The organism is Paenibacillus thiaminolyticus (assembly GCF_007066085.1).
GTDB lineage: Bacteria > Bacillota > Bacilli > Paenibacillales > Paenibacillaceae > Paenibacillus_B > Paenibacillus_B thiaminolyticus.
Map to the genome: position 1 here is coordinate 3060001 of NZ_CP041405.1, position 55240 is coordinate 3115240.

General features: G+C 53.4%; 68 protein-coding genes, 1 pseudogene and 1 other annotated feature (1 of these 70 cut by a window edge). Of the genes and pseudogenes, 2 read left to right on the top strand and 67 right to left on the bottom strand.

Translation table 11 applies throughout. From position 1 onward, the window contains the following. A protein-coding gene (pdaB, locus tag FLT43_RS13720; RefSeq protein ID WP_087444254.1) for a polysaccharide deacetylase family sporulation protein PdaB crosses the window boundary here: on the top strand, positions 1-190 show its end. It extends 614 nt beyond the left edge of the window; 190 of the gene's 804 nt are visible here — the last part of the coding sequence; its start codon lies off the left edge, out of view; its stop codon occupies positions 188-190. A gap of 47 nt (positions 191-237) precedes the next feature. Here pdaB and FLT43_RS13725 read toward each other — a convergent pair whose 3' ends face one another. After that, a complete protein-coding gene (locus FLT43_RS13725; protein ID WP_087444253.1) occupies positions 238-840 on the bottom strand; it encodes a KinB-signaling pathway activation protein in 603 nt (200 codons plus the stop codon). A gap of 135 nt (positions 841-975) precedes the next feature. Here FLT43_RS13725 and gerD point away from each other — a divergent pair, with 135 nt between their 5' ends. Next, a complete protein-coding gene (gene gerD, locus FLT43_RS13730) occupies positions 976-1659 on the top strand; it encodes a spore germination lipoprotein GerD (RefSeq protein ID WP_087444252.1) in 684 nt (227 codons plus the stop codon). Between the two features lie 68 nt (positions 1660-1727). Here the strand turns inward: gerD and FLT43_RS13735 are convergent, their stop codons facing one another. The 66 genes and pseudogenes from FLT43_RS13735 to FLT43_RS14060 all read right to left on the bottom strand — a co-directional run bounded on the left by FLT43_RS13735 (position 1728) and on the right by FLT43_RS14060 (position 55147). Next, on the bottom strand, positions 1728-2834 hold the full coding sequence (locus FLT43_RS13735) for an Mrp/NBP35 family ATP-binding protein (protein ID WP_087444251.1): 1107 nt from the start codon (positions 2832-2834) through the stop codon (positions 1728-1730). Positions 2835-2910: 76 nt separating this feature from the next. Beyond that, the gene (cwlD, locus tag FLT43_RS13740) at positions 2911-3681 is read right to left on the bottom strand and encodes an N-acetylmuramoyl-L-alanine amidase CwlD (protein WP_087444250.1); all 771 of its coding nucleotides are present in this window, start codon (positions 3679-3681) and stop codon (positions 2911-2913) included. Positions 3682-3789: 108 nt separating this feature from the next. Further along, a complete protein-coding gene (gene sat / locus FLT43_RS13745) occupies positions 3790-4965 on the bottom strand; it encodes a sulfate adenylyltransferase (protein ID WP_087444249.1) in 1176 nt (391 codons plus the stop codon). Positions 4966-4983: 18 nt separating this feature from the next. After that, positions 4984-5679: a phosphoadenylyl-sulfate reductase gene (locus FLT43_RS13750; protein ID WP_087444248.1), complete on the bottom strand. Its 696-nt coding sequence runs from the start codon at positions 5677-5679 to the stop codon at positions 4984-4986. Positions 5680-5919: 240 nt separating this feature from the next. Next, positions 5920-7161 (bottom strand): annotated as a pseudogene (locus FLT43_RS13755) (DUF2264 domain-containing protein). A 166-nt stretch (positions 7162-7327) separates the two neighbouring features. After that, complete coding sequence (locus FLT43_RS13760; RefSeq protein ID WP_087444247.1) at positions 7328-7906, bottom strand: cupin domain-containing protein; 579 nt, start codon at positions 7904-7906, stop codon at positions 7328-7330. 149 nt (positions 7907-8055) lie between these two features. Further along, complete coding sequence (rpsI, locus tag FLT43_RS13765) at positions 8056-8448, bottom strand: 30S ribosomal protein S9 (protein ID WP_087444246.1); 393 nt, start codon at positions 8446-8448, stop codon at positions 8056-8058. A gap of 21 nt (positions 8449-8469) precedes the next feature. Next, positions 8470-8907, bottom strand: a complete 438-nt coding sequence (gene rplM, locus FLT43_RS13770) for a 50S ribosomal protein L13 (RefSeq protein ID WP_006676520.1) — start codon at positions 8905-8907, stop codon at positions 8470-8472. A 236-nt stretch (positions 8908-9143) separates the two neighbouring features. Further along, entirely contained in the window at positions 9144-9965 is an 822-nt protein-coding gene (gene truA, locus FLT43_RS13775; RefSeq protein ID WP_087444245.1) for a tRNA pseudouridine(38-40) synthase TruA, read from the bottom strand. A gap of 154 nt (positions 9966-10119) precedes the next feature. Then, positions 10120-10485 carry a 50S ribosomal protein L17 gene (gene rplQ / locus FLT43_RS13780; RefSeq protein ID WP_006676518.1) on the bottom strand — a complete coding sequence of 122 codons (366 nt, stop codon included), beginning with the start codon at positions 10483-10485 and terminating at the stop codon, positions 10120-10122. A 33-nt stretch (positions 10486-10518) separates the two neighbouring features. Beyond that, positions 10519-11463, bottom strand: coding sequence for a DNA-directed RNA polymerase subunit alpha (locus FLT43_RS13785; RefSeq protein WP_087444244.1), 945 nt, complete (start codon positions 11461-11463; stop codon positions 10519-10521). A gap of 137 nt (positions 11464-11600) precedes the next feature. Further along, positions 11601-11996: a 30S ribosomal protein S11 gene (rpsK, locus tag FLT43_RS13790; protein ID WP_087444243.1), complete on the bottom strand. Its 396-nt coding sequence runs from the start codon at positions 11994-11996 to the stop codon at positions 11601-11603. A gap of 19 nt (positions 11997-12015) precedes the next feature. Next, complete coding sequence (gene rpsM, locus FLT43_RS13795) at positions 12016-12384, bottom strand: 30S ribosomal protein S13 (protein WP_087444242.1); 369 nt, start codon at positions 12382-12384, stop codon at positions 12016-12018. 20 nt (positions 12385-12404) lie between these two features. After that, positions 12405-12518, bottom strand: coding sequence for a 50S ribosomal protein L36 (gene rpmJ, locus FLT43_RS13800; RefSeq protein WP_003333770.1), 114 nt, complete (start codon positions 12516-12518; stop codon positions 12405-12407). 97 nt (positions 12519-12615) lie between these two features. After that, positions 12616-12831 carry a translation initiation factor IF-1 gene (infA, locus tag FLT43_RS13805; protein ID WP_006676514.1) on the bottom strand — a complete coding sequence of 72 codons (216 nt, stop codon included), beginning with the start codon at positions 12829-12831 and terminating at the stop codon, positions 12616-12618. A 2-nt stretch (positions 12832-12833) separates the two neighbouring features. Further along, positions 12834-13145, bottom strand: a complete 312-nt coding sequence (locus tag FLT43_RS13810) for a KOW domain-containing RNA-binding protein (protein WP_006676513.1) — start codon at positions 13143-13145, stop codon at positions 12834-12836. Between the two features lie 10 nt (positions 13146-13155). Next, positions 13156-13908: a type I methionyl aminopeptidase gene (gene map, locus FLT43_RS13815; RefSeq protein ID WP_087444241.1), complete on the bottom strand. Its 753-nt coding sequence runs from the start codon at positions 13906-13908 to the stop codon at positions 13156-13158. Positions 13909-13913: 5 nt separating this feature from the next. Further along, entirely contained in the window at positions 13914-14558 is a 645-nt protein-coding gene (locus FLT43_RS13820; protein WP_087444240.1) for an adenylate kinase, read from the bottom strand. 141 nt (positions 14559-14699) lie between these two features. Beyond that, positions 14700-15995, bottom strand: coding sequence for a preprotein translocase subunit SecY (gene secY / locus FLT43_RS13825; RefSeq protein WP_087444239.1), 1296 nt, complete (start codon positions 15993-15995; stop codon positions 14700-14702). Then, complete coding sequence (rplO, locus tag FLT43_RS13830; RefSeq protein ID WP_087444238.1) at positions 15995-16438, bottom strand: 50S ribosomal protein L15; 444 nt, start codon at positions 16436-16438, stop codon at positions 15995-15997. The genes secY and rplO overlap by 1 nt, the downstream gene beginning before the upstream one ends. A gap of 88 nt (positions 16439-16526) precedes the next feature. Continuing rightward, positions 16527-16712 (bottom strand): 50S ribosomal protein L30, encoded by a 186-nt coding sequence (rpmD, locus tag FLT43_RS13835; RefSeq protein ID WP_006676507.1) that lies wholly within the window; start codon positions 16710-16712, stop codon positions 16527-16529. 13 nt (positions 16713-16725) lie between these two features. Then, positions 16726-17223, bottom strand: coding sequence for a 30S ribosomal protein S5 (rpsE, locus tag FLT43_RS13840; protein WP_006284361.1), 498 nt, complete (start codon positions 17221-17223; stop codon positions 16726-16728). Positions 17224-17249: 26 nt separating this feature from the next. Continuing rightward, positions 17250-17618, bottom strand: a complete 369-nt coding sequence (gene rplR, locus FLT43_RS13845; protein ID WP_006676506.1) for a 50S ribosomal protein L18 — start codon at positions 17616-17618, stop codon at positions 17250-17252. 64 nt (positions 17619-17682) lie between these two features. Then, the gene (rplF, locus tag FLT43_RS13850; RefSeq protein WP_087444237.1) at positions 17683-18225 is read right to left on the bottom strand and encodes a 50S ribosomal protein L6; all 543 of its coding nucleotides are present in this window, start codon (positions 18223-18225) and stop codon (positions 17683-17685) included. A gap of 33 nt (positions 18226-18258) precedes the next feature. Next, positions 18259-18657 carry a 30S ribosomal protein S8 gene (rpsH, locus tag FLT43_RS13855; RefSeq protein ID WP_006676504.1) on the bottom strand — a complete coding sequence of 133 codons (399 nt, stop codon included), beginning with the start codon at positions 18655-18657 and terminating at the stop codon, positions 18259-18261. 32 nt (positions 18658-18689) lie between these two features. Next, positions 18690-18875, bottom strand: a complete 186-nt coding sequence (locus FLT43_RS13860; RefSeq protein ID WP_006676503.1) for a type Z 30S ribosomal protein S14 — start codon at positions 18873-18875, stop codon at positions 18690-18692. An 86-nt stretch (positions 18876-18961) separates the two neighbouring features. Further along, a complete protein-coding gene (gene rplE / locus FLT43_RS13865; RefSeq protein ID WP_087444236.1) occupies positions 18962-19504 on the bottom strand; it encodes a 50S ribosomal protein L5 in 543 nt (180 codons plus the stop codon). Positions 19505-19530: 26 nt separating this feature from the next. Further along, positions 19531-19881, bottom strand: a complete 351-nt coding sequence (gene rplX / locus FLT43_RS13870; RefSeq protein WP_087444235.1) for a 50S ribosomal protein L24 — start codon at positions 19879-19881, stop codon at positions 19531-19533. A gap of 39 nt (positions 19882-19920) precedes the next feature. After that, positions 19921-20289, bottom strand: a complete 369-nt coding sequence (gene rplN, locus FLT43_RS13875) for a 50S ribosomal protein L14 (RefSeq protein ID WP_006284354.1) — start codon at positions 20287-20289, stop codon at positions 19921-19923. A 35-nt stretch (positions 20290-20324) separates the two neighbouring features. Beyond that, on the bottom strand, positions 20325-20591 hold the full coding sequence (gene rpsQ, locus FLT43_RS13880; protein WP_006676499.1) for a 30S ribosomal protein S17: 267 nt from the start codon (positions 20589-20591) through the stop codon (positions 20325-20327). A 61-nt stretch (positions 20592-20652) separates the two neighbouring features. After that, positions 20653-20853, bottom strand: a complete 201-nt coding sequence (rpmC, locus tag FLT43_RS13885; protein WP_006676498.1) for a 50S ribosomal protein L29 — start codon at positions 20851-20853, stop codon at positions 20653-20655. After that, the gene (rplP, locus tag FLT43_RS13890) at positions 20853-21278 is read right to left on the bottom strand and encodes a 50S ribosomal protein L16 (protein ID WP_006676497.1); all 426 of its coding nucleotides are present in this window, start codon (positions 21276-21278) and stop codon (positions 20853-20855) included. Before rplP ends, rpmC begins: the two co-directional genes overlap by 1 nt. Before the next feature lie 2 nt (positions 21279-21280). Further along, positions 21281-21946 carry a 30S ribosomal protein S3 gene (gene rpsC / locus FLT43_RS13895; RefSeq protein WP_006676496.1) on the bottom strand — a complete coding sequence of 222 codons (666 nt, stop codon included), beginning with the start codon at positions 21944-21946 and terminating at the stop codon, positions 21281-21283. A 13-nt stretch (positions 21947-21959) separates the two neighbouring features. Then, the gene (gene rplV, locus FLT43_RS13900) at positions 21960-22292 is read right to left on the bottom strand and encodes a 50S ribosomal protein L22 (protein ID WP_087444234.1); all 333 of its coding nucleotides are present in this window, start codon (positions 22290-22292) and stop codon (positions 21960-21962) included. Positions 22293-22327: 35 nt separating this feature from the next. After that, positions 22328-22606 (bottom strand): 30S ribosomal protein S19, encoded by a 279-nt coding sequence (gene rpsS / locus FLT43_RS13905; protein ID WP_006284347.1) that lies wholly within the window; start codon positions 22604-22606, stop codon positions 22328-22330. A 71-nt stretch (positions 22607-22677) separates the two neighbouring features. After that, positions 22678-23508: a 50S ribosomal protein L2 gene (rplB, locus tag FLT43_RS13910; RefSeq protein WP_006676494.1), complete on the bottom strand. Its 831-nt coding sequence runs from the start codon at positions 23506-23508 to the stop codon at positions 22678-22680. A 32-nt stretch (positions 23509-23540) separates the two neighbouring features. Further along, positions 23541-23831 (bottom strand): 50S ribosomal protein L23, encoded by a 291-nt coding sequence (rplW, locus tag FLT43_RS13915; protein ID WP_006676493.1) that lies wholly within the window; start codon positions 23829-23831, stop codon positions 23541-23543. Continuing rightward, positions 23831-24454, bottom strand: coding sequence for a 50S ribosomal protein L4 (gene rplD, locus FLT43_RS13920; RefSeq protein ID WP_006676492.1), 624 nt, complete (start codon positions 24452-24454; stop codon positions 23831-23833). The genes rplW and rplD overlap by 1 nt, the downstream gene beginning before the upstream one ends. 25 nt (positions 24455-24479) lie before the next feature. Then, on the bottom strand, positions 24480-25103 hold the full coding sequence (rplC, locus tag FLT43_RS13925) for a 50S ribosomal protein L3 (protein WP_087444233.1): 624 nt from the start codon (positions 25101-25103) through the stop codon (positions 24480-24482). Positions 25104-25151: 48 nt separating this feature from the next. Then, entirely contained in the window at positions 25152-25460 is a 309-nt protein-coding gene (rpsJ, locus tag FLT43_RS13930; RefSeq protein ID WP_006676490.1) for a 30S ribosomal protein S10, read from the bottom strand. A 313-nt stretch (positions 25461-25773) separates the two neighbouring features. Continuing rightward, positions 25774-27123, bottom strand: a complete 1350-nt coding sequence (locus FLT43_RS13935; protein ID WP_244951378.1) for a globin-coupled sensor protein — start codon at positions 27121-27123, stop codon at positions 25774-25776. Positions 27124-27364: 241 nt separating this feature from the next. Then, positions 27365-28558 (bottom strand): elongation factor Tu, encoded by a 1194-nt coding sequence (tuf, locus tag FLT43_RS13940; RefSeq protein ID WP_087444231.1) that lies wholly within the window; start codon positions 28556-28558, stop codon positions 27365-27367. A gap of 95 nt (positions 28559-28653) precedes the next feature. Beyond that, positions 28654-30729, bottom strand: a complete 2076-nt coding sequence (gene fusA / locus FLT43_RS13945) for an elongation factor G (protein WP_087444230.1) — start codon at positions 30727-30729, stop codon at positions 28654-28656. A 62-nt stretch (positions 30730-30791) separates the two neighbouring features. After that, positions 30792-31262 carry a 30S ribosomal protein S7 gene (gene rpsG / locus FLT43_RS13950; protein WP_087444229.1) on the bottom strand — a complete coding sequence of 157 codons (471 nt, stop codon included), beginning with the start codon at positions 31260-31262 and terminating at the stop codon, positions 30792-30794. Positions 31263-31384: 122 nt separating this feature from the next. Further along, entirely contained in the window at positions 31385-31807 is a 423-nt protein-coding gene (rpsL, locus tag FLT43_RS13955) for a 30S ribosomal protein S12 (RefSeq protein ID WP_006676485.1), read from the bottom strand. Between the two features lie 136 nt (positions 31808-31943). Next, complete coding sequence (locus FLT43_RS13960; protein WP_087444228.1) at positions 31944-32201, bottom strand: ribosomal L7Ae/L30e/S12e/Gadd45 family protein; 258 nt, start codon at positions 32199-32201, stop codon at positions 31944-31946. A gap of 180 nt (positions 32202-32381) precedes the next feature. Then, positions 32382-36005: a DNA-directed RNA polymerase subunit beta' gene (rpoC, locus tag FLT43_RS13965; RefSeq protein WP_087444227.1), complete on the bottom strand. Its 3624-nt coding sequence runs from the start codon at positions 36003-36005 to the stop codon at positions 32382-32384. A 168-nt stretch (positions 36006-36173) separates the two neighbouring features. Next, positions 36174-39716: a DNA-directed RNA polymerase subunit beta gene (rpoB, locus tag FLT43_RS13970; protein ID WP_087444226.1), complete on the bottom strand. Its 3543-nt coding sequence runs from the start codon at positions 39714-39716 to the stop codon at positions 36174-36176. A 379-nt stretch (positions 39717-40095) separates the two neighbouring features. After that, on the bottom strand, positions 40096-40701 hold the full coding sequence (locus FLT43_RS13975) for a class I SAM-dependent methyltransferase (protein ID WP_087444225.1): 606 nt from the start codon (positions 40699-40701) through the stop codon (positions 40096-40098). 196 nt (positions 40702-40897) lie between these two features. Continuing rightward, positions 40898-41263 (bottom strand): 50S ribosomal protein L7/L12, encoded by a 366-nt coding sequence (gene rplL, locus FLT43_RS13980; RefSeq protein ID WP_087444224.1) that lies wholly within the window; start codon positions 41261-41263, stop codon positions 40898-40900. A 69-nt stretch (positions 41264-41332) separates the two neighbouring features. Next, positions 41333-41836 carry a 50S ribosomal protein L10 gene (rplJ, locus tag FLT43_RS13985; protein WP_087444223.1) on the bottom strand — a complete coding sequence of 168 codons (504 nt, stop codon included), beginning with the start codon at positions 41834-41836 and terminating at the stop codon, positions 41333-41335. A 60-nt stretch (positions 41837-41896) separates the two neighbouring features. Continuing rightward, positions 41897-42060: a sequence feature (ribosomal protein L10 leader region), on the bottom strand. A gap of 99 nt (positions 42061-42159) precedes the next feature. Further along, positions 42160-42852, bottom strand: coding sequence for a 50S ribosomal protein L1 (gene rplA / locus FLT43_RS13990; protein ID WP_087444222.1), 693 nt, complete (start codon positions 42850-42852; stop codon positions 42160-42162). A 62-nt stretch (positions 42853-42914) separates the two neighbouring features. Beyond that, on the bottom strand, positions 42915-43340 hold the full coding sequence (gene rplK, locus FLT43_RS13995) for a 50S ribosomal protein L11 (RefSeq protein WP_006676477.1): 426 nt from the start codon (positions 43338-43340) through the stop codon (positions 42915-42917). Between the two features lie 76 nt (positions 43341-43416). After that, positions 43417-43950, bottom strand: a complete 534-nt coding sequence (gene nusG / locus FLT43_RS14000) for a transcription termination/antitermination protein NusG (RefSeq protein ID WP_087444221.1) — start codon at positions 43948-43950, stop codon at positions 43417-43419. A 23-nt stretch (positions 43951-43973) separates the two neighbouring features. Then, positions 43974-44183: a preprotein translocase subunit SecE gene (secE, locus tag FLT43_RS14005; RefSeq protein ID WP_087444220.1), complete on the bottom strand. Its 210-nt coding sequence runs from the start codon at positions 44181-44183 to the stop codon at positions 43974-43976. Between the two features lie 20 nt (positions 44184-44203). Beyond that, positions 44204-44353, bottom strand: coding sequence for a 50S ribosomal protein L33 (rpmG, locus tag FLT43_RS14010; RefSeq protein WP_006676475.1), 150 nt, complete (start codon positions 44351-44353; stop codon positions 44204-44206). A gap of 672 nt (positions 44354-45025) precedes the next feature. Beyond that, positions 45026-45685 (bottom strand): RNA polymerase sporulation sigma factor SigH, encoded by a 660-nt coding sequence (gene sigH, locus FLT43_RS14015; RefSeq protein ID WP_087444219.1) that lies wholly within the window; start codon positions 45683-45685, stop codon positions 45026-45028. A 136-nt stretch (positions 45686-45821) separates the two neighbouring features. Further along, positions 45822-46361: an NYN domain-containing protein gene (locus tag FLT43_RS14020; protein WP_087444218.1), complete on the bottom strand. Its 540-nt coding sequence runs from the start codon at positions 46359-46361 to the stop codon at positions 45822-45824. A gap of 2 nt (positions 46362-46363) precedes the next feature. Further along, positions 46364-47101: a 23S rRNA (guanosine(2251)-2'-O)-methyltransferase RlmB gene (gene rlmB, locus FLT43_RS14025; RefSeq protein WP_087444217.1), complete on the bottom strand. Its 738-nt coding sequence runs from the start codon at positions 47099-47101 to the stop codon at positions 46364-46366. Between the two features lie 108 nt (positions 47102-47209). Beyond that, positions 47210-47752, bottom strand: a complete 543-nt coding sequence (locus FLT43_RS14030; protein WP_174818177.1) for a Mini-ribonuclease 3 — start codon at positions 47750-47752, stop codon at positions 47210-47212. A gap of 47 nt (positions 47753-47799) precedes the next feature. Further along, the gene (cysS, locus tag FLT43_RS14035; RefSeq protein WP_087444216.1) at positions 47800-49218 is read right to left on the bottom strand and encodes a cysteine--tRNA ligase; all 1419 of its coding nucleotides are present in this window, start codon (positions 49216-49218) and stop codon (positions 47800-47802) included. A 36-nt stretch (positions 49219-49254) separates the two neighbouring features. Then, positions 49255-49944, bottom strand: coding sequence for a serine O-acetyltransferase (gene cysE / locus FLT43_RS14040; protein WP_087444215.1), 690 nt, complete (start codon positions 49942-49944; stop codon positions 49255-49257). Positions 49945-51234: 1290 nt separating this feature from the next. Further along, positions 51235-52689 (bottom strand): glutamate--tRNA ligase, encoded by a 1455-nt coding sequence (gene gltX / locus FLT43_RS14045; protein WP_087444214.1) that lies wholly within the window; start codon positions 52687-52689, stop codon positions 51235-51237. 57 nt (positions 52690-52746) lie between these two features. Continuing rightward, positions 52747-53229: a 2-C-methyl-D-erythritol 2,4-cyclodiphosphate synthase gene (ispF, locus tag FLT43_RS14050; RefSeq protein ID WP_087444213.1), complete on the bottom strand. Its 483-nt coding sequence runs from the start codon at positions 53227-53229 to the stop codon at positions 52747-52749. A 70-nt stretch (positions 53230-53299) separates the two neighbouring features. Further along, positions 53300-54013 (bottom strand): 2-C-methyl-D-erythritol 4-phosphate cytidylyltransferase, encoded by a 714-nt coding sequence (gene ispD / locus FLT43_RS14055; protein WP_087444212.1) that lies wholly within the window; start codon positions 54011-54013, stop codon positions 53300-53302. Positions 54014-54055: 42 nt separating this feature from the next. Then, entirely contained in the window at positions 54056-55147 is a 1092-nt protein-coding gene (locus FLT43_RS14060; protein WP_087444211.1) for a PIN/TRAM domain-containing protein, read from the bottom strand. Positions 55148-55240: the final 93 nt, after the last annotated feature.

Below are 55240 nucleotides of genomic sequence, written 5' to 3' on the forward strand. Positions count from 1 at the left end.
CTTGCTCCATGCCAGCGATTCATGCAAGCAGACCCATCTCGCTCTCCCCGCCATCATCGACAGTCTGCGGGCCAAAGGATATGAATTCGTCACCGTGTCGGAGCTGATTCAGCAGACCGATATGAAGAGCAAGCCGATCGAGGACAAGACAACGATGAGCGAGCACCTGCATAAGGCTGTTGGAATGTAGCATATGCACCTTTGCCTTGCCGCATGAAAAAAGCTGGCGGAATTCCGTCAGCTTTTTGGTGTTCCTAGTATCCGGTTCAGCATGAGCACCTGATAGGCGTTGCATGCCGCGAGCGGCAGATAGACGTACCAGGTCGCAATCCCGCTAATATTCAAGGCGGACAGCGTCTCGACCGTCGTAATGGCGATCATGAAGAATAAAGTAGGTATGAATGCGGTCCTGTTGGTTGCCTTGACTTTAAAATAACCGACGATCAGGGCAACTGCGAGCACGGCCAGTCCAAGCAACATATCGTTCATCGCGTCTCCGCCCCGCTGCGATGCATTATCCGCAAGCAGCATGCGCAGGAACATCAGATCGAGCAGAGCAATGACGGTGAGCACCGCTTGGATGTACGGCCAACTTTTTTTGAACAATCCGATGGCAATGAAATTCAACGTAAGATACGCAAAAAAACCCATTTGCGAGTATACGCTTACAGTAAAGCCGCTCAAAATCAGCTGCACTACATTCAATACCCTGTCCATCGGGCCAGTGAAATTTTGGAATTCTCCCTGAATGATTTGCAGGGACAGACCCATCACTAATGTGATTCCGCCTCCGATAAGGAGCGTGGTCCAAAACAAATAAAACCATTTTTTCAACGTCAAGGCACTGCACCTCCGCAATGTTCATTATTTTACCAAGGTTCTCAGCAAAAAACTATAACTGACAAACATAATTCACAATTCGTCCTGCCATACTACGCGTAAAGGCATGAATGGGACAGAAAGGAGTGCCGTGCCATGAAGACATCATTCATCCGTCTCGCGATGGTTGGCGCCATTATGATGCTGCTTGTCGCCGGTTGCGGAAGTGAACACCCCGCTGCCCAGAGCAGCATGGATTATAAAGAACTAAAAAGCATGGTTATCGATATTCTCAAGAGCGAAGAAGGACAAAAAGCGGTGCATTCCGCGACATCCGGCGGAGCTGGCGGCGGCATGCAGATGAAGGCGTTAACGATCCAGCAGCAGGAACAGATCCGCATGGCAGTCAAGGATACGCTCGTATCGCCCGAATATGAGAAGGTCATCGAAGAGGTTATGAAGGACCCGAAGTTCGCCGGAGAATTCGCCAAAGCCATCAATAAGGAAAATAAAGAGCTCCATCAGCAGCTAATCAAAGATCCGACATATCAGAAAGCGTTCGGCGATATGTTGAAGTCGCCCGATATGTCCAAATCCTATCTCGAACTGATGAAGACCCCGGAATACCGCAAAAATCTGATGACGTTGGTTAAAGATGCCATGGGCAGCCCGTTATTCAAGCTCGAAGTTATGGATTTATTGAGCAAAGTCGTGAAGGAAGAGCTTCAGCCGGAAGAAAAGGGAAAGAAAAAGAAGGAAGGCGAGAAGGGCAAGGAAGGCCACGAAGGCGGAGGCGGAAAAGAAGAGGGCGGCGGAGGAGGCGGCGGCTCCGGTTCATAGGCCTCCCCTCCCCTGTAAATGCAAAGGACTCCACACGGGAGTCCTTTTGTATGGAGCGATGATGCCGTTCAGGACAAGCGCCGAACGACTTCTTCGGCCAGTTCTGTGTACAGCTTGCCGATAGCCGAATCCGCCTTGTATACCGAAGGCGAGAAGTCCGGCTCTGCCGGGTGATTGTCCGGCGAACCGAGCGGAATCTGGGCCAGCAGATCGGCGTGAAGCGCTTCCGCGAGCTTGCCCCCGCCTCCGCGGCCGAATACGTACTGCTTGTCTCCGCATTGCCCGCACTCGACATAAGCCATATTTTCCACGACGCCGAGGATATCATGCTTCGTATGGAGCGCCATCGAACCGGCCCGGGCTGCGACGAAGGCAGCCGTCGAATGAGGCGTCGTGACGATAATCTCCTTGCTGTGAGGAATCATCTGGTGAATGTCCAGCGCAATATCTCCAGTTCCCGGAGGGAGATCAAGCAGCACGATATCGAGCCCGCCCCACTCCACTTCCTGGAAGAAGTTGCGAAGCATTTTGCCCAACATCGGGCCGCGCCATACAACCGGACTATTGTCTTCCACGAAAAAGCCCATCGACATCACTTTGACGCCGAACCGTTCAATCGGGATCACCATGTTGTCCCGCACGATCGGGCGGTCTTCAATCCCCATCATATCAGGGACACTGAAGCCATAGATGTCGGCATCGATGAGTCCGACCCGCTTGCCCAGCCGGGCCAGAGCAGCCGCCAGATTAACCGTGACGGTCGATTTGCCGACGCCGCCCTTGCCGCTGGCCACGGCGATGAATTCTACGCCTGAAGCCGGATTGAGCAGCGGATGCAGCTCCATCCCCGCTCCATGACCTGCAGGCTCTGCGCCTCGTCCGGCGGTTTCTTCGGCTGGCTGCAGGCCGATGGCTTGCAGCTCCGCCGCCGTCGCCAGGCGGATGCGTACATGGACATCGTCCAGGCCAAGCGGTGACAGACGTGTCTTAATCTCGCGGGTAAGCCGCTCTCGCGCTTCTGCATCTGCAGCCTGGGGAGCGATCAGGGCGGTTAGCTTCACCTCTCCCGGCTTGATCATCAGATCGCGAATCCATTGAATATGAGTCAATTCCTGGCCTGTCACGGGCTCCGTTAATCCATGCAGCGCTTGCAAAATATCTTCTTTCGTGATCATGATGGCACCTCGTCTCTATCAAGGTCAGCAGGCGGACATGCTGCTTCGTTACGTAGTCTATTATATCATAGGAACTCTATTTACCAATGTTTTCCCCTGACATAAAGCGGAGTATTCCTTTGTAGACCGAGGCAGCCACCTTCCGCTGATACTGTTCGTCGGCCAGCTTGCGGGATTCTTCCAGATTCGAGAGGAATCCCACTTCAACGAGCGCAGACGGAATCTCGATGTGATCCATCAGATATAAGCGCCGATCTACCGGCTTGGCCACCCGATCCGTATTTTCGAGATTGTGCCGGATCTCGGACTGGATCCATTTGGCCAGACGCTCGCTCTCCGGGTGCCGCTTCGTATAGAACGATTGGGCGCCGCTCCACTTGCCCGACGGGATGCTATTCATATGCAGACTAATCAGAATGTCCGCTTTCTTTTCCTGAACGAAGCTGACGCGCCGCTTCAAGTCTTCCGCCTTGCGCTTCGAGTACCCTTTGGTATCCGGGGCCGCCAGATCGTAGTCCCCTTCCCGGGTCATGAAGACAACTGCTCCCGCCTGCTGCAAATAATCGCGCAAATATAAAGCGATAGAGAGATTAATATCTTTCTCAATCACCCCTTGCTTGCTGACCGCGCCGCCATCCGGACCTCCATGGCCCGCATCAATGATGACGACCTTGCCGGATAACGGAATCGTCCAATAAGTCCATGTCTTCGTGGCCGGCATCTCGGCGGTCATGATGGCGATGACCGCCAGCACAAGGCAGATGCTGACGAGCCATTTACGCACGCTTCGCAGCGGTATCCATAGAATTGATGTTTTTTTGCTTCGTTTTTCAGTCCATTTGTTCATACAAAAAGTCCACCTCCGTTCCCATACAGACACTAATCATCTATATGGGACAAGGTGGACAAATATACATCGATTTATACGTACCATAGCTAGGTGGAGGAATCGGGTCTACGCCTTCAGATTGGCCGGTTCCGACATGCCCTCGATCAGGATCCGGGCCACTTCCGGACGCGAAAATTCAGGCGGCGGGCAAATGCCGTTCCGCAGCATCTCGCGCACCTTCGTCCCGGACAAGGCGACATGCCGCTCCTTCGGATGCGGGCATGTCTTGCTGGATGCCATATTGCCGCAAGCCGTGCAATAGAAGCTGTGCTCGAAGAAGAGCGGGATAATGCCGAGCTCTTCCGGCTCGAATTCACGGAAAATATGCTGCGCTTCATAAGTTCCGTAATAATCGCCTACGCCGGCATGATCGCGGCCGACGATGAAGTGGGTGCAGCCGTAATTTTTGCGGACAATAGCGTGAAAAATAGCCTCTCTCGGGCCCGCGTACCGCATCGCGGCCGGGAAGACGCCGAGAAAGACCCGATCTCTCGGATAGTAATGCTCCAGCAGGCTGACATAACTGCGCATGCGCACATCCGCAGGCACATCGTCGGACTTCGTCTCGCCTACGAGCGGATTGAGGAACAGCGCATCGACAATCTCCATTGCGCTCTTCTGGATGTACTCGTGAGCCCGATGAACCGGATTGCGGGTCTGGAAGCCGACGACGGTTCGCCAGCCGCGGTCCCGGAAGATCTGTCTCGTCTTGGCCGGATCGAAGTAATACTCGCCGAAGCGTTCCGGCTTCGGCCTGCGCAGCAAGCGAATGCTTCCGCCGACACAGAACGCCGGGCGCTCCAGCAGCTTCTGGACGCCGGGATGAGCGGCATCGGTCGTGCGGAACACCTGCTCCGCCTCTTGATATGGATCGATCTCGAAGATACTCTGCACCGCGATCGTTCCGTACAATACGTCATCCTCTTCACCAATGAGGGCGGCTTCTTCGCCGATCCGCAAGGTGTGTGCGGTCTCCGCCTGGACCTGGAGCGTAATTGGAAGGCTCCACACCGTACCGTCCGCGAGTCTCATCCGTTCCACGACATGGCGGTAATCTTCTTCGTTCATGAAGCCTTGTAAGGGAGAAAATGCCCCTATGGCAATGAGATCAGCATCGGACAGCGTCCGCCGGTTGATTCGTATGGCGGGAAGCCCGGCAGCCTCCTGCTCGATTCGCCCGGCCTCCGCTTCCGGGACGAGTCTGGAGATGAGTTGTCCGCCATGCGGCAGGATTGTAGTCATTATTCGTTCTCCCTTCGCTTATTGCTGATGAAGCCCGCATTCCACTTTTCCGGTTCCGGACCAGCGACCGGCGCGCGGATCTTCTCCAGGCAGCACCTGACGCGTGCAGTAGCTGCAGCCGATGCTGGGGTAATTCAGATCATGCAGTGGATTGTAGACGACGTCATGCGAATGAATGTAGGTCCACACGTCTTCGGAGGTCCACGCGGCAAGCGGATTGAACTTCATCAGGCCGAACTTCGTATCATACTCGACCTTCTTGGCATTGGCCCGGGTCGGCGCCTGATCGCGGCGAATCCCGGTAATCCAGGCATCATATTGCCCGAGAATGCCGGTCAACGGCTCGACCTTCCGGATACTGCAGCATAGATTCGGCTCCCGTTCCCACAGTGCATCCCCATGCAGTTCAGCCTGCTCTTGCGGCGAGAGCGCCGGAGCGACGCGGACGAACTCCAGATTATAACGCTCGCTCAGCCGGTCGCGTGTCTCATAAGTCTCCCGGAAGTGAAATTCGGTATCCAAATAGAATATATCGGTTGCCGGGCTGATGCGCTGCAGCATATCCACCAGAACAACGTCTTCCGCGCCGAAGCTGCATGCGAAGGTCAATTTCGGAAATGTCTCGGCCGCCCAGGCAATCAGTTCTTCCGGAGCTGCATGCTCAAATTGCTCTGCCTTTTCCTGCGCCAGCGCTTCCTTTTCCAACAGATTCATGTGTCGCTCCTCCACTTATGAATTATTCCGAGTTTTTCAATATGTTTTGTTAATTTAATTATAAGTACTTTCCTATCTTTGTCAATTTATTTTTCCGCAGCGATGTGCAACGTCTCGATGTTACAGCATATACCGGGACAATGCCCCAGGTGAATGTTCACGGACAACAAAAATCGGGCTTGCCGTTCAAGCCCGATCCCCTTTGCTCATTCCATTCTGTAAGACGAATCCTTCTGCTTGCTAATCCGCGATTGCCTCATCGATGGGGAACGGTTCTCCGGACCATGCCTTGCGCGAGGTCCAAGCTTCCTCCCCTTGCCAGAAAGAATGGGCGGGAGAGAGACCGAGCGGCAGCAAGACCGTCGAACATAAATAAAGACTGCCCGTCGAGATGTAGGCTTCTCCGATACCAGGCTGATGGCCGCAGAAGCCGATCGTCAGCCACCCATCCGCAGTGAAGGTTCCTTACGCCTCCAGCATGCGCCTCATGACGGCCGTCAAGCCGCAGCGCACCTGTGCCGGCGACAATGAGGGCGGCAGCTGATCCAGCCAGGCCAGCTGTGCCAACAACTGAAACACGCCGCAGCGGTAAGCGAGCGATCGTCCAAGAGGCGGGAAGGTCCCTTCAGGGGAGATCATCCGTTCCAATTGCCCCGCATGCCGCTTAGCGCGCTTCCATACCGCCGCCTTCATTCGTTCCCAGTCCGGGTAGCGATGGCCGACCGCCGTCAAGAGGTCCACCAGCATCGGCTGGATAACGAAGCTGTTGTAGTAGTCGGCATGATAGGCCGGACCGTCTCCATAAGCGCCATCGCCTGCATACCATGACTCGTGCTGCGTCAAGGCGTAATCGATCCGCATCGCGTCCCAATCGGCTTCACCCGCTTGGTGCAGGAACGCCTCGATAGCTGCAGAGAACAGCAGCCAATTGTTATAGTGCGGCCGGATGCGACGCGTCTCCCGCAATGCGTGAATGAGTTGCTGGCGGACTCTGTCGCGCAGCGGAAGCCACAGTGCCTCCGGCGCCCTTAGCAGCGCCTGCGCCAGAAAAGCCGCATCCACAAGCGGTTGATATCCTTCGCTGAAGTTCAGCCGGTCCGGTGAATCCGGCGCGGTGGCCGCATCGGTCGCCTCCATATACCAACCCTTCATCCGCTCCCGCAGTGCCGCTTCTTCCGGGGGGCCACCCGTCAGCGCCAGCCAAGGCGCGATGCCGGCCATCAAGCGGCCGAACGCTTCCAGCCCGGCGAACGGGCCGCGACCGTCACCGCTGCTCTCCAGCGGCATATCCCGTTGCAAGCGCCGCTCTGCAAGCGCCTTCAAGACTGGAGTCGCCAGTCGCTCAAGCGAATGCAGCCAATAGGCCCGATCCCGAACGCCCGGTTCAAAGTTAAGGGAGCTCTCACCGTTTGGCTCCTCGTTCCGCTGACAATTCTCGCTTGCCGAGAGCAAGCGCTGCTCCGTCCTCTCTTGTGATGCCATCGGCATTCCTCCTGTCCGCACCATTGCCAGACTTGAATTGAGAACTACTGTGTATTCTCATTATAACGGATGCACCGGTCGGCATATATAACAAAACCCCTGTTTCCCTGCGCGGAAAAAGGGGGAGTCGGGAATATAGGCTTCCGGCGGCAGGCACAAGGAGGGCTCAATAATAGAGTCTTGCGTCGTGATGCATGCCCGTCGGGTCAACCGATCGCTGCATACACCCGGGAGGAGGGCCGAGAATCAGCGATTCCGTAATGGGAGCTACCGCTTTCGCATAGTCCTCTGCGTTCACGCAATAGGCACGCTGCATCACTTCCTTCGGTACGGCCCGCAGAAAATCCGATCCAAACACAATATCCGGAGTCGGATGATCGAAAATCGTAAGGATATGAGCTTGGCTGGATTCGGCAATAATCCAATGAAACCAGCCTTTCGGGAAGATCGAGACTTGGCCTGGCCTCAGATGATAGACCATCAGCTTACGCGCAAACGGGTTAAACACCGCCGTAATGACCTCACCGCTAATGACAAAGACCGTTTCCGTTACATTCGTATGCCAATGCGGCTGTATAATAATGCCCCGAGTCATATGGACATTGAAAAGTCCATTCTTGATCGCAGGGAGCTGTTCCCCGAACAGCTGCGTAATGTAATTGTACGGATCGCGCTTATAATTGAGGACCTGATTGGAATCGGCGGCCAACGTCACATCCGCTGCTTGCAGCACGGTATCGCTCATCATGGCTTCCTCCTTCTTAGGTAAACGTCTATACACTGTATGCCCGGAAGGAAGGTTGGTGACGAACGGTTCAAGCGGCCTCCTGGAACAAATGAAAAGCCCTTGACCAACAAGGGCCAAGGGCGATAATCGTTGATATAACAGGCTTCTTAACGCTTCGAGAACTGAGGCGCGCGGCGAGCCGCTTTGAGGCCGTATTTTTTACGCTCTTTCATGCGCGGATCACGAGTCAGGAATCCTGCTTTCTTCAAAGAAGAACGCAGTTCCGGATCTGCTTTCAGGAGCGCACGGGAGATCCCGTGACGGATAGCTCCTGCTTGTCCGGAGGTTCCGCCTCCGTGAGCCAATACGATTACATCATATTTGCCAAGAGTCTCAGTAAGGTTCAGCGGCTGTTTTACAATCAGCTTCAACGTTTCCAAACCGAAGTATTCGTTAATGTCACGTTTATTAATCACGATGCGGCCTTCGCCCGGTACGAGACGAACACGTGCTACCGAGTGCTTGCGACGACCTGTCCCATAGTATTGTACTTGTGCCATGAAACTGTCCTCCCCTTTCTATTATCCGCGAAGTTCGTAAACTTCAGGTTGTTGTGCTTGATGCGGGTGTTCTGCGCCGGCATATGCTTTGATGCGAAGCTTCATTTTGTTGCCCATGCGCGTTTTTGGCAGCATGCCTTGAACCGCAAGTTCAATCATACGCTCAGGCTTCTTGTTCAGCATTTCCTGTGCGCTTGTCACTTTCAGACCGCCTGGATAGAGGGAGTGACGATAGTATTTCTTGTCTTGCAGCTTGTTGCCGGACAAGACGATTTTCTCTGCGTTGATAACAACGACGAAGTCGCCGCCGTCAACATGTGGTGTAAATGTCGGCTTGTGCTTGCCGCGGATAAGAGCCGCTGCTTCAGAAGCAAGGCGACCGAGTGTCTTGCCAGTTGCGTCGATAACGAACCATTTGCGCTCAACTTCAGCTGGCTTCGCCATATAAGTGGTACGCATGAAACATCCTCCTCTGATGACCTTCGATACAGTGTGAACGGCACACTGCGTCGCATATCACAATCTTTATTCATTACCATCGCTACGATAGTTCGTGTGTATATTCGTTCAGTACGTTCGTTTTCTTGATCTGTCACAAAATCTGTCAAAAACTGCCCATAGGCAGCGTGATTTCTTTGCGGGGCCGTGGGAAAGCCTAAAGAAACACAGATGTTATTTTACCGTATTCGGTGCTATTATGCAAGGTCTTTTTTCCCTTCAGCAAGAACCGGGACGGCCTTATCCATCCGGTCTTCTCCGTCATATTCAACACTCCACAGCGTCAGGCCGTGAGGCACTGCCGTCGGTCCTGCGGACTCCCGGTTTTTCGCTGCAAGAATGGGTACAATATCATCAGGAGAGAACTTACCCTCGCCCACCCAGATCAAGGTGCCCGCAATGATGCGTACCATGTTGTACAAGAAGCCGTTCCCCGTCACGGACACATAAATCCGGCCCCGGCCGGGCTCATGGTTCGTATTCGGTTCATGCTCCAAGCGCGCCTCGTAAATCGTGCGCACATTGGTTAGTTTCGGTGATTTGGGCGATGCGACTGACGTAAAGTCATGCTCTCCAACGAAGTGCTGAAGCGCCTGCCGCATCGCCTCAATATCAAGCGGTGCGGGATGATGGAATTCCACATTGCGCCGGAAAACATCACGCGTCCGCTCCGCCAGGATTGAATAACGATACGTCTTGCGCTTCGCTGAGAATCGGGCATGGAACGATTCGGGAGCTTCCCATGCATCCCGGATGACAATGTCATCGGGCAGACGCGAGTTCATCGCGGCGCACCAACGTTCGATGGGTATCGATGACTCGGTCGCGAAGTTAACCACTTGCCCGAGCGCATGCACACCGGCATCCGTACGCCCGGAAGCCGTAACGGCCGCATGCTCCTTCGTCAACATGTGAATCGCTTCTTCGATGCGTCCTTGTATCGTATCCCGACCCGGCTGCGTCTGGTAACCGCTGTATGCCGTGCCGTCATAGCTTAACAGCATTCCAATGTTACGCATATAGCACCTCCGTGGTGAACCGCATGCATGGCAGCGGGGTGCCTGGGCCGCTGACGACAGCGTCCCGAGGCGATTAAAAAGAAAAGCTCCTCATGGGAGCCTTCTTTCACGCCGCTGCTGCGTCGTTATCGTATCGCTAAACAGGACCGCGAACTTACGCGCGGTCAACCAGTTCCAAGTACACCATAGGCGCAGAATCGCCGCGGCGCGGTCCCAATTTCATGATGCGGGTGTAGCCGCCTGGACGTTCTGTGTAGCGTGGAGCAATATCCGAGAACAACTTCTGGATTGCATCCTGTTCTCCGTTCAGAGTCTCGCGGCGAACGAATGCAGCCACCTGACGGCGAGCATGCAGATCCCCACGTTTCGCCAGCGTAATGAGTTTCTCAGCGATGGAGCGAACTTCTTTCGCTTTCGCTTCCGTCGTCTGAATACGCTCATACAAGAACAAATCAGTTACCAAGTCGCGGAACAATGCTTTACGGGCACTGGAATCACGACCCAACTTTTGGTATGCCATTGCTATTTCCCCTCCTTCTAAGCCAAGTTCCTGTTAGTCTTCCATGCGAAGGCCCAAGCCGAGTTCTTCGAGCTTCTCTTGAACTTCCTCCAAAGATTTGCGGCCCAGGTTCCGGACCTTCATCATATCTTCTTCGGTCTTCGTAATCAGCTCTTGAACCGTATTGATGCCTGCACGCTTCAAGCAGTTGTAGGAACGAACGGAGAGATCGAGCTCTTCGATTGTCATCTCAAGCACTTTCTCTTTTTTGTCTTCCTCTTTTTCAACCATAATTTCCGCGTCTTTCGCTTCATCCGTCAATCCGACGAACAGCATCAAGTGCTCCGTCAAAATCTTCGCACCGAGGCTCACCGCTTCTTCCGGTCGAATGCTTCCATCCGTCCACACTTCAAGGGTTAACTTGTCGTAGTTCGTCACCTGGCCGACACGCGTATTCTCCACGTTGTAGTTCACGCGGGAGATCGGCGTGTAAATCGAGTCAACCGGGATCACACCAATCGGTTGGTCTTCCCGTTTGTTCCCGTCAGCCTGCACATAGCCACGACCACGATTTGCGAAGATTCGCATATGGAGTCTGGAACCTTGCGCTAAAGTTGCAATGCGGAGATCCGGGTTCAAAATTTCCACATCGCTGTCCGCTCGAATATCGCCAGCCGTTACAACCCCTTCGCCATCCGCATCGATTTCGAGAACTTTCTCTTCATCGGAGTGGATTTTGAGCGACAGGGCCTTCAAGTTCAAGATGATTTCCGTTACGTCTTCATAGACGCCTGGAATCGTCGAGAACTCGTGCAGGACACCGTCGATTTGGACGGACGTCACCGCAGCACCAGGCAAGGAGGAGAGCAGAATACGGCGCAGGGAGTTACCTAGCGTCGTTCCGTATCCTCGCTCCAGCGGTTCTACGACAAATTTGCCGTATGTGCCTTCCTCATTGACGTCCACGGTCTCAATTTTCGGCTTTTCGATCTCAATCACTGTATAACCCTCCTTCAAACGTCGCTGGCGTTTATCAACGTCAAACACCTACGGTCGGTCGATTCATGCAGTATGCCTAAACAACCATTATTCCCAACAGGCGCTAGCTTAATACTACACGCATCGGTGTGCCATCATTATACGCGACGACGTTTTGGCGGGCGGCAGCCGTTGTGCGGGATTGGCGTAACGTCTTTGATCATGCTGACTTCCAAGCCTGCAGCTTGCAGGGAGCGGATAGCAGCTTCACGACCTGCGCCAGGGCCCTTAACCATTACCTCAACCGACTTCATGCCGTGTTCCATTGCCGTTTTGGCAGCGGACTCTGCAGCCATTTGCGCAGCGAACGGAGTCGATTTACGGGATCCTTTGTAGCCCAAATTCCCGGAGCTTGCCCAAGAGATTGCGTTGCCGTGCGGGTCAGTAATCGTCACGATCGTGTTGTTGAACGTCGAACGAATGTGAGCCACACCAGTCTCAATATTTTTACGGTCACGACGTTTTGTGCGTACGACTTTTTTCGCTTTAGCCATTGCTAGTTATCCCCCCTTATTACTTCTTCTTGTTCGCTACAGTACGACGAGGGCCTTTACGCGTACGAGCATTTGTCTTCGTACGTTGCCCACGAACAGGCAATCCGCGGCGATGGCGGATTCCGCGATAGGATCCGATTTCGACCAAACGTTTGATGTTCAAAGAGATCTCGCGGCGGAGGTCACCTTCTACTTTCACATTTTTGTCAATCGCCTCACGGATTTTGTTCACTTCGTCTTCCGTCAAATCGCGAACGCGAGTATCCGGGTTCACACCAGCTTGCGCAATGACTTTCTGAGAAGTCGATTTTCCGATACCGAAAATGTATGTTAAGGCGATCTCAACGCGTTTATCACGTGGCAAGTCCACACCAGCTATACGAGCCATTAACGCTACACCCCCTTCTTTTATCCTTGTTTTTGTTTATGCTTCGGATTTTCACAGATTACCATAACGTTGCCTTTGCGTCGAATGACTTTGCATTTCTCGCAAATCGGCTTAACAGAAGGTCTTACCTTCATGCTGAATACCTCCTAGTTATCAAGTTGCACCCGTATCTCCAGCCCGCGTCTGACGGCCTGCAAGTGCATGCAAGTGCTCCTCGGCCATAGCCGGGCGCTACTTCCGATATGTGATGCGACCTTTGCTCAAATCGTATGGCGAAAGTTGCACGACCACTTTGTCCCCTGTCAGAATACGGATGAAGTGCATCCGCAGCTTGCCGGAAACATGGGCTAAAATTTGATGACCGTTCTCCAACTCAACTCGAAACGTTGCATTCGGCAACGGCTCAATGACCGTTCCCTCCACCTCAATTACATCTTCCTTGGCCAACGTCATTCTCCTTTCTGTTCAACATCTGCAGCGGCTGACTCTTCCGCAAATTTCGTCAGGACGTACCGGAGCTTACTGTTCGTAACCCGGCCGCTCTCCTGTAAACTTCGGACAACTTCATGGCTAATCTCGGGTAGCACCTCGAGATGAAGCAAGTTTTTTCGCTTAGGCTGGTCAAACTTTCGTTTGTCCCCATCCGCTATATTGACGTAGCGCGATTCTTCAATGCCGATGATGACTGCGAGCTTGCCCGCATCACGACCTCGAAGCACCTTGACGAATTGGCCGAGACGAGGGGTTGATTGTTCACTCATCGTCCATCACCTACTCAACCAGCTTCGTCAAAATTTCGCAACCTTCCGGCGTTACGGCTACCGTATGCTCGAAGTGAGCGCACAGCGTTCCGTCCGCCGTCACTACCGTCCAGTTGTCTGCGAGCGTCTTGACATACCGCTCACCGACAATGACCATCGGCTCTATCGCAAGCGTCATGCCCGGTTTGAGACGCGGGCCGCGGTCCGGAATCCCGTAATTCGGGATTTGCGGCTCTTCGTGAAGATCCGTTCCAATCCCGTGCCCAACGTATTCTCGCACGACGGAAAAACCTGCATCCTCGATTACGCGCTGGATCGCATGGGATATCGTAAAAAGACGCGTATCCGGCTTGACTAGGGCGAGCCCTGCATAGAGCGATTGCTCCGTAACCTCGAGCAGCCGCCGGGCTGTCTCCGAGATCGTGCCGACGCCATAGGTCCAGGCCGAGTCTCCATGATATCCACGGTATTCCGCACCGATATCGATGCTGATGATGTCGCCTTCGTTTAACTTGCGTGTGCCGGGAATGCCGTGCACCAGTTCTTCGTTGACTGATACGCAGATGCTGCCGGGGAATCCGTTATACCCTTTGAACGAAGGTGTCGCCCCTTGGCTGCGAATGAACGTCTCTGCAATAGAATCGAGTTCACGAGTCGTGATCCCTGGCTTAATGGATTGGGCCAGAAGACGATGCGTTGCCGCAACAATTCGCCCAGCTTCTCTCATGAAGCCTAATTCTACTTCGGACTTACAGATGATCATCTTTTTTAACCTCGCAGTAAAGATACGATTTCAGACGTCACCGTATCGATTTCCTTCTCCCCGTCAACCTCACGCAACAAGCCCTTGTTCCCATAGTATTCGAGTAAAGGAGCCGTTTTGTTGATATATTCGTCAAGGCGCGTGCCGACCTTCTCCTCGGTATCGTCCGAGCGCTGGTACAGCTCGCCTTGGCACTTATCGCAAACGCCTGCTTGTGTAGGCGGGTTAAACATGACATGGTACGTCGCGCCGCAAGACTTGCAGATACGTCGTCCCGTAAGACGAGCCAGCAATAAATCGCGGTCAACGCTCAGATTAATGACGTGGTCCAGCTTGCGGCCGAGCTCCGTCAGGATGCCGTCCAGCGCCTCGGCTTGCGCCAACGTGCGCGGGAAGCCGTCCAGCAGGAAGCCGGCTTCGCAATCCGGCTGCGTGAGCCGTTCGCGAACGATGCCCACAGTCACGTCATCGGGAACGAGCAGACCTTGATCAATGTACTGCTTGGCTTTCAACCCGATAGGGGTGCCTTCGTTCATCGCTTTGCGGAACGCATCACCCGTAGAAATATGGGGGATGCCGAACTCGGCAACAATGCGTTCGGCCTGCGTCCCTTTCCCTGCCCCAGGAGGCCCCATGAATAGAATGTTCATCGAATGTCACTCCCCTTTATGCAAGCACAGGCTTAACTTCGCCGGAAGTGGGGTGCTTCGATGCCATTCGTTAAGCCTCTGCTATACAAGAAACAGCACAATAGGTGCCGATGAGCACAAGGCTTCATCAGAACCTATTGCCTATTTATTGATGAAACCTTTGTAATGGCGTTTAATCAATTGGCTTTCAATTTGCTTCATCGTGTCAAGCGCGACGCCGACGACGATGAGAAGCGAAGTTCCGCCGATTTGAACGGAACGAGGCAATCCGGCGAGTGATCCGAAGAACACCGGTATAATGGATACCACCGCCAGGAAGATGGCGCCGGCCAGCGTGATGCGAGTCATGACCCGCGTCAAATATGTGGCTGTCGCTTTCCCTGGACGGATGCCCGGGATATAACCACCGTTCTTTTTCATTTGATCCGCCATTTGTTGCGGGTTCAACTGCACGAACGTGTAGAAGAACGTGAAGCCGATAATCATGAGCACGTACAATACCATGCCCAGCGGTTTATCGATCATCATATGGGTGATTATCCATTGAGCCCACGCTTTATCCGCCCAGAACTGGGCGATTGTAGCAGGGAACATCAGCAGCGATGACGCAAAGATGACCGGAATAACGCCTGCCCCGTTGACTTTCAACGGAATATGCGTATTTTGTCCGCCGTACATTTTGTTCCCGACCACACGCTTCGCGTATTGGACCGGAATTTTGCGGTTGCCTTGCTGAATATAGATAACCCCGACGATGATGAGAACGATGAACAGCGCAATGATGATCATCTTAATGATGTTTAAGAACAGCTGATTGCCATCAATGAACTGGCTCTGCGCGATCTCCTGGATATGTGTCGGAATACCTGCCACGATACCCGCGAAGATGATAATGGAAATCCCGTTGCCAATTCCCTTCTCCGTAATCTGCTCGCCAAGCCACATCAGGAACGCTGTACCCGCCGTCAATACGATGGCGATTAGGATGTAATCCGTGTACGTGGCGTTCGGAACGAGTTCCAAGCCATATAGCCGGTTAAAACCAATCGCTGTACCGAATGCTTGGATCAGACCCAGAACCACGGTGCCATAACGCGTCATTTGGGCAATTTTCTTCTTGCCCACTTCTCCCTCTTTGGCCCACTCGGCGAATTTCGGCACAACATCCATCGTCAGCAATTGCATAATGATGGACGCCGTAATATACGGAAATATACCAAGCGCAAAGATAGAGAATTTAAACAACGCGCCGCCGGAGAACGTGTTCAGGAAGCCAAACAGCTCCGTGCCCTGGTTGGCATTAGCAAAAACCGATGTATCCACACCGGGTACCGGGACAAAGGATCCGATGCGATAAACGATCAAGATCATAAGCGTAAAAAGGATTCTACGTCTCAGATCTTCGACTCGCCATATATTCGATACGGTCTTAAACATTAAATCACCTCGGATTTGCCGCCGGCAGCCTCGATCTTCTCCACCGCAGATTGAGAGAACTTGTTCGCTTTCACTGTCAGCTTGACAGTCAATTCACCGTTGCCCAACACTTTGATTCCGCTCATTGGGTTTTTCACGATGCCTTGTTCCATCAACAGTTCCGGAGTAACTTCAGTACCAGCCTCGAAGCGGTTCAATTCCGTAACATTCACTACCGCATACTCTTTACGAGTAGGGTTGATGAATCCGCGTTTTGGCAAACGACGGTACAGTGGGTTTTGTCCGCCTTCGAAGCCTGGACGAACACCACCACCGGAACGAGCGTTTTGACCTTTGTGACCGCGGCCAGCTGTCTTCCCGTTACCAGTACCGATACCGCGTCCAAGGCGGCGCTTGCTGTCTTTACGGGAGCCAGGAGCCGGAGAAAGTTCATTCAACTTCATCGTTCGTCGCACCTCCTTAGTAATTTATGACTCTGCTATTTGTTGTCGCTATTGCGTGCGTTGCGTATGAAGCATGCATGAAGGAAGCTTACGCTTCGACTTCTTTGACGTCAACCAAGTGCTTCACTTGGTTCACCATTCCGCGGATCGCTGCGTTGTCGTCATGAACAACCGTCTGATTGATTTTGCGTAGACCCAATGTATTCACCGTTGTACGATGCGTTTCTGGGCGACCGATCAGACTGCGAACGAGGGTAATTTGCAACTTCGCCATTGTCGTCCCCTCCTTATCCTAACAGTTCCTCAACGGATTTGCCGCGCAATTTCGCTACTTGCTCTGCCGTCTTCAGACGGGACAGACCTTCGAGCGTCGCGTTGACCATGTTGATGGAGTTCGAGGAACCAAGCGATTTCGTCAAGATATCGCCTACTCCCGCCAATTCCAACACGGCACGTACAGGACCACCAGCGATAACCCCCGTACCTTCGGATGCTGGCTTCAAGAGAACTCTGCCTGCGCCGAAATGTCCGATGACTTGGTGAGGAATCGTCGTGTTCACGAACGGAACATGGATGAGATTCTTTTTCGCGTCTTCGATGCCTTTGCGGATTGCGTCAGGTACTTCGGATGCTTTACCGATGCCTGCACCAACCCAGCCTTTGCCATCGCCGACGACTACGAGTGCGCTAAAGCTAAAGCGGCGTCCGCCTTTAACGACTTTAGCAACACGGTTAATTTGCACAACTTTTTCAGAAAGTTCTAACGTGTTAGGATCAACTCGCAAGTCGTTTACCTCCTTCGATTGAATTCTTAGAATTCAAGGCCGGCTTCGCGTGCTGCTTCAGCCAATGCTTGAATTCGGCCATGATACAAGTAACCGCCGCGGTCGAATACGACATTGTCGTACCCTTGCGCCTTGGCGCGTTTTGCGATCAATTCGCCTACTTTGCTCGCAGCTTCTACACTGCCGCCGTTCTTGATCTCTTCGCGAAGCTCTTTATCCATCGTCGATGCAGCTGCGATTGTTACGCCTTTTACATCATCGATAACCTGAGCGTAGATGTGCTTGGAGGAACGGAATACGTTCAAACGCGGACGTGCTGTCGTACCTTCGATTTTCTTGCGTACACGAAGATGTCTTTTCAGACGCGCTTTATTTTTATTCGCCTTAGTAATCATCTGATTGATTCACTCCCTTCGGAATAACCGTTAAGCTGCTAAGACAAGCGAGCTAGGCAAGAGTTTATTTCTTCTTGCCTGCTTTACCTTCTTTGCGGAGAATGCGCTCGCCTTCGTACTTGATCCCTTTGCCTTTGTAAGGTTCTGGTTCACGTACGGAGCGGATTTTTGCCGCATATTCACCAACGCGCTCTTTGTCGATGCCTTTGACGATAATTTTCGTCTGAGCAGGCAGTTCGAACTCGATGCCCTCTTCTGGTGTAATCTCAACCGGATGGGAGTATCCGACGTTCAACACGAGTTTGTTGCCGGTCTTGTTCGCACGATAACCAACACCAACGAGCTCCAATGTTTTGGAGAAACCTTCCGTTACTCCGTTAACCATGTTGCTGATGACGCTTCGAGTCGTGCCGTGCAAAGAACGGTGAAGTTTATTGTCAGAAGGACGCTCAACATGAATCACGTTCTCTTCAACGGACACTTTCATGTCCTTATGAATTTCACGGGATAAGCTTCCTTTTGGTCCTTTGATGGTAATCACGCTATTGTCCAGAGTGACAGTGACGCCGCCTGGAACTGTAATTGGCTTACGACCAATACGAGACATATGTTGTTGCACCTCCAATCTTATGCGAATGGTTTACCAAACGTAGCAGACAACCTCGCCGCCAGTTTTGGCTTGGCGAGCTTCTTTGTCAGTCATAACGCCCTTGGACGTCGAAATGATAGCAATCCCAAGGCCACCCAGAACGCGTGGCACCTCAGTGGACTTCGTATACACGCGCAGTCCTGGCTTACTGATGCGCTTCAAGCCTGTGATGACACGCTCGTTGTCGGCACCATATTTCAGGAAAATGCGGATAAGCCCTTGTTTGTTGTCTTCAATATATTCTGCATCGCGGATAAATCCTTCGCGCTTCAAGATTTCAGCAATTTGCTTCTTCATCGTCGAAGCAGGCATCTCCACGGTCTCATGACGTACTGTGTTAGCATTGCGAATGCGTGTAAGCATATCAGCAATCGGATCGGACATAACCATTAGTGTAAACCTCCTTCCCGCAACAGGGTTGATTACCAGCTAGCTTTTTTAACGCCAGGAATCTGGCCTTTGTATGCCAATTCGCGGAAACAAATTCTGCAAATTTTGAACTTACGTAATACAGAGTGTGGACGGCCGCAGCGTTCACAGCGTGTGTATGCCCGTACTTGAAACTTCGGTTTGCGTTGTTGCTTGATTTTCATCGAAGTTTTTGCCACGTGAGTTGACACCTCCTAAATCGTGTCCAAGATATCGATTCATGGAATCGTTCCGTTCGTACTACCTTGTTTGCCTTCGACGCGAATTACTTCACGAAAGGCATGCCGAGTTGCGTCAACAATTCGCGGGACTCTTCGTCCGTTTTCGCCGTCGTTACGACAACGATGTCCATACCGCGTACTTTATCTACTTGATCGTACTCGATCTCTGGGAAGATGATTTGCTCCTTCAGACCGAGCGTGTAGTTGCCGCGGCCGTCAAATGCTTTGTTCGAGATACCGTGGAAGTCACGGACACGAGGAAGCGTGACGTTGAACAATTTGTCCAGGAAGTGATACATGCGCTCACCGCGCAAAGTCACTTTCACACCAATCGGCATTCCTTCACGAAGCTTAAAGCCTGCGATAGACTTCTTCGCACGTGTAATTACTGGTTTTTGACCCGCGATCAATTGCAGTTCAGCAACAGCCGAATCCAATACTTTGGAGTTTTGAACAGCCTCACCCATACCCATGTTGATGACGACTTTCTCCACTTTTGGCACCTGCATAACGGTTGTATAATTGAACTTCTGCATCAGCGCAGGAGTAACTTCGTTCAAGTAACGTTCTTTCAGACGAGCTGCCATAAGGCACTGACCTCCTTTCTTAGCGATTAGTCGATGATTGCGCCAGAGCGCTTAGCGACGCGCACTTTTTTGCCGTTCTCCACTTTGTAACCGATGCGCGTTACTTTACCGGACTTCGGATCCACGTGCATGACGTTGGATACGTGGATAGGCGCTTCTTGCTCGATGATACCGCCTTGCGGATTCGCAGCGTTCGGCTTCTGGTGCTTCTTCACCATGTTGACTCCTTCAACGAGAACACGGTTCTCGCGCGGATACGCAGCAATAACGCGGCCTTTTTTACCTTTGTCCTTACCCGTGATGACGATGACTGTATCGTCTTTCTTCACGTGCAGCTTATTGTTATGCGACTCGAGAATTTTCTTCAGTCGTGGCATGTGTCACACCTCCTGCATCTTGCCTGGCCGGCAAGTTGATTAGATCACTTCCGGAGCCAGGGAAACGATTTTCATGAAGTCTTTCTCGCGAAGTTCACGAGCAACCGGTCCGAAAATACGAGTTCCGCGTGGGCCCTTGTCTTCTTTTACGATAACTGCCGCGTTTTCGTCAAACGAGATGTAAGAACCATCTTTCCGACGAACGGAGCGCTTCGTACGAACGATTACAGCTCTTACAACGTCGCCCTTTTTGACAACGCCGCCTGGTGTTGCTTGTTTTACAGAACATACGATCAAATCACCAATGTGAGCCGCTTTGCGTCCGGTTCCGCCCAACACGCGAATACACATCAATTCTTTCGCACCAGAGTTATCTGCGACCGCCAAACGTGTGAATGGTTGAATCATTCGATTGTCCTCCTTTCGTTGAAGCTATTCGCTGCTTAAACGATGACTGCTTTTTCTACGATTTCAACGAGTCTCCAGCGCTTGTCTTTCGACAACGGGCGAGTCTCCATGATTTTCACAGTATCGCCGATTTTTGCTTCGTTGTTCTCATCATGCGCTTTGAACTTCTTCGTATAACGGATGCGCTTGTGATACAGGTCATGCTTCTTGTATGTTTCGACCGCGACGACGACGGTTTTGTCCATTTTATCGCTGACGACTTTGCCGACTTGCACTTTACGAGCGTTACGTTGTTCACTCATGAGTGTTGGGCCTCCTTCCTGCATACAGGATCTCTATATTCCGATTCGACATCTAGGTCGATTAACTAGTAATCCCAAGTTCTCTTTCACGAAGAACCGTATGTGCGCGAGCAATCGCTTTGCGTACATCACGGATACGAGTCGGGTTGTCAAGCTGTCCGGTAGCCAATTGGAAACGGAGGTTGAAAAGTTCTTCCTTGAATCCGGCAATCTTTTGTTCAATTTCAGCAGTGGTCAAGTTGCGGAATTCACTAGCTTTCATTATGCTTCACCACCCATTTCTTCACGTTTCACGAACTTCGTCTTGACTGGCAGCTTGTGAGCGGCAAGACGCATTGCTTCGCGAGCTACTTCCTCGGAGACACCAGAAAGTTCGAACATGATCTTGCCTGGTTTAACCACAGCTACCCATTTCTCAACGTTACCTTTACCGCTACCCATCCGAACCTCAAGCGGCTTCGCCGTGATTGGCTTGTCAGGGAAAATTTTAATCCATACTTTACCGCCACGCTTGATGTAACGAGTCATCGCGATACGGGCAGCCTCGATTTGACGGTTCGTGATCCACGTCGGTTCCAATGCTTGGAGACCGAAATCGCCAAAGTTAAGCGTTGTGCCGCCTTTCGCTTGACCTTTCAAGCGTCCTTTGAATTGCTTGCGGTGTTTTACACGTTTAGGTACCAACATGATTAGTTGCCTCCTTCCTGAGCAGCCTTTTTCTTAGCCGTAGGAAGTACCTCTCCACGATAGATCCATACTTTTACGCCCAGACGGCCGTAAGTTGTATGGGCTTCGGCTGTGCCGTAGTCAATGTCAGCGCGAAGCGTGTGAAGTGGCACAGTCCCTTCGCTGTAACCTTCCGAACGAGCGATTTCTGCACCGCCCAGACGACCGCTAACTGCAGTTTTGATTCCTTTTGCACCAGCACGCATCGAGCGTTGGAGCGCTTGTTTCAGAGCGCGACGGAACGATACGCGGCGTTCCAGTTGTTGTGCAATGCTCTCAGCGACGAGGATTGCATCCAAGTCTGGAGTTTTGATTTCCGAAATGTTGATGTGCACTTTTTTGCCGCCAGCGATAGTTGTTACTTCGCGACGAAGGGCTTCAACTTCGGAACCGCCTTTACCGATGACCATGCCCGGCTTGGCTGTGTGGATCGTCACGTTCACGCGGTTAGCCGCGCGTTCGATTTCGATGCGGGATACGGCTGCATCCTTCAATTTGTTTTTCAAATACTCACGAATCTTTACGTCTTCGATAAGTAAGGTACCGAAGTCTTTTTCCGCGTACCATTTGGATTCCCAATCACGGATGATACCAACTCGAAGTCCGACTGGATTTACCTTTTGACCCACTCGTTATCCCTCCTTATTTTTCAGATACCACGATAGAAATGTGGCTGGTTCTCTTATTGATACGGCTTGCACGTCCCATAGCGCGCGGACGGAATCGTTTCAAAGTAGGACCTTGGTTCACGTACACTTGCTCGATTACGAGCTTGTTCACGTCCATTTGATAGTTATGTTCTGCATTGGCAATCGCCGAGTTGAGCAGCTTCTCCACTACCGGAGATGCCGATTTAGGCGTGTGGCGCAGAATCGCAATCGCTTCGCCCACTTGCTTACCGCGGATCAAGTCAATCACCAGCTTGACCTTGCGCGGAGAAATGCGAACATTATTCGCATGTGCCTTCGCTTGCATGGAAGTACCTCCCCTCAAATGCTATATAGTCAAAATTAGCGTCTTGTTTTTTTGTCGTCGTTCGTGTGGCCTTTGTACGTGCGTGTCGGCGCGAATTCGCCGAGCTTGTGTCCGACCATATCTTCCGTTACGTACACTGGCACGTGCTTGCGTCCATCATAGACACCGAACGTATGACCGATGAATTGAGGGAAAATCGTGGAGCGGCGCGACCAAGTCTTAACGACAGCCTTCTTGTTGGACTCGTTCATTTGCTCGACTTTCTTCATCAAATGACCATCGACGAATGGTCCTTTTTTCAAACTGCGACCCATGTGTGAATCCTCCCTTCACAAAACCTTATGCTTGCGTGCGTTACGCCGCAGAGTATGCAGTCGGGTAAATATTATTTCGTGCGATGACGTACGATATATTTATCGGAATGCTTACCTTTTTTACGCGTTTTGTAACCGAGCGTCGGTTTGCCCCATGGAGACATAGGCGTTTTGCGGCCGATAGGAGCTTTACCTTCACCACCACCGTGAGGGTGATCAACCGGGTTCATGACGACACCGCGGACGGTAGGACGCTTGCCCAACCAGCGGCTGCGGCCGGCTTTACCGATTTTGATAAGCTCGTGGTCGCCGTTGCCTACGGAACCGATTGTCGCGCGGCACACTTTGAGGACCTTGCGAACTTCGCCAGAGGACAGGCGAACCGTTACATATTTATCTTCTTTACCGAGCAATTGAGCTTCCGTGCCCGCTGCGCGAACCAGCTGGCCGCCCTTGCCTGGCTTCAATTCGATGTTGTGGATAACTGTACCTACTGGAATGTTCTCAAGCGGCATTGCATTGCCTGTCTTGATGTCCGCTCCAGGACCCGATACGATCACATCGTTCACTTTCAGACCTTTTGGCGCGAGGATGTAACGCTTCTCACCGTCTGCATAATGAATCAACGCGATGTTGGACGTACGGTTCGGATCGTACTCGATCGTAGCAACGCGGCCTGGAATGCCATCCTTGTTGCGTTTGAAGTCGATGATCCGGTATTTACGCTTATGTCCGCCGCCACGGTGACGAACCGTAATTTTTCCTTGGCTGTTACGTCCTGCTTTTTTGCTCAAAGGAGCAAGCAGGGACTTCTCTGGCACATTCGTTGTGATCTCTTCGAACGTAGATACGCTCATGCCACGACGAGCCGGAGATGTCGGTTTGTACTTTTTGATAGGCACTGGTTTTCCCTCCTTACTTTACGAGTGTGTCATTATACCGTTTCGAAGAATTCAAGCGGCTTGCTGTCTTTCGCCAGCGTGACGAATGCTTTCTTCCATTCGGTTGTATATCCGGAGTAGCGGCCATAGCGCTTCGGCTTGGCTGGCACGCGAAGCGTGTTCACGTTCGCTACCTTAACTTTGAAAATCGACTCAACGGCTTGCTTGATTTCCGTCTTATTCGCACGGATATCGACTTCAAATACATATTTCAGGTCGTTCATCATGTCAGCTGTGCGTTCAGTGATGATGGGACGCTTAATGATATCGCGAGGGTCTTTCATTACGCGAACACCTCCTCTACCTTCTGAACCGCATCCTTCGTAATGATGAGCTTCTCATGGCGAAGCACGTCATATACGTTCACACCGTCTGCTGCAACGAGCTTCACAGAAGGAATGTTGCGAGCGGAGAGTGCCACATTGTCATTGTACTCAGGCACAACGACCAACGCTTTGCGGTCCACTTTCAGATTGTTCAAGATTGCAGCGAATTCCTTCGTCTTCGGCGCATTCATCGTCAATTGATCCAAGACGATAATTTGCTCTGCCAGAACTTTGGAAGACAGTGCGGATTTGATTGCCAGACGGCGAACTTTCTTAGGAAGCTTATACGCATAGCTGCGTGGTGTCGGACCGAATACCGTACCGCCGCCTTTCCATTGTGGCGAACGAATGGATCCTTGACGCGCGCGTCCAGTTCCTTTTTGTTTCCAAGGCTTGCGGCCACCACCGCTAACTTCAGAACGGGTTTTTACTTTGTGCGTACCTTGACGCATCGATGCAAGCTGCATAACAACCGCATCATGAAGCACGTGCTTGTTCGGTTCAATACCGAATACCGTGTCAGCCAATTCGATCTCGCCGACTTGCGCACCGCTGATGTTGTATACTGCTACTTTTGGCATTCTGAGCTCCTCCTTTCCTTACGGATTACTTTTTGATAGCTTGCTTAACGTTAACGAAGCTGTTTCTCGGACCCGGAATGGAGCCTTTGACGAGGATGACATTGCGTTCTGCATCCACTTTGACAACTTCGAGGTTTTGAATCGTTACGGTTTCGCTTCCCATGTGGCCTGGCAGGCGCTTGCCTTTAGGCACGCGGTTCGCTTGGATGGAACCCATGGAACCAGGACCGCGGTGATAACGGGAGCCGTGAGACATTGGTCCGCGGCTTTGGCCCCAGCGCTTGATTACGCCTGCGAATCCTTTACCTTTGGAGATACCTGTAACGTCAACGAATTCACCTTCTGCAAAGATGTCGGCCTTCAGCTCCTGGCCAACTTCGAATTGAGAAAGATCCACACCACGAAGTTCTTTTACGTAGCGCTTAGGCGTTGTATTAGCTTTCTTCGCGTGGCCGACTTCCGGCTTCGTCGATCTTTTTTCTTTTTTATCAGCATAGCCGATTTGGATAGCTTCATAACCGTCGTTCTCGACGTCTTTCTTTTGAAGAACGACGCAAGGACCTGCTTCGATAACAGTTACCGGCACTACGTTACCTTCTGGGGTAAACACTTGAGTCATGCCGAGCTTTTTACCTAAGATACCTTTCATGTTGACACCTCTTTTCGTTCCTTAATCCGAATCAATGTAATGCAAAGCTTACAGCTTAATTTCGATATCTACACCGGACGGCAAGTCCAGACGCATCAGCGCATCCACCGTTTGCGGCGTTGGATTCACGATGTCGATCAGTCGCTTATGCGTGCGCATTTCGAACTGCTCGCGGGAATCCTTGTACTTGTGCACCGCACGAAGAATCGTGATAACTTGCTTCTCCGTTGGCAACGGGATTGGCCCGGATACTCCTGCACCGGAACGTTTTGCCGTCTCAACGATTTTCTCAGCGGATTGGTCAAGAATTCTGTGATCGTATGCTTTCAAGCGGATACGAATTTTTTGCTTTGCCATTTTAGTCCCTCCTTTTATCGCCCAATTTTGCATCGGACATACTCCGTGAAAATTTTCCGACCGCACCGCCATGGCAAAGGGGCCGGGTGTGTCGGTAACCTCTCACTTCATCGCAACGTCGACGAACAACATTCACTATTATAAATAAATGTCCCGGCTTTTGCAAGCTTTTTTCATAACTGTTTTCGTAACCGTCCTTGCCATGCCAGGACAGCGTCCTCATCGGGTATTTCCAGACCCCCGTACGCCAATTTGATCGTTCAATATATGAATTCCCTCTATATAATAGGAGGATCTAAGAAGGGAGATTCAATTACACACGAAGCGCGGTCTCATTCAGCCTCTCGGCCGAAGCAGCCACTTCGTTCGTAGCTTGTCCGATGCTCTCCGTCATCTCCAGCAGCGATTGCATTTCCGCCATGAAGCGCTCCAGCCCCTGCACGCTCTGAACGGCCTGCCGCACAATGTCGCCGAAGGCCTCCTTCGTTCCCTCTGCCTGCTCATGCACGGCCGCGACGCTGTCCTTCACCAGCCGAATGCGGTGAACGACCGCGTTCGTCGCCAGCGTGGAGTTGCCGATCAGCTCCTCAATGTCGGCCACCGTATCCTTCGTATGAGCGGCCAGCTTGCTTACTTCCTTCGCTACGATTGCAAATCCGGCGCCCTGCTCTCCTGCCCTTGCGGCCTCAATGGATGCATTCAGCGCCAGCAGCCCCGTCTGCTCGGCGATCTCCTTCACGGCTCCTACAATCGAGCGGATGCGGAGCGATGTATCCTTCAAGTCCATGATCTGAGACTGCATCTCCTGCGCATTGAGATCGATATCACGAATCCCGTCCGAAAATTGAACCATTCGTTCCATCCCCCTGTGCGCCTTGTCCTCCGTCTGGGCAGCGGATTGGGTCGTCAGGTTGATCTTGTCGTTCATTTCCAGCCCTTTGCGCGTGAACTGCTGTATCGTCTCATTCGTGTCCGTTGTCAAGCGGGCCAGTTCCCCGCTTAGCTGCGAGACGCTTCCTTTCAGCTCCTCCTTCACCTCCTGATAGCTCTGCTCACGTTCCATCCGGCTGCGCTCTTCATACGCTTGCACGACGAGCTGCAGCTCCAGGCTCAGAATGCGGTTGACTGCCATGATGGCTTCGATTCTCGTCGGCTCCTCGCCGATATGAACATAGACTAAGGACGTCAATTCGTTCTGAAGGGTTTGGAACGCCCCGATATACCATTTCGTCTCCAATCCGATCTTCCGGTGCATCTCGGCAATTTTGATTCTCTTCATTATATAGGCATGATCGATAAGCCCATTGAACATCTCGCTAACATGCCGTTCCAGCGTCGAGTGTAGCCGTTCCAAGGTGCTGTGGGCCATAATCATATCCCGAAGTTCGTTGATATCGGTAATCTGAGAGTAAAAAGAGCGGGTGACATCCTTCATATAAGGAAGAATATGAGGCTGAATGCGACGGAGCAGTGTCAAATCGGCTTCGGTCAATCCAAGCAGCCCGATTTGACGGTGCAGCGGATGGCTGGAAGGCAGGCGAATCTCTCCTTGCAGCAGTTGTTCGTCATCATGCATATTCCACCTGTCGCGCTGCGGTGCGGCAGCCTGCCCGGACTCGTCTGGACGCCTTGTATGTAAATGAGTTCTGAATCTTCTCCACATTTTGGTGCTTCTCATCCTTTCCCTTTCTCTTCGATGCGGGTATGGCCTCTGCGGAGTGCTCGATTTTCCCTATAATATTGTACTTGCCGTTCTATACAAATTATATAATCGATGTCATTCACAGCTTGGCGCATATCGTCAATTTCGTGAACGGCCCGGGAAGGATTCGGCTGATCGCATGAAAAAGCCCTTCATTCCGAAGAATGAAGGGCCGGGACCGCCGGCTCGCGCCGGCAGTTCATTATTTAATGATGGATGCAACCGCACCAGCACCTACTGTACGGCCACCTTCGCGGATAGCGAAGCGAGTACCTTCTTCGATCGCGATTGGAGCGATCAGATTAACAGTAACGGTGATGTTGTCGCCAGGCATAACCATTTCAGTGCCTTCTGGCAGGTCAATGATACCTGTTACGTCCGTTGTACGGAAGTAGAATTGTGGACGGTAGCCAGTGAAGAAAGGCTTATGACGGCCACCTTCTTCTTTGGTCAATACGTACACTTGAGCAGTGAACTCTGTGTGCGGCTTAACGGAGCCTGGCTTAGCCAATACTTGACCGCGCTCGATTTGGTTACGGTCAACACCACGGAGCAATGCGCCGATGTTGTCGCCCGCTTGAGCGGAATCCAGAAGCTTACGGAACATTTCAACGCCCGTAACAACGGATTTTTTCGTTTCTTCTTGGATACCAACGATTTCAATCTCGTCGCCCACTTTAACTGTACCACGCTCAACACGGCCAGTAGCAACCGTACCGCGGCCCGTGATGGAGAATACGTCCTCGACAGGCATCAGGAAAGGCTTCTCAGTGTCGCGCTCTGGAGTCGGGATGTAAGAGTCGATTTGATCGAACAGCTCGACGATTTTGTCAGCCCAAGGGCCGTCTGGGTTTTGCAGCGCTTCACGTGCAGAACCGCGAATGATTGGAGTGTCGTCGCCTGGGAATTCGTATTCGCTCAGAAGGTCGCGAATTTCCATTTCTACCAGTTCGAGCAACTCTTCGTCTTCAACCATGTCGCATTTGTTCATGAATACGACGATGTAAGGTACGCCTACTTGGCGGGAGAGCAAGATGTGCTCACGAGTTTGCGGCATTGGGCCGTCAGCTGCGGATACGACGAGAATCGCGCCGTCCATTTGTGCAGCACCCGTGATCATGTTCTTAACGTAGTCGGCGTGACCTGGGCAGTCTACGTGTGCGTAGTGACGAGTAGCGGACTCGTACTCAACGTGGGACGTCGAGATTGTGATACCGCGCTCGCGCTCTTCTGGAGCTTTGTCGATTTGGTCGTATGCGATTGCGTTACCACCGCCATACTTTTTCGTCAATACTGTCGTGATTGCAGCTGTCAAAGTTGTTTTACCATGGTCAACGTGACCGATCGTACCGATATTAACGTGCGGTTTCGTACGTTCAAACTTAGCCTTTGCCATTTGAACCAGTTCCTCCTTAATAAGTGGAATAAGTATGTTGGGCGGGCACATGACGTGTCATGTGCGCCAGCCGTTGCAAACATCAGGTCGGCGAATTATACGCCTTTACTCTTCGAAATGATCTCTTCCGAGATATTCCGTGGAACTTCTTCATAGTGAGAGAGTTCCATCGAGAATACGCCACGGCCTTGTGTACCGGAACGGAGCGTTGTGGAATATCCGAACATCTCTGCGAGAGGTACCTTGGCACGGATAATCTGTGCGCCTGCACGGGAATCCATACCTTCGATACGACCGCGACGGGAGTTCAGCATGCCCATTACGTCGCCCATGTACTCTTCAGGCACGGTAACTTCGACCTTCATGATTGGCTCGAGAAGAACTGGATTACATTTGTCCTTCGCTGCTTTAAGCGCCATGGAACCGGCAATCTTAAACGCCATCTCACTGGAGTCGACATCGTGATACGAACCGTCGACGATCGTTGCTTTGATGTCTACGAGCGGATAACCGGCCAAGACACCGTTCTGCATCGATTCTTCGATTCCCGCTTGTACCGGCGCGATGTATTCGCGTGGCACAACCCCACCGACGATCTTGTTCTCGAATGCAAATCCTGCGCCTGGCTCTTGTGGTGCGAACTCGATCCATACGTGACCGTATTGACCGCGACCACCGGACTGACGCACGAACTTACCTTCAACTCGTGCCGGTGTACGGAATGTTTCACGATAAGCAACTTGCGGGTTACCGATATTCGTTTCCACTTTGAACTCGCGGCGCATACGGTCGATGATGACGTCAAGGTGAAGCTCACCCATACCGCCCAGGATCGTTTGACCTGTCTCTTCGTCCGTGTGAGCGCGGAGCGTTGGATCCTCTTCCGTCAGCTTCGCCAAGGCTACGCCAAGCTTATCTTGGTCCGCTTTGGTCTTCGGCTCTACGGCGATATGGATAACCGGCTCAGGGAAGTTCATGGATTCCAGAATAATCGGGTTCTTCTCGTCGCACAGCGTGTCGCCTGTGCCCGTATCTTTCAAGCCAACGGCAGCCGCGATGTCGCCAGAATAGACGATATCGATCTCTTCACGGCTGTTCGCGTGCATTTGAAGAATACGGCCGATGCGCTCGCGCTTGCCCTTCGTCGCATTCAATACGTAAGAACCGGAGTTCAATACGCCAGAGTATACGCGGAAGAATGTCAGCTTACCAACGTAAGGGTCTGTCATAATCTTGAACGCAAGTGCCGAGAACGGCTCTTCGTCCGAAGAATGACGAACCGATTCCGTTCCGTCTTCGAGATGGCCTTGAATATCAGGCACATCCAATGGAGACGGGAGGTAGTCGACAACAGCGTCGATCATCATCTGAACGCCTTTGTTGCGGTAGGAAGATCCGCAGACAACCGGGAAGATTTGAACGCTGCATACCCCTTTGCGGAGAGCGGCTTTCAGTTCAGGAACTGTAATCTCTTCGCCTTCGAGGTATTTCATTGTCAAGTCTTCGTCGAGCTCTGCAATCTTCTCAATCAATTCCAGACGGAGTTCTTCCGCTTTGTCTTTCAACTCAGCCGGAATTTCCGTCTCTTCGATTTCTTTTCCAAGATCGTCTTTGAAGATGTACGCTTTTTGCGTCATCAAATCAACGATACCTACGAAATCATTCTCTGCGCCGATAGGCAACTGAAGCGCCACAGCATTCGCTTGCAAACGGTCTTTCATGGACTGGATGACATTAAGGAAGTCAGCGCCAATGATGTCCATTTTGTTGACGTAAGCAATACGAGGTACGCCGTAACGGTCGGCTTGACGCCATACCGTCTCGGATTGTGGCTCAACGCCTTCTTTTGCAGAGAAAACGCCTACGGCTCCGTCCAATACGCGAAGGGAACGCTCAACCTCTACCGTAAAGTCAACGTGGCCCGGAGTGTCGATAATATTAACGCGGTGACCTTTCCATTGTGCGGTCGTTGCCGCCGATGTAATCGTGATACCGCGCTCTTGTTCTTGCGCCATCCAGTCCATTGTCGCGGAACCTTCATGGGTTTCACCAATCTTATGAGTACGACCGGTGTAGAACAGAATACGCTCCGTTGTCGTTGTTTTACCGGCATCGATGTGAGCCATAATCCCGATATTACGCGTATTTGCCAAGGAGAACTGTCTTGCCATGGAGTGATCTCCCTTCAAATTGGGTTAGGTAACTCAATAATCGAGACCCGCTCAGCTGAATCCTACCAGCGGTAGTGAGCATACGCTTTGTTTGCTTCAGCCATTTTATGCGTATCTTCGCGCTTCTTAACAGCAGCGCCTGTATTGTTGGAAGCATCGATAATCTCTGCTGCCAGACGTTCTTGCATGGTCTTCTCACCGCGGTTGCGAGAGTAGTTGACCAACCAGCGCAATCCCAACGAAGTGCGGCGCTCTGGCTTCACTTCGATAGGCACTTGATAGTTCGAACCGCCGACACGGCGAGCCTTAACTTCAAGGACCGGCATGATATTCTTCAATGCTGCTTCAAACACTTCCATAGGATCTTTCCCCGTGCGTTCTTGAATGAGCGTGAAAGAATCATATAGAATAGTTTGAGCAACACCACGTTTACCGTCGATCATGATGCGGTTAATCAGGCGAGTAACCAACTTGCTGTTATACACCGGATCCGGCAGCACGTCGCGCTTAGGAACTGGACCTTTGCGTGGCATGTGAATCCCCCTTTCCAAATAACTTCACAAGCAGAAGCGAGTCCGTCTTCCTCTCCCGAGGAATGCGTCTCTCTCTGTAACGGAATATGATAGGTGCACTATCCTATCCCAAGTGATCGCGATTAGGATTTCTTCGCTTTCGGACGCTTCGTACCGTACTTGGAACGAGCTTGCATGCGGTTGTTCACCCCAGCAGTATCCAATGCACCGCGAACGATGTGGTAACGAACCCCCGGAAGGTCTTTAACCCGGCCCCCGCGCACGAGTACAACGCTGTGCTCCTGCAGGTTGTGGCCGATACCTCCGATGTAAGCAGTAACCTCAACACGGTTCGTCAAGCGAACACGGGCATACTTACGAAGTGCAGAGTTCGGTTTTTTCGGTGTCATCGTACCTACACGAGTGCAGACACCGCGTTTTTGAGGCGCGCTCAAATCCGTTTCTTCGCGCTTCAGCGCGTTGTATCCTCTTTGCAAAGCTGGGGACTTGGATTTAGTTACTTTGTCTTTGCGGCCTTTACGTACCAATTGGTTAATTGTTGGCATGTTGGCACCCCCTTCCTATAAGTTTCAACACCTTTTACAATTCATTCATTTAAGCCCACAGATCCAGGTGGTTCATAAATGAACAAATGAAATGTTTTTGCCATAGGACTTCCCCCGACAAAAACAATAGGTTTGCTTATGAATCCGTGTTGACGACAGCCACTGCAGCTGCGCCGACCTCGATGCCGCACGCCTTGCCAAGCTCGCGCATCGTCTCGACATATGTCAGCTTGATGCCCTGCTTCTCGCACAGTGCGATAATCTTCGAAGTCACTCGCGCATCGGCGTCTTCCGCCACATATACCTCGGCGGCTAAGCCTTGCTCAACCACCTTCAGTGTCTGCTTGGTCCCAATCTTAATCTTCTCATCCTGTAACCCTTTATCATAAGACATGAATCATGTTCCTCCAAAAGTACAGGTCATTGCCTTGGGCACACTACGATATAGTAGCACTTTCGATTTCATGTGTCAAGAAATTATTTTTAGTTGAAAGAAAGCCTCCAAACGCCACCGTGAAGCATGCCGCCAGGCCGCCCCTTAAGCGGGCGGCAGGCGGCATGTTGCACGATTCTATTATTCGGCTACGCCGACACCGGCGGTGTCAAGCGCTTCTTCCGTCTCTTCTTCCATCAACGGGTTGATCAGCTTCACGCTGCGGTAGCGGTTCATGCCGGTACCCGCCGGGATCAGCTTCCCGATGATAACATTCTCCTTCAGGCCGAGCAGTTGGTCGACCTTGCCCTTGATTGCGGCGTCGGTCAGGACACGTGTCGTCTCCTGGAACGATGCAGCCGACAGGAAGGAATCAGTCTCCAGCGACGCCTTCGTAATACCGAGCAGCACCGGCTTGGCGACAGCCGGCTCTTTGCCGGACAGGATCGCATTCTTGTTCGCTGCTTCGTATTCATGAAGGTCGACATACGAGCCTGGAAGAAGCGTCGTGTCTCCCGCGTCGACAATGCGGATCTTCCGCAGCATCTGCTTAATCATAACCTCAACGTGCTTGTCGTTGATTTCTACCCCTTGGTTCCGGTATACGCGCTGAACTTCCTGGAGGATGTAGTTCTGCACGCCGCGGATACCTTTGATGCGCAGCATCTCTTTCGGGTCGATGGAGCCGTCCGTAATCTCGTCCCCGGCCTCGATAGCCATGCCTTCGGTGACACGGATACGAGAGCCGTAGGTCACGGAGTATACTTTGGTCTCCGCTTCGCCTTGAACCTCTACCTCGCGGCGGTCCTTCGCTTCGCGGATCTCTTTGACGACACCGTCGATCTCGGAAATGATCGCTTGCCCCTTCGGATTGCGCGCCTCGAACAACTCCTGGATACGCGGCAAACCTTGGGTAATATCGTCTCCGGCGACGCCCCCGGTATGGAACGTACGCATCGTGAGCTGGGTTCCCGGCTCACCGATCGATTGCGCGGCGATGATGCCGACCGCTTCCCCGATCTCGACGTGCTTGCCTGTCGCCAGGTTGCGGCCGTAGCAGATTTTGCAGACGCCGTGACGGGCGCGGCAGCTCAACACGGAGCGAATCATCAGCTTCTTCACGCCCGCATTGACGATTGCTTCGGCTTTGTCGGTATCGATGAGCTCGTTCCGGTTCACCAGCACTTCGCCCGTCTCCGGATGACGCACCGTCTCGAACGAATAACGTCCCTCGATACGGTCGTACAAGCCTTCGATAACTTCCTTCCCGTCGGAGATGTTGCTGACGAGGAAGCCTTTGTCCGTGCCGCAATCGTCCTCGCGCACGATCACGTCCTGCGCGACGTCGACGAGACGGCGGGTCAAGTAACCAGAGTCCGCCGTACGAAGCGCGGTATCGGCGAGACCTTTCCGCGCGCCGTGCGTCGAGATGAAGTACTCCAAGACGGTCAGGCCTTCGCGGAAGTTCGATTTGATTGGCAATTCAATAATCCGTCCGGACGGGTTCGCCATGAGACCGCGCATCCCGCCGAGCTGGGTAATCTGCGATTTGTTACCCCGCGCCTTGGAATCGACCATGAGCATGATGGAGTTGTAGCGGTCCATCGATTTCATGAGGATCTCCGTGATGCGGTCCTTCGTATCCGACCAGATCTCGATAACACGGTCATACCGCTCGTCGTTCGTAATCAGACCGCGACGGTATTGATTCGTAATCACCTTGACCTTCTCTTCGGACTCCTTGAGGATCTCCACCTTCTCCTGCGGCACGATAACGTCCGCGACCGCGATCGTAATGCCTGCGCGGGTAGAGTACGTGAATCCAATCTGCTTGATCCGGTCCAGGATGACCGAAGTAAGCGTTGTATGGAATACATCGAAGCAGCGGGCAATAATTTGACCGAGATAGTCTTTGCCTACCGCGCCCGATTGCGGAATGCTCTGGAGAATCTCCTGAATATTCGCGCCTTTTTCATGAATAAAGTAGAGATCCGGCGTTCCCTCGAACAAGTTGCGCTTAGTAGGCTCGTTGATATAAGGGAATTCCGACGGGAATATTTCATTGAAAATGATACGTCCCACTGTCGTCACGAGCAGCGCTTCCTGCTGCTTATCCGTGAACGAGGTCTTGTTCAGCGCTCTGGCCGGAATGACGACGCGCGCATGCAAGGAGGCCGTTCCGCGCTGGTAGGCGGATACCGCTTCATTGACAGAGGCGAAGATCATGCCGGAGCCTTTGGCTTCCTTGTTGTCCATCGTCAGGTAGAACGATCCGAGAACCATATCCTGGGATGGCGTAACGACCGGCTTGCCGTCTTTCGGGTTCAAGATGTTGCCGGACGCCAGCATGAGCAGGCGGGCTTCCGCTTGTGCTTCTGCAGACAACGGCACGTGAACCGCCATCTGGTCACCGTCGAAGTCAGCGTTGTACGCCGTACAGACGAGCGGGTGAAGACGGATCGCGCGGCCTTCGACAAGGATTGGCTCGAACGCCTGGATACCGAGACGGTGAAGCGTCGGAGCGCGGTTCAACAGAACCGGATGCTCGCGGATCACTTCTTCAAGGACGTCCCATACTTCCGGACTGACGCGCTCGACTTTGCGCTTCGCGCTCTTGATGTTATGCGCCAAGCCTTTGTTCACGAGCTCTTTCATGACGAAAGGCTTGAACAGCTCCAGGGCCATTTCCTTCGGCAGACCGCATTGATACATCTTCAAATACGGGCCGACGACGATAACGGAACGTCCGGAATAGTCAACGCGCTTCCCGAGCAAGTTCTGACGGAAGCGGCCTTGCTTCCCTTTGAGCATATGGCTGAGCGACTTGAGCGGACGGTTCCCCGGTCCGGTAACTGGACGGCCGCGGCGCCCGTTGTCGATCAGAGCATCGACGGCTTCCTGCAGCATCCGCTTCTCGTTCTGCACGATGATGTCCGGCGCGCCCAGATCGAGAAGCCGCTTGAGGCGGTTGTTCCGGTTGATGACGCGGCGGTACAGATCGTTCAAGTCGGAGGTCGCGAAGCGTCCGCCGTCCAATTGGACCATCGGACGAAGCTCCGGCGGAATAACCGGCAGCACGTCGAGGATCATCCACTCCGGCGCGTTGCCCGAATTGCGGAATGCCTCGATGACTTCCAGACGCTTAATCGCGCGGTTGCGGCGTTGGCCTTGAGCCGTGCGCAGCTCTTCCTTCAGCATCGTCAGCTCTTTTTCCACATCCAGATCCTGGAGCAGCTTCTTAACGGCTTCCGCGCCCATGCCGGCCTGGAATGCATGGCCGTACTTCTCGCGGTAGCTGCGGTATTCCTTCTCCGACAACAGCTGCTTCTTCTCCAGCGGCGTATCGCCCGGATCCGTCACAACATAGGAGGCGAAGTAAATAATCTCTTCCAGTGAACGGGGCGACATGTCGAGAGCCAAGCCCATGCGGCTTGGAATGCCCTTGAAATACCAGATATGCGAGACGGGAGCAGCCAATTCGATATGGCCCATCCGTTCGCGGCGCACTTTCTGGCGCGTAACTTCAACGCCGCATCGATCACAGACGACGCCTTTGTAGCGCACCCGCTTATATTTGCCGCAGTGACATTCCCAGTCTTTCGTCGGTCCGAAGATCTTCTCGCAGAACAGGCCTTCTTTTTCCGGCTTGAGCGTGCGGTAGTTGATAGTCTCCGGCTTCTTGACTTCGCCACGGGACCAAGAACGAATCTTGTCGGGAGAGGCGAGCCCAATCTTCATATATTCAAAATTGTTGACGTCCATCAAGGAGCGACCCTCCTTAATTTGTACTAGAGTTCGCCGCTGTTGCACTTCTCACAGGAGCGGCAGGCTGTGTTCCAATCTATAGGGGCTGACGGTGGCCAGCAGCCGCTGTATTCAGCACGGCTTCCGGCCACCGTCGATACCAACGTGTCCTGATGCAGTTGCGGCGGCTTATTCCGCCACGTATTCGTCATCCATGCCAAGATTCAGCTTGTCTTGCGGAATATCATCGTCATCGTCGAATTCGCGCATTTCGATTTCTTCCTCGTTCTCTGTCAAAATCTTGACATCCATACCTAAGCTTTGCAGCTCTTTGATCAAGACCTTGAAGGACTCTGGAACACCTGGCTCCGGAACGTTCTCGCCCTTGACAATCGATTCATAGGTCTTCACCCGGCCGACAACGTCGTCGGATTTGACGGTAAGAATCTCTTGCAGCGTATAGGCGGCGCCGTAAGCTTCAAGCGCCCACACCTCCATCTCCCCGAAGCGCTGGCCGCCGAACTGGGCTTTACCGCCGAGCGGCTGCTGCGTAACGAGCGAGTATGGACCTGTGGAACGGGCGTGAATCTTGTCGTCAACCATGTGCGCGAGCTTAATCATGTACATGACGCCGACCGTAACTTCACGCTCGAACGGCTCGCCTGTACGGCCATCGTACAGGATGGTCTTGCCGTTGCGCTGCATGCCGGCTTCTTCCATCGTGTCGAATACGTCGTACTCGGTTGCACCATCGAAGACCGGCGTAGCCATATGCATGCCGAGGTAACGGGCAGCCATGCCCAAGTGAACCTCGAGCACCTGGCCGATGTTCATCCGGGAAGGAACGCCGAGCGGGTTCAATACGACTTGAACCGGCGTGCCATCCGGCAGGAACGGCATATCCTCTTCCGGCAGAATGCGGGCGATGACCCCTTTGTTACCGTGACGTCCCGCCATTTTATCCCCTTCGGATATTTTCCGTTTTTGGGCAATATAAGCACGTACCAGTTGGTTGACGCCTGGAGGCAGCTCATCGCCGTTCTCCCGCGTGAACACCTTGACGTCGACCACAATCCCGTCGGTTCCGTGCGGAACGCGCAGGGACGTGTCACGCACCTCACGCGCCTTTTCGCCGAAGATCGCGTGCAGGAGACGCTCTTCCGCCGTCAGCTCGGTAACCCCTTTTGGCGTTACTTTGCCGACGAGGATGTCGCCAGCCTTAATCTCGGCGCCGACACGGATAATGCCGCGTTCGTCAAGATTTTTCAGCGCTTCTTCCCCCACGTTCGGGATATCGCGCGTAATCTCTTCCGGCCCCAGCTTCGTGTCGCGGGCTTCCGACTCGTACTCCTCGATATGGATAGAGGTGTAGACGTCTTCTTTGACCAATTTCTCAGACAGCAGAATCGCATCCTCGTAGTTGTACCCTTCCCAAGTCATGAAGGCAACGACGACGTTGCGGCCCAGCGCCAGTTCGCCAACTTCCGTGGACGGACCGTCCGCCAAAATATCGCCCTTCTTGACGATATCGCCTCTCTTCGCCAGCGGGCGCTGGTTAATGCAGGTTCCTTGGTTGGAACGCATGAACTTCTGCAATTTATATTTGACGAGGTCACCCTTGACCTCTTTGCCGTCAATCATTTCAATGCGGCGGACTTGAACCTCGTTCGCCGTAACGCGCTCCACGATCCCGTCCACTTTGGACACGATGCAGACGCCAGAGTCCTTCGCAGACTTGTGCTCCATTCCGGTTCCGACGAATGGCGATTCCGGCACCAGCAGAGGCACCGCTTGCCGCTGCATGTTGGAACCCATGAGCGCACGGTTGGAGTCGTCGTTCTCCAGGAACGGAATGAGCGCGGTCGCAACCGACACGACCTGCTTCGGCGAGACGTCCATATAGTCAACGCGCTCGCTCGGCATCGTCAAAATATTGTCGGACTGCTTGTTGTAGCGGACGATAACCATATCATCCTGGAACGAACCGTCTTCATTCAACAGCGCGTTCGCCTGAGCGATAACGTAGTTGTCTTCCTCATCCGCCGTCATATAATCAATCTGTGCCGTGACCTTGCCGGTCTTCGGATCGACCCAACGATACGGAGCTTCGATGAAGCCGTACTCGTTGACGCGAGCGAAGGTGGACAAGGAGTTGATCAGACCAATGTTCGGACCTTCCGGCGTCTCGATCGGACACATCCGCCCATAGTGCGAGTGGTGAACGTCGCGGACTTCGAAGCCGGCGCGTTCCCGTGTCAGACCGCCAGGTCCGAGTGCAGACAGACGGCGCTTGTGCGTCAATTCCGCCAGCGGGTTCGTCTGGTCCATGAACTGGGACAGCTGCGAGCTGCCGAAGAACTCCTTGATCGAGGCGATGACCGGACGGATGTTGATCAGCGCTTGCGGCGTAATGACGCTCGCATCCTGAATGGACATCCGTTCACGCACGACGCGTTCCATCCGGGACAGACCGATACGGAACTGGTTCTGCAGCAATTCGCCGACCGAACGGAGACGGCGGTTGCCCAGATGGTCGATATCATCCGTGCTGCCGATACCATGCAGCAGGTTGATGAAATAGTTGATCGACGAGATGATATCGGCTGGCGTAATGTTCTTCACCGATTTGTCGATGTTGCCGTTGGAAATGACCTTGAGGACCTTGCCTTCCTCCAGCGGCGAGAATACATCGACGACCTGCATCGGAATGTCATCCGACTCCATTACTCCGCCTGCGACGTGATACGTCTTGAATCCGACGCCGCTCTCCAGGCGTGGCATGATCTCATCCAGCAGCCGGCGATCGATCATCTGCCCGGCTTCGGCTACGATCTCGCCTGTCTCCGCATCGACAAGCGTCTCGGCGAGGCGCTGGTTGAAGAGACGGTTCTTGATATGAAGCTTTTTATTAATCTTGTAACGGCCCACGTTGGCCAGATCATAACGTTTAGGATCGAAGAAACGTGCGATGAGCAAGCTTCTCGCATTATCCAATGTCGGCGGTTCACCCGGACGCAGGCGCTCATAGATTTCAATCAGCGCTTTTTCCGTAGAATCGGTATTGTCTTTATCCAGGGTGTTCCGGATGTATTCGTCCTGGCCAAGCAGCTCCAGAATTTGCTCGTCCGTACCGAAGCCCAAGGCGCGAAGAAGAACGGTGACCGGAATCTTCCGCGTACGGTCAATCCGGACATAAATGATATCCTTGGCGTCCGTCTCCAGTTCAAGCCATGCTCCACGGTTCGGGATGACGGTTGCCGTATATGTCTTCTTCCCGTTCTTGTCGACTTTCGTACTGAAATAGACACTTGGGGAGCGAACCAACTGGCTGACAATAACACGTTCCGCACCATTGATGATGAACGTGCCTGTCTCCGTCATGAGCGGGAAATCACCCATAAACACTTCTTGCTCTTTGACTTCTCCGGTCTCTTTATTGAGGAGACGCACTTTGACCCGGAGCGGTGCTGCATACGTTACATCGCGTTCCTTCGATTCATCGACTGAATACTTAGGCTCGCCCAAGCTGTAATCGATAAACTCCAGAACCAAGTTACCCGTGAAATCCTGAATCGGCGAAATGTCTTGGAACATCTCACGCAATCCTTCGTCCAAAAACCATTCGTACGATTTCTGTTGGATTTCAATCAAGTTCGGGACTTCGAGTACCTCTTTGATGCGCGCGTAGCTGCGCCGAGTGCGTCGACCATACTGAACAAGATGTCCTGCCAACTTTAACTCACCCCTCATGTCTACTCACAAAAATTGGATTGCGAATCCTTTTCGGTATCCTTTATAATAAAGTCCACGAAAGAGACTCTGAAAACGAGAAAATGGGTTGAACAAACAAAAAGAAAAACGTCCGCTCACGATAAAACGTCTTTTCCGATGGACGCCGTTTCTCCGTGCCGTCGTTTCCTGTTGTAGAACATCCTTCATATCCGATAGACTTGCCCAAAATGTAAACATTATACTTCATTTCACGAAAATGTATTCGTCTTTTCAAAAAAAAGCTTGACATTTTGGTCATGTAAAGACATGAAGGCCATCCTAATACTGACATTTTATAATAATACCACAACGGGCATGCCGAGTCAACTTCGAATTTAAACTATTCTTTGACGGCCCGATAGATGCGATACCCCTTCTCTTTGGTTACCAACTCCACTTGCTCCTCACCGAACAGCTCCCGAAGCTTGGCTTCCGCAGAAGGCGCCCCCTGCTTCTTCTGAATGACGATCCACAACGCTCCTCTATCATTCAAGTGAGCATATGATTGTTCAAAAATCCGGTGCACGACTTCTTTGCCGGCTCGTATCGGCGGGTTCGTCAAAATGACGTCGAAGGTTGACGAGCCGATGCCGTCCAATCCGTCGCTCTTGCACACGGTCACATTGGATGTGCCGTTGCGCTTCGCATTTTCCTGGGCCAGTTCCAGCGCCCGTTCATTCACATCCACCATCGTCACCTGCCCACGCGGAGCGAGCCTGGCCGCCGTCAGCCCGATAGGACCGTAGCCACAGCCGACGTCAAGTACCTGTGCACCATCCGGAATGTCCATGTTCTCAATCAGCACACGGCTTCCGAAGTCAACTCCGCCCTTCGAGAACACGCCGGCATCCGAGACGAACTGCAGCGTATGCCCGCGCAGTTCCGCCTTCCAATATTGCCGATCATGGGGCGTATCCGGCCGGTGACTGTAATAATGTCCCGTCAACTTCCACCCTCCTTCCGCTACGTTCAAAGTGCTGGTGTTCATTGGCTAAGATGCGCTAGCCTCTGTGATGCTCCAACCCTGTTCTTTGTCCTGCGCCCGAATGATGCGTCAAGGACAAGCGCGTCATGACGTCGTATCCTAGACAACGAACCCCTTGAATGTTCTTCAAGGGGTTCCGCACTTCAGCAAGCAAATACTATTTCAGTTCTACAGATGCGCCAGCTTCTTCGAGCTTCGCTTTTACTGCTTCTGCTTCGTCCTTGCTTACTTTTTCTTTCAATGGTTTTGGTGCGTTGTCTACGAGATCTTTCGCTTCTTTCAGGCCGAGACCTGTGATTTCGCGAACGACTTTGATGACGTTGATTTTGCCAGCGCCTGGGCTCGTCAGAATTACGTCGAATTCTGTTTGCTCAGCTGCACCAGCATCGCCAGCGCCGCCAGCCATAACTGCTACAGGAGCTGCAGCTGTTACGCCGAATTCTTCTTCGATTGCTTTAACCAGGTCGTTCAGTTCCAATACGGACATGCCTTTGATGGCTTCCAAGATTTGCTCTTTGCTCATGGTTAAACCTCCATATTCATAGTAAGTTATAGTAGAAAATGTTCACGTTCCCGCATGGGCACGAGTCTCTTACGCTTCTGCTTCTTGCTTCTCTGCGACCGCCTTGACGGCGAGTGCGAAGTTGCGCACAGGCGCTTGGAGCACGCTGAGCAACATGGACAGCAAGCCTTCGCGGGAAGGCAGCTCGGCCAGTGCTTTGATTTGAGCTACATCGACAACGCGGCCTTCGACCACGCCACCTTTGATCTCAAGAGCGTCATTTTTCTTCGCAAAATCGTTCAAAATCTTCGCAGGAGCTACTGCGTCTTCCGGGCTGAAAGCGATAGCCGTCGGTCCGGACAACACTTGATCCAGCTCGGACAATTCTGCTTCCGCTGTCGCACGGCGAACCAACGTGTTCTTCAACACTTGGAACTCAATGCCTGCTTCGCGCAATTGCTTACGAAGTTCAGTCACTTGAGACACGTTCAAACCGCGATAGTCCGCAACAACCGTCGTTACGCTGCCACGCAATTTCTCTGCGATTACTTGTACTTCTTGCTGTTTCGCTTCGATAACTTTTGCGTTTGCCACTCGATCCACCTCCTACAAGTTCTTATCTAACCGCATCCTGGACTATTATGTTCTGCCTACACGAGCATAAGAAAAGCCTCTGCAGTAATCTACAGAGGCATCACGAATGCAGCGGCGCCTGATCACGCATGTTCCCATGCGCCACCGCATCTTCTATTCGAACACCTCGGTAGGAGATTAAGCCTTACGGCACCTACTGTCTATGGTACGATTATTCATTTTCAACACACACGCGAATCTCACAACCTCATTAGAATACCACAGTCGGCCAACTTGTGTCAACCTTAACTATGGCACACGAAGAATGCGAGATGCTGCCGAACTTAGCGATAGTTCGCTGTGTTCACGCGTGCGGCAGGTCCCATCGTGGAAGATACCGCGATGTTCTTCATGTATACGCCTTTAGCCGCTGCCGGCTTCGCACGGTTCAACGCGTCGATGAGTGCTTTCAGGTTGTCATTCAACTGTTCAGCACTGAAGGACGCTTTCCCGATAGGCGCATGAATTTGTCCTGCTCTGTCCAGACGGTACTCGATTTTACCTGCTTTGATCTCTTGGATCGCTTTGGCAACGTCGAATGTAACCGTGCCGGCTTTCGGGTTAGGCATCAGGCCTTTACCACCGAGGATACGGCCCAATTTACCTACTTCGCTCATCATGTCCGGTGTTGCCACGCAGACATCGAAGTCGAACCAGCCTTGCTGGATTTTGTTGATCATGTCCTGATCGCCTACAAAATCAGCGCCAGCCGCTTCCGCTTCTTTCGCCTTTTCGCCTTTTGCAAAGACGAGAACGCGCTTCGTCTTACCTGTTCCGTGAGGAAGGACGACTACCCCACGCACGTTTTGGTCCTGTTTGCGCGGATCAACGCCCAAGCGCACAGCAACTTCGATTGTTTCGTCAAATTTAGCCGTAGCCGACTTTTTCACCAATTCAATGGCTTCCGCCGGCTCGTAAGTTGCATCTCTATCGATCAACTTCGCGGCTTCTTCATACTTCTTGCCACGTTTTGCCATGATTTTGTTCCTCCTTTGTGGTAATAGCGGTTGAACCTCCCACATCTGTCACGCAGACCCGATTAGTCTTCGATGACGATACCCATGCTGCGGGCTGTGCCTTCAACCATGCGCATAGCCGATTCTACGGATGCGGCATTCAGGTCTGGCATTTTTTGCTCAGCGATCTGGCGAACGGTGTCGCGCTTCACTGTAGCCACTTTCTTTTTGTTCGGCTCGCCGGAACCTTTCTCGATCTTGGAAGCCACTTTCAGCAATACTGCTGCTGGAGGCGTCTTCGTGATGAACGTAAAGGAGCGATCCTCGAATACTGTGATTTCAACAGGAATGATAAGGCCTGCTTGATCTGCAGTCTTCGCGTTGAATTCCTTACAGAACGCCATGATGTTCACGCCTGCTTGACCCAGTGCTGGACCGACCGGCGGCGCAGGATTCGCTTTCCCTGCAGGAATCTGCAATTTTACCACTTTGATGACTTTTTTTGCCATTGTCGTACACCTCCTTGCGCTAATATGTGAGTCCGGAGCAAGCTCCCCTCACATCAGAAAACCTGTCAAAGATGTATTAAATCTTCTCCACCTGATGGTAATCCAGTTCAAGCGGGGTTTCCCTTCCAAACATGTTAACATGGACCTTCAACTTTGCTTTATCGAGAAGGATCTCTTCGACCGTGCCGACAAAGTTAGCGAAAGGCCCTACCTTAATGCGTACCGATTCCTTCAATTCGAAATCGACCTTCGGCTTCGGCTCTTCCATTCCCATCTGCCGCAAAATCTGTTCAACCTCTTCCGGCATCAGAGGAATCGGCTTGGAGCCGGATCCTGTGGAACCGACAAATCCAGTGACACCCGGCGTATTGCGAACAACATACCAGGATTCATCCGTCTGGATCATCTCAACCATAACATAGCCAGGGTAAACTTTGCGCATGACGGTTTTTTTCTTGCCGTCTTTGTTCACCAATTCTTCTTCCATCGGAACAAGAACCCGGAATATCTTGTCTTCCATTCCCATGGATTCGACGCGCTTTTCCAGATTGGCCTTCACTTTGTTCTCATACCCGGAATAGGTATGAACAACGTACCATCTCTTTTCCATAACCAAGCCACCTTGGGACTTTATTAAATAATCGCTTCGACGATCGCAGAAATACCGATGTCAAGGACCCAGAAATAAAGCGTCATAAAGAAAACCGTTCCCAATACGACCAGCGTATAGCTTGTCAGCTCTTTACGATTGGGCCAGCGAACTTTTTTTAATTCACCCCAGCTGTCGGCAAAGAAGGAAAACATTGAACTGAAAGGTTTTTTCAGTTTCCCGAAGAAAGCCACGGACTACACCTCCATCAGACTTATCTCGTTTCGCGATGAGAAGTATGCTCGTTGCAGAACTTGCAGAATTTCTTCAACTCAATGCGGTCTGGGTGATTGCGCTTGTTCTTTGTCGTCGTGTAGTTGCGTTGTTTGCAGCTCGTGCAAGCCATCGTAATAATTACCCGCATGTAGTACACCTCCTGAAGACACCTTATTGTGATAAGAAGCGTCGAAATTATAGTCTAACGAATACGGATACGCCCTCCTGCCCGATGACAGGGAGCTTCCGTTCCCGCAAGCTGAATAAGCCAAGCTTACTCAGTAATACGTACGCATATTTAGGCCTACCTAAAACACTTTATCACAAGGGTCAATTGAAGTCAATGAAAAGATAGCGCTGCTGTGGGGTTCGCAGGGCTTCCTTGCTATGCCGTAGAACAGCTGCTTGCCGGTAAATCCGCTCTCTCGAAATCGACTATTATTCATTATTGTGGAATCTCTGCAAATCTAAACCTGTGACGATGAGGCAATCGACAGACATGCGATAGGGGCGTTCAGCAGAAGGGGCAGATTGGGCAAAAAAGAAAGCGTCCGACCTTCTCCTCTCGAGGCTGTTCAAAAAGTCCGCTTGGGATCACGAAGTACTCTGACAGGTAACTGGACATCGAATCTCGCATTCACTCTCGAAGAGTGTATGCTCTCGAAATATGTTTCCTGCGTAAGTTCCTGCGGGAACATTAATAACTGCTCATGCAGCCTCACCTGCATCCCGCTGCTCTGTCTTCGAGTTCAAGCAACCTTCTCGGTGCTGAAAATCAGCCTTTTTGAACACTGTCTTAGGCATTCCACGGACACTTCGTCTACTCTTCTCCGTCGCCGTCCCGCAGTTCCAGATAGCGCTCCAGCTTGCGCTTGACGCGCTGGAGGGCGTTGTCTATCGACTTGACATGGCGATCCAGATCAACGGCAATCTCCTGATAGGATCGTCCATCCAAATACAACATTAGCACTCTGCGCTCAAGATCGCTCAAAATCTCGGCCATCTTGTCTTCCAGTCCGACGAATTCTTCCTGATTGATAATCAGCTCTTCGGGATCCGACACGCGGGAGCCTCCGATAATATCAAGAAGCGTCCGGTCCGAATCCTCATCATAGATCGGCTTGTCCAAGGATACATAGGAGTTCAATGGAATGTGCTTCTGGCGCGTTGCCGTCTTGATTGCGGTAATGATCTGCCTCGTGATGCACAGTTCGGCAAACGCCTTGAATGAAGCCAACTTATCGCCCTTGAAATCCCGGATTGACTTATATAATCCGATCATACCTTCTTGTACGATATCTTCGCGATCGGCTCCTATCAAAAAATAAGAGCGTGCCTTCGCACGTACGAAATTACGGTACTTGTTAATTAAATATTCTAGCGCTTCGCTGTCTCCCTCACGAACTGCGTCGACGAGATGTTCATCCGACAACCGTTCGTACGGACAGGGGGTGCTCAATGCTCTGAGGTCAACACTCACTAGCAATCCCTCCGGCCTGCAACGCAATTCACCGTTACATCACAAATGATAGATTCAGTATATATGAATCTATCTCACACCGTCAACCAAGGAAAGCCTTATCCGGCGCGGAATTCCAGCTATTCGACAAATTGTGCTAATCTTTTTCCCCCCGGCGCATCCGTTCGAGCTTCAGCAATTGGTCCAGGCTGAGCTTCCCTTCCAGCGGATTGCGCTTCACCGGCTGCGAGGCATGCTCGCGAATCCGGCTCTCCACCTCGCGCCTCGATTGCTCCACGATGAGCCGAAGCTCGCGGGCCGATATGCGCAGCGCGCCGAGGCCGAGAACGACGCGCTGCTCGGTCATATCCGAGGTCGCCACATAGATCTGGCGCCGGCGATGGGAGAGCTCCTTGACGAGACGCTCGATGCATTCGTCCGCCGTTTCCTTCTCCTTCGTGAAGTAAACTTCGATCTTGCCCTGTGTGTAGGTGGCTCCCAGACCGGGGACGCGGTAGGCGTCAAACACGGCAATGACCCGCCTGCCGGAATACGCCTGGTACTCCGCCAGGTTGTCCAGCAGGCGGTCACGCGCATCCTCGAGCCTCCGGTCGGCCAACTGCTTCAGCTCATGCCACGCGCCGATCATATTATAGCCGTCCACCAGCAGCACGTCACGCCAATCTTGCTGCCGCATTCTCAGCCGCGGCGCCGGCGCACGACCTCATACATAAATATCCCGGCGGCGACCGACGCATTTAACGAATTGATCTGTCCGGCCATCGGAAGCTTCAGCAGCGCATCGCAGGTCTGCTTGACGAGGCGGCCCATGCCCTTGCTCTCGTTCCCGATAACCAGCGCAAGCGGCATCGTGAACAGATCGGTCTCGTACAGGTCCTGGGTCGCGGACACATCCGTTCCGACGAGCCAGATGCCCCGCTCCTTCAACTGCTCCATCGTCTGCGCCAGATTCGTTACCCGCGCGACCGGCACATACTCTACGGCGCCGGCGGATGTCTTGGAGACGGTGGCGGTCAAGCCAACGGAACGGCGCTTCGGAATGATGACGCCGTGCACTCCCGTACAGTCTGCGGTCCGCAGAATCGATCCGAGATTATGCGGATCCTCGATCTCGTCGAGGACCAGGAGGAACGGCGTCTCCCCCTTCGCCTCCGCCCGGGCGAGAATATCGTCCACCTCCACGTAGCCATAAGCGGCTACCTGGGCGACGACTCCTTGATGCTGCACGCCTTCCGCCATCTGATCCAGCTTGCGCTTGTCCGCGGTCTGAACGATGACGCCCGCCTTCTTCGCCTCCGCGATAATCGGCTGCGTCAGATGCTTCTGCGCGTTGTCCGCAATCCATACTTTATGAATGGTACGGCCGGAGCGGAGCGCCTCGGTGACCGAGTGCTTCCCGGCAATGTATTCTTCCATATCTATGCTGCCTCCCGTAATGTTGCTTCCTCTTGCCGTTCAATCGGCTTATCCGAACTTGTCCTGGATTGTCCGGACTTAGGTGTATGATGCCTGTGTCCGGATCCGTCAATCCCGCTTCTCCGGCCGCTCAGCCAAGCCCAGTGCTTCCGGATTCCCCGGCTGCTCCGTCTGTGCCGGCGCTTGCTCCTCTTCCGGCGCCTGCACAACAATCTCGGCCAACTCCCGAATGCGGTCGCTCCGGCCGCTTAAGTACAAGTAGCCGAACAGCGCCTCTAGCGCTGTCGCCTGGCGGTACTCATTCACATTGGCGCTCTTCGGCACCGCAGACTTAGCGTTGCGCCCCTGGCGGACGATGTCCGCCTCCTCCGGCGTCAGCTGCGGCGCCAGTCGCCCAAGCGCCCGCGCCTGCGACTTGGCCGACACATAGCGTGTCGCCTGCCGGTGCAGCACATGCGGCCGATGATTCGGCAGCGAGATGAGATACTGCCGAATCGCCATCTCATAGACCGCATCGCCCATATACGCCAAAGCGATCGGCGGCAGCAGCTTCGGCTCCTTCGCCGGCGGGTAAGGGAACAGCCACATTCCCCCCGCCTCTGCGCCGCCCGGGCGCTCTATCTCCATTCCCTGTTCCTCATTGTCATTCATCACGTCTATTGCTCCGTTCTTTGCATTCGGATGCACCCGCGGCTCCCTCATTTGCGGCGCCAACGGATGCCTTGCGGCGTATCTTCCAGGATAATGCCCTCGGCGGTCAGCATATCGCGAATCTCATCCGCGCGCGCCCAGTTCTTCGCCTTGCGCGCGTCCGTGCGCTCTTGAATCAGGCGGTCGATCTCCTCGTCAAGCAGATCCTCTTCCTCCTGCTCCGGGACGAGCCCGAGCACGTTGTTCATCGCCTCGACCGCATCGAGCAGCGCTTGCAGATTCGCCGTCTGCCGCTCGTCCTGGGTTCCCTGCTGCATCGTGCTGTTCGCCAGGTTAACCCAATCGAACACGGCCGTAATCGCATCAGCCGTATTGAAGTCCTCCTGCATCTTCGCGTCGAACGTATCGAGGATGCCGGCCAGCTTCTGCTGCAAAGCTTCGTCCGGCTCCCGCTCCGCCGCGTCCTCCGCCGACTTGAGCAGATGGCGAAGATTCTGGACCGCATTGACGATGCGGCCTACGCTCTTCTCGGCCTGCATCATCGCTTCCTCGCTGAAATTCAGCGGGTTGCGGTAATGGGTGGCGAGGATGAAGTAGCGAATCGCCTCCATCTTGTAGCGCGCGCGGAGTTCCTTGACGATCACGCCGTTGCCGAGCGATTTCGACATTTTTTCGTTGTTGATATGAATGTACCCGTTATGCATCCAAATATTCGCGAGCGGCTTGCCGGTGAGCGATTCGGATTGCGCCACTTCGCATTCATGATGCGGGAACTGCAGATCCTGGCCTCCGCCGTGAATGTCCAGCGTATCTCCCAGGAATTTGCGTGCCATGGCGGAGCATTCGATATGCCAGCCCGGACGGCCCTCGCCCCACGGGCTCGGCCACGAGATCTCCCCCGGCTTCGCCGCCTTCCAGAGCACGAAGTCTTCCGGATTCTCCTTCCGCTCGTCGACCTCGACCCGGATGCCGTGCTGCAGCTCCTCCAGGTTCTGATGGGACAGCTTGCCGTATTCGGCGAAGCGGTTCGTGCGGAAATAGACATCCTTGCCGGATTCATAGGCATAGCCTTCCTCCACCAGATTCGCGATGAAGGCGATAATTTCCTCGATATGATCGAGCACGCGCGGGTTGTGCGTCGCCCGGCGGACGCCGATGCCGTCGATATCCTCGTAGAACGCCTGGATGAACTTTTCCGCGATGACAGGCACGGGCTCGCCCAGCTCGATCGACTTGCGGATGAGGCGATCATCGACATCGGTGAAGTTCACGACATAGTTCACCTCATAACCGATCTGTTCCAAATAGCGCCGCACCACATCGAATACGATCTGGGGCCTGGCATTTCCGATATGAATATAATCGTACACGGTCGGGCCGCACACATACATGTTCACCTTATCCGGATGGATCGGCTCGAATGTTTCTTTGCGGCGCGTCATCGTGTTGTAAATCTGAAGCGTCATGTTGAGTTAACCTCCCTGTTCATATGCCCCTACGGGCTATTGACGTTGAGCAATTTTCGCGGAGCCCTCGCGAAGGGCTGCCGTCTCTTGCTTCTGTTGCTCCAGCTCGGTGCGCAGCGCATCGATCTCCCGCTGCATCCCGCGCAGCATGTCGATGACCGGATCCGGCAGCTGGGCATGGTTGAGCCGGTCGACACGGACACCGTCCTGCTTCACGATCCGTCCCGGGATGCCAACGACTGTACAGTTGGCCGGCACCTCCCGCAGGACGACGGAGTTGGCGCCGATGTTGGAATTATCGCCCACCTTGAACGAACCAAGCACCTTGGCCCCGGAGGCGATGACGACGTTGTTGCCTATCGTCGGGTGGCGCTTGCCCTTCTCCTTGCCGGTTCCGCCGAGCGTGACCCCTTGATAGATGACGACATCGTTCCCGATCTCGCAGGTCTCGCCGATAACGACGCCCATGCCGTGGTCGATGAACAGCCGTTCCCCGATGCGGGCGCCGGGATGAATCTCGATGCCCGTTATGAAGCGGCTCACCTGGGAGATGATGCGGGCGAGCGTGAACCAACGGTGTTTATAGAACCAGTGCGCCACCAGATGCGCCCAGATCGCGTGCAGGCCGGAGTACGTAAAGATGACTTCAAATCGGCTGCGTGCCGCCGGGTCGTTCTCGAATACGGCCCGGATATCGGATTGCATTCTTCGATAGATGCGTCGCATGACCCGTCCCCCTTTTCTCAGTCGGCTTGATTCGTTCATAAATGCGGTGGCCGGAGAACACGATTTTCCCGCATCCGTGTACTTCAAACGCGGACCTAAAACGTGTTCTCCAATCGTGTAGTTCAAACGTGTAGTTCGATCGTGTAGTTCGATCGTGTAGTTCGATCGTGTAGTTCGATCGTGTGTACCACTCGGGCACTTCAATTGGGTACTTTAAACGCGTCTTCGATCGTGTACTTCAAGCTCGTTTTCAAGCGTGTACTTCGATCGCGTACTTCGATCGTGTTCTGCAATCGTGTCTTCAATCGCGTACCTCAAGCGTATACTTCAAACATTTACTTTAAACGCATACTCCAATACGTACTCCAAAATACTGCAAAATTACATGATTTTCATCAACACCGTTGGACGGCCTAATGAATCCTGCAAATCTACAGGAATTCTCGCTGTTCTTGCTCAAAAAGTCGTCTGATTAGCAAAAAAACTGCACTTTTGCAGCATTTCACGCTCATTCCCGCTCCGAGGTGAAAAATTGCTGCGTTTTTGCAGGATTGACGGCCGTCCAAAAACGTTGCCAGTCTACAGATTATAAGCAGACCGAGGCCCCTTCAAGTCCTTCATACAAAAAACGCCTCCGCAGCCGGCATCGGCTGCAGAGGCGCAAGGCGCGGTTCCACTCTGCATAGACAGCGATTAGGCGCCTGCAGCCCCATTGCAGGATTTGGCCACGCCAACGAATATCGCTATCCATCTTCACTGTCCCGTAACGCGGACAACCCGCCGCCCCCTACCCGTGCCCGATGCACGCTCAAGGACGGAGCTTCCGGGCGCAACGCGCCAGCCGCGAACCGGAACGACTTGCAGCCTGCAGGCTTCGGCTGTCTTGTCTGCCGCGTCCTGCCCGGTCGTTCTCTCTGTGCGGTTCAGTATCGCTGACGCTCTCCCGTTCAACGCCTTTTTGGATGATTCGACTTCTTATCGTCCACCTTAGATTATTGCCTTTCCTAACATCCCAACTATCCTGATGCTTCTCAGTATATCGGATCGGTCCGCCGGCTGACAATAAGAAGTTGGCCCCTTAGGGGCGGTCGACAGTTATGCCCCTTGGCCGAGACGGCCTGCACTATGCCACATAGCCGCGACAGCTCGCAGGTGATGCCTCCTGGCCGCGACGGCCCGCAGGTATGCCACTTGGCCAAGGCGGCCTCACATCTGCGCTCCTCGCAGTGGCGGTTCCGCAGCTACACGCCTAGGCGCTGACAGACCGCTGGCTCAGCCGCTGACGGCCGCCTACGCGCCTTGGCGGAGACGGTTCAGAACCGTCTCTTTGCCGAGCAGCACGATCGTCTCGTTCAGATCCCGTCCATGCATCTGGCCGGATACGGCAACGCGGACCGGCATGAACAGCCCTTTGCCCTTGGCGCCGGTCTCCTTCTGCACTTCCTTCAATGCAGCCTTGACCATGTCGGCGTCCCACGCGTCCGCCGCTTCGAGCTTGGCGTGCAGCGCCTGCAGCACCGCCGGAACCTGCGGCTCCTCGAGGATGGCCTTCGCCTCTTCGTCTATCGCCAGCTCATCGCGGAAGAACATCTCCGACAGCTCAACGATGTCCGAAGCGCAGGTCATCTGCTCCTGATACAGCTTCACGAGCGCCTTCGCCCAAGCATGCTGCTCTTCGCTCAGCGCCTCCGGCAGGCGTCCCGCCTTCTGCAAGTGCGGGATGGCGAGCGCCGCAATCCGCTCCGGATCCGCCTGCTTCATGTATACGTTATTCAAGTGAGCCAATTTGTTCGTGTCAAATACGGCCGGACTCTTCGACAGCCGGTTCGCATCGAAGATCCGAATCAACTCCTCGCGGGAGAAAATCTCCTCTTCCCCTTCCGGCGACCAGCCAAGCAGCGCGATGAAGTTCAGCATCGCTTCCGGCAAATAGCCGAGCTGCTCGTATTGCTCCATGAACTGGATGATCGACTCGTCCCGCTTGCTCAGCTTCTTCCGGTTCTCGTTCACGATGAGCGTCATATGCCCGAATACCGGTGCTTCCCACCCGAATGCTTCGTAGATCATCAATTGGCGCAGCGTATTCGTGATATGATCTTCGCCGCGCAGCACATGCGAGATGCGCATCAAGTAATCATCGAGCACGACGGCAAAGTTGTAGGTCGGGATGCCGTCCTTCTTCACGATGACCCAGTCGCCGGTCGTCTCGGACTCGAACGTAATCTCGCCCTTGACGAGATCGTGGAACGTATAGGAGCGCTGCTCCGGCACCGCGAAGCGGATGCTCGGCTGGCGGCCTTCCGCTTCCAAGCGCGCCCGGTCCTCTGCCGTCAGATGGCGGCAAGTACCAGCGTACTTCGGCGTCTCCCCTCGCGCCATCTGCGCTTCCCGATCCGCCTCCAGTTCCTGCTCGGTACAGTAACAGTGGTAGGCGAGACCGCGCTCCAGCAGCTCGTCCACATGCTTGTTATAAATATCGAGACGCTCAGTCTGACGATACGGCCCGTATTCTCCGCCGACATCGACGCTCTCGTCCCAATCCATGCCGAGCCATTGCATATACTTGAACTGATTCTCTTCGCCGCCTTCCACATTGCGCTTCACGTCCGTATCCTCGATGCGGATGATGAATTCCCCGCCTTGATGACGTGCGAATAAATAGTTGAATAATGCCGTGCGCGCATTGCCGATATGCAGATGTCCTGTCGGACTTGGCGCATAGCGGACACGAATGTCGTTGCTCATTAGGATTCCCCTCCGGACACATTGCCTAGTCTTGATCTATCCAATAATGATACCATATCACTGCGAAACGTGAAATAAGCACACAACCGCTTGCGCCGCGATGCCTTCCCCCCGGCCCGTGAAGCCGAGCTGCTCGGTGGTCGTCGCCTTGACGTTGATCTGCGACACGTCCGCTTCCAGGAGACGCGCCAGATTGGCGGCCATCTCCGGCACATACGGCAGCATCTTCGGCTTCTGCGCGATAATCGTGCAGTCGAGGTTGCCGAGCCGGTAGCCCCGCTCCTTCGCCAGCGCCCATACCTTCTCCAGCAGGACGCTGCTGTCTGCGTCCTTATATGCTTCGTCCGTATCCGGGAAGTGCTTGCCGATATCGCCCAGCCCGAGCGCCCCGAGCACCGCGTCGCTGACCGTATGCAGCAGCACGTCCGCATCGGAGTGCCCCAGCAGCCCCTTGTCATACGGAATATGCACGCCTCCGATAATGCAAGGACGGCCTTCCACCAATTGGTGGACATCGAAGCCTTGTCCCACTCGTATCATGTTCTGCCTCTCCCTTCGTCGTTCCATCCGTTGTTGCCGCTCTTTTTACCCTTCTTTGTACCCTTCTTTTTTACCGCTCTTCCCCTGACCGTGCTGCGCGGCGGGCGAGCCACCAGGACGCCCATTCCAGATCGTCGGGCGTCGTCAGCTTCACATTCGTGTATTCCCCTTCCACGATGCGGACCTGCATCCCGGCCCGCTCCACCAGCATCGCATCGTCGGTGCCGATGAATCCGTCCTTAGCGGCCTGTTCATGCGCCGCCATCACGTCGGCAAGACGAAAAGCCTGTGGGGTCTGAATCGCCCACAAGCTGCGTCGGTCCGGCGTCGCCGTAATGACGCCTCCGTTCACCTGCTTAATCGTATCCTTCACCGGCACGGCCAGGACGGCCGCCCCATGCTCTCTGGCAGCCCGATAGCATGCCTCTACGCTGTCCGTCTCCACGAATGGCCGCACGCCGTCGTGAATCAACACATAGTCCAGGCCTAGCGCCCGGACCGCCTGGAGCCCGGCGTACACGGAATGCTGCCGCTCCGCGCCGCCGGCGACGATAGCCCGGACCTTGTCCAAGCCGCACTCCTCCTGCCAAGCGGCGCAGCGGGCCGTATCCTCCGGGGAGACGACCCAGACGATGGCTTCGCATGCCGGCATCGTCTGGAACCGCTCCAGCGTATGTATAATGACCGGCTTGTCCAGCAGCGGTAAATATTGCTTGCTCTCGGCGGCGCCCATGCGCGATCCTCTGCCGGCCGCCACGATAACCACTCCAAAGCCCTGTTCCATCCCTGTCAACCTCCATGATGGTGCTCTTCCCATCATACCTGTTTATTGGGCTTTTTCCAACAGTTTCGGCTTGGCAAAAATCATGCGTCCGGCCGACGTCTGCAGTACGCTCGTCACGAGCACCTCCATCGTCATGCCGATATACTCGCGTCCGCCTTCGACGACGATCATCGTGCCGTCATCCAGATAAGCGACGCCTTGGCCATGCTCCTTGCCGTCCTTGATGACCTGGACGACGATCTCCTCGCCAGGCAAGACGACCGGCTTGACCGCATTGGCCAGGTCGTTGATGTTCAGAACCGACACGCCCTGCAGCTCGCATACTTTATTCAAGTTGAAGTCGTTCGTGACCACTTTGCCTTTCAACACTTTGGCCAGCTTCACCAGCTTGCTGTCCACCTCGGAGATTTCCTCGAAGTCTCCTTCGTAGATCAGCACCTTCACTTCCAGTTCTTTCTGGATCTTATTCAAAATATCCAAGCCTCTCCGGCCGCGGTTCCGCTTCAGCAGGTCCGACGAATCAGCGATATGCTGCAGCTCTTCCAGCACGAATTCCGGGATCACGATCGTCCCTTCAATAAATCCTGTCTTGCAGATATCGGCGATGCGGCCGTCGATGATGACACTCGTGTCCAATATTTTATGCTCTTCGAAACGAACCTCTTCTTCCTCCGGCACCGGCTCGCTCAGCCATGGCAGGGCGGCGATCCATTCCGCCATATCCTGCTGCTTCATCAGCGCGATCTGCACGCCCGCGCTGGCGAACAGCACCAATAGTACGGCCGACAGCATCAGCCCGCCGCTTCCGAATTCACGCAGCAGCGGCGTCAGCAGCGCGCCGAAGCAGATTCCGGCGAAGGCGCCGGCCGTGCCCGTAACCAAGGTTCCTGTGGACACGAGCGCGATGCGCTCCCGCCATCCATTCCAGCTTTTTGCCAACGGCATATAAAGTACACGACTGATTACGAATAAGCAAAATGCCCCGCCTAACGCCCATGTGAGCCGGCCGGCAGATAGTCCCGGATTCACCAATCCCGTGAAGCCCATGGTCTGGGCATACCAATAGCCATGGAGCTCCCAACCGGCCCAGGCGCCGATAAGGCCCGCTATTCCGGTAAACCAACGTTTGAACATGTGCGTCCACCTCCTCACTTTCAATCGATTTCCTTACAATTATGGCCCAAGCTCCCGGCTCCTAATCGTTGATTTCCATATTTTCCTGCCTGT

Excerpts from the sequence above, each read along its gene's own strand:
- gerD (WP_087444252.1), top strand. The coding sequence starts at position 976 with ATGAAGACATCATTCATCCGTCTCGCGATGGTTGGCGCCATTATGATG.
- FLT43_RS13735 (WP_087444251.1), bottom strand. The coding sequence starts at position 2,834 with ATGATCACGAAAGAAGATATTTTGCAAGCGCTGCATGGATTAACGGAG.
- cwlD (WP_087444250.1), bottom strand. The coding sequence starts at position 3,681 with ATGAACAAATGGACTGAAAAACGAAGCAAAAAAACATCAATTCTATGG.
- sat (WP_087444249.1), bottom strand. The coding sequence starts at position 4,965 with ATGACTACAATCCTGCCGCATGGCGGACAACTCATCTCCAGACTCGTC.
- FLT43_RS13750 (WP_087444248.1), bottom strand. The coding sequence starts at position 5,679 with ATGAATCTGTTGGAAAAGGAAGCGCTGGCGCAGGAAAAGGCAGAGCAA.
- FLT43_RS13760 (WP_087444247.1), bottom strand. The coding sequence starts at position 7,906 with ATGAGCGATACCGTGCTGCAAGCAGCGGATGTGACGTTGGCCGCCGAT.
- rpsI (WP_087444246.1), bottom strand. The coding sequence starts at position 8,448 with ATGGCACAAGTACAATACTATGGGACAGGTCGTCGCAAGCACTCGGTA.
- rplM (WP_006676520.1), bottom strand. The coding sequence starts at position 8,907 with ATGCGTACCACTTATATGGCGAAGCCAGCTGAAGTTGAGCGCAAATGG.
- truA (WP_087444245.1), bottom strand. The coding sequence starts at position 9,965 with ATGCGTAACATTGGAATGCTGTTAAGCTATGACGGCACGGCATACAGC.
- rplQ (WP_006676518.1), bottom strand. The coding sequence starts at position 10,485 with ATGGCATACCAAAAGTTGGGTCGTGATTCCAGTGCCCGTAAAGCATTG.
- rpsK (WP_087444243.1), bottom strand. The coding sequence starts at position 11,996 with ATGGCTAAAGCGAAAAAAGTCGTACGCACAAAACGTCGTGACCGTAAA.
- rpsM (WP_087444242.1), bottom strand. The coding sequence starts at position 12,384 with ATGGCTCGTATAGCTGGTGTGGACTTGCCACGTGATAAACGCGTTGAG.
- rpmJ (WP_003333770.1), bottom strand. The coding sequence starts at position 12,518 with ATGAAGGTAAGACCTTCTGTTAAGCCGATTTGCGAGAAATGCAAAGTC.
- FLT43_RS13810 (WP_006676513.1), bottom strand. The coding sequence starts at position 13,145 with ATGAGTGAACAATCAACCCCTCGTCTCGGCCAATTCGTCAAGGTGCTT.
- map (WP_087444241.1), bottom strand. The coding sequence starts at position 13,908 with ATGATCATCTGTAAGTCCGAAGTAGAATTAGGCTTCATGAGAGAAGCT.
- FLT43_RS13820 (WP_087444240.1), bottom strand. The coding sequence starts at position 14,558 with ATGAACATTCTATTCATGGGGCCTCCTGGGGCAGGGAAAGGGACGCAG.
- secY (WP_087444239.1), bottom strand. The coding sequence starts at position 15,995 with ATGTTTAAGACCGTATCGAATATATGGCGAGTCGAAGATCTGAGACGT.
- rplO (WP_087444238.1), bottom strand. The coding sequence starts at position 16,438 with ATGAAGTTGAATGAACTTTCTCCGGCTCCTGGCTCCCGTAAAGACAGC.
- rpmD (WP_006676507.1), bottom strand. The coding sequence starts at position 16,712 with ATGGCGAAGTTGCAAATTACCCTCGTTCGCAGTCTGATCGGTCGCCCA.
- rplR (WP_006676506.1), bottom strand. The coding sequence starts at position 17,618 with ATGATTACTAAGGCGAATAAAAATAAAGCGCGTCTGAAAAGACATCTT.
- rplF (WP_087444237.1), bottom strand. The coding sequence starts at position 18,225 with ATGTCTCGTATTGGTCGTAAGCCAATTACAGTTCCAGGCGGCGTCACT.
- rpsH (WP_006676504.1), bottom strand. The coding sequence starts at position 18,657 with ATGGTTATGTCCGATCCGATTGCTGATATGCTTACACGCATTCGCAAT.
- rplE (WP_087444236.1), bottom strand. The coding sequence starts at position 19,504 with ATGGCAGCTCGTCTGAAAGAACGTTACTTGAACGAAGTTACTCCTGCG.
- rplX (WP_087444235.1), bottom strand. The coding sequence starts at position 19,881 with ATGCCACGACTGAAGAAAATTCTCGAGTCGCATAACAATAAGCTGCAC.
- rplN (WP_006284354.1), bottom strand. The coding sequence starts at position 20,289 with ATGATTCAACCATTCACACGTTTGGCGGTCGCAGATAACTCTGGTGCG.
- rpsQ (WP_006676499.1), bottom strand. The coding sequence starts at position 20,591 with ATGAGTGAACAACGTAACGCTCGTAAAGTGCAAGTCGGCAAAGTCGTC.
- rpmC (WP_006676498.1), bottom strand. The coding sequence starts at position 20,853 with ATGAAAGCTAGTGAATTCCGCAACTTGACCACTGCTGAAATTGAACAA.
- rplP (WP_006676497.1), bottom strand. The coding sequence starts at position 21,278 with ATGTTGGTACCTAAACGTGTAAAACACCGCAAGCAATTCAAAGGACGC.
- rplV (WP_087444234.1), bottom strand. The coding sequence starts at position 22,292 with ATGCAAGCGAAGGCACATGCGAATAATGTTCGCATTTCTCCGCGCAAG.
- rpsS (WP_006284347.1), bottom strand. The coding sequence starts at position 22,606 with ATGGGTCGCAGTTTGAAAAAAGGACCATTCGTCGATGGTCATTTGATG.
- rplW (WP_006676493.1), bottom strand. The coding sequence starts at position 23,831 with ATGAAAGACCCTCGCGATATCATTAAGCGTCCCATCATCACTGAACGC.
- rplD (WP_006676492.1), bottom strand. The coding sequence starts at position 24,454 with ATGCCAAAAGTAGCAGTATACAACATCAGCGGTGCGCAAGTCGGCGAG.
- rplC (WP_087444233.1), bottom strand. The coding sequence starts at position 25,103 with ATGAAAGGTATCTTAGGTAAAAAGCTCGGCATGACTCAAGTGTTTACC.
- rpsJ (WP_006676490.1), bottom strand. The coding sequence starts at position 25,460 with ATGGCAAAGCAAAAAATTCGTATCCGCTTGAAAGCATACGATCACAGA.
- FLT43_RS13935 (WP_244951378.1), bottom strand. The coding sequence starts at position 27,123 with ATGTGGAGAAGATTCAGAACTCATTTACATACAAGGCGTCCAGACGAG.
- tuf (WP_087444231.1), bottom strand. The coding sequence starts at position 28,558 with ATGGCAAAGGCTAAGTTTGAACGTACGAAACCGCACGTTAATATCGGT.
- fusA (WP_087444230.1), bottom strand. The coding sequence starts at position 30,729 with ATGGCAAGACAGTTCTCCTTGGCAAATACGCGTAATATCGGGATTATG.
- rpsG (WP_087444229.1), bottom strand. The coding sequence starts at position 31,262 with ATGCCACGCAAAGGTCCAGTTCCTAAGCGCGACGTGCTGCCGGATCCG.
- rpsL (WP_006676485.1), bottom strand. The coding sequence starts at position 31,807 with ATGCCAACAATTAACCAATTGGTACGTAAAGGCCGCAAAGACAAAGTA.
- FLT43_RS13960 (WP_087444228.1), bottom strand. The coding sequence starts at position 32,201 with ATGTCTTATGATAAAGGGTTACAGGATGAGAAGATTAAGATTGGGACC.
- rplL (WP_087444224.1), bottom strand. The coding sequence starts at position 41,263 with ATGAGCAAAGAGCAAATCTTGGAAGCCATCAAAGGCATGTCCGTATTG.
- rplA (WP_087444222.1), bottom strand. The coding sequence starts at position 42,852 with ATGGCAAAACGTGGCAAGAAGTATGAAGAAGCCGCGAAGTTGATCGAT.
- rplK (WP_006676477.1), bottom strand. The coding sequence starts at position 43,340 with ATGGCAAAAAAAGTCATCAAAGTGGTAAAATTGCAGATTCCTGCAGGG.
- nusG (WP_087444221.1), bottom strand. The coding sequence starts at position 43,950 with ATGGAAAAGAGATGGTACGTTGTTCATACCTATTCCGGGTATGAGAAC.
- rpmG (WP_006676475.1), bottom strand. The coding sequence starts at position 44,353 with ATGCGGGTAATTATTACGATGGCTTGCACGAGCTGCAAACAACGCAAC.
- FLT43_RS14020 (WP_087444218.1), bottom strand. The coding sequence starts at position 46,361 with ATGCGGCAGCAAGATTGGCGTGACGTGCTGCTGGTGGACGGCTATAAT.
- rlmB (WP_087444217.1), bottom strand. The coding sequence starts at position 47,101 with ATGGAAGAATACATTGCCGGGAAGCACTCGGTCACCGAGGCGCTCCGC.
- FLT43_RS14030 (WP_174818177.1), bottom strand. The coding sequence starts at position 47,752 with ATGAATGACAATGAGGAACAGGGAATGGAGATAGAGCGCCCGGGCGGC.
- cysS (WP_087444216.1), bottom strand. The coding sequence starts at position 49,218 with ATGACGCTTCAGATTTACAACACGATGACGCGCCGCAAAGAAACATTC.
- cysE (WP_087444215.1), bottom strand. The coding sequence starts at position 49,944 with ATGCGACGCATCTATCGAAGAATGCAATCCGATATCCGGGCCGTATTC.
- gltX (WP_087444214.1), bottom strand. The coding sequence starts at position 52,689 with ATGAGCAACGACATTCGTGTCCGCTATGCGCCAAGTCCGACAGGACAT.
- ispF (WP_087444213.1), bottom strand. The coding sequence starts at position 53,229 with ATGATACGAGTGGGACAAGGCTTCGATGTCCACCAATTGGTGGAAGGC.
- ispD (WP_087444212.1), bottom strand. The coding sequence starts at position 54,013 with ATGGAACAGGGCTTTGGAGTGGTTATCGTGGCGGCCGGCAGAGGATCG.
- FLT43_RS14060 (WP_087444211.1), bottom strand. The coding sequence starts at position 55,147 with ATGTTCAAACGTTGGTTTACCGGAATAGCGGGCCTTATCGGCGCCTGG.